This window comes from Streptomyces sp. A5-4 (assembly GCF_051131715.1).
Classification (GTDB): domain Bacteria; phylum Actinomycetota; class Actinomycetes; order Streptomycetales; family Streptomycetaceae; genus Streptomyces.
This window is the reverse complement of record NZ_CP178591.1, coordinates 225573-283243: the sequence shown is the minus strand read 5'-3', so window position 1 is coordinate 283243 and position 57671 is coordinate 225573. Positions and strand designations below refer to the sequence as shown.

General features: G+C 69.4%; 41 protein-coding genes and 6 pseudogenes (2 of these 47 cut by a window edge). 33 read left to right on the top strand and 14 right to left on the bottom strand.

Translation table 11 applies throughout. The features are described 5' to 3' along the window. Positions 1-232, top strand: partial view of an SAM-dependent methyltransferase gene (locus ACLLJJ_RS01350; protein WP_434587405.1) — the 3' portion only. The gene continues 506 nt to the left of window position 1, outside the view; the window shows 232 of its 738 coding nt (coding positions 507-738); its start codon lies off the left edge, out of view; the stop codon is at positions 230-232. Between the two features lie 58 nt (positions 233-290). On the opposite strand, the gene ACLLJJ_RS01345 is transcribed toward ACLLJJ_RS01350, so the two are convergent. Next, entirely contained in the window at positions 291-698 is a 408-nt protein-coding gene (locus tag ACLLJJ_RS01345) for a hypothetical protein (RefSeq protein WP_434587404.1), read from the bottom strand. Positions 699-1392: 694 nt separating this feature from the next. Here ACLLJJ_RS01345 and ACLLJJ_RS01340 point away from each other — a divergent pair. Beyond that, positions 1393-4539: an ATP-binding protein gene (locus ACLLJJ_RS01340; RefSeq protein WP_434587403.1), complete on the top strand. Its 3147-nt coding sequence runs from the start codon at positions 1393-1395 to the stop codon at positions 4537-4539. Here ACLLJJ_RS01340 and ACLLJJ_RS01335 read toward each other — a convergent pair. Then, positions 4517-5308 (bottom strand): ABC transporter permease, encoded by a 792-nt coding sequence (locus ACLLJJ_RS01335; protein WP_434587402.1) that lies wholly within the window; start codon positions 5306-5308, stop codon positions 4517-4519. The two genes, ACLLJJ_RS01340 and ACLLJJ_RS01335, sit on opposite strands and share 23 nt — an antisense overlap. Further along, a complete protein-coding gene (locus ACLLJJ_RS01330) occupies positions 5305-6306 on the bottom strand; it encodes an ATP-binding cassette domain-containing protein (protein ID WP_434587401.1) in 1002 nt (333 codons plus the stop codon). Before ACLLJJ_RS01330 ends, ACLLJJ_RS01335 begins: the two co-directional genes overlap by 4 nt. 399 nt (positions 6307-6705) lie before the next feature. On the opposite strand from ACLLJJ_RS01330, the gene ACLLJJ_RS01325 reads away from it, so the two are divergent. From ACLLJJ_RS01325 to ACLLJJ_RS01285, 9 genes are all read left to right on the top strand, one after another. Continuing rightward, positions 6706-7179, top strand: coding sequence for a carboxymuconolactone decarboxylase family protein (locus ACLLJJ_RS01325; RefSeq protein ID WP_434587400.1), 474 nt, complete (start codon positions 6706-6708; stop codon positions 7177-7179). Between the two features lie 393 nt (positions 7180-7572). Further along, on the top strand, positions 7573-8943 hold the full coding sequence (locus ACLLJJ_RS01320; RefSeq protein ID WP_434587399.1) for a lysine N(6)-hydroxylase/L-ornithine N(5)-oxygenase family protein: 1371 nt from the start codon (positions 7573-7575) through the stop codon (positions 8941-8943). Between the two features lie 17 nt (positions 8944-8960). Continuing rightward, complete coding sequence (locus ACLLJJ_RS01315) at positions 8961-10019, top strand: FecCD family ABC transporter permease (protein ID WP_434587398.1); 1059 nt, start codon at positions 8961-8963, stop codon at positions 10017-10019. Beyond that, positions 10016-11107, top strand: coding sequence for a FecCD family ABC transporter permease (locus ACLLJJ_RS01310; RefSeq protein ID WP_434587397.1), 1092 nt, complete (start codon positions 10016-10018; stop codon positions 11105-11107). Before ACLLJJ_RS01315 ends, ACLLJJ_RS01310 begins: the two co-directional genes overlap by 4 nt. A 38-nt stretch (positions 11108-11145) precedes the next feature. Beyond that, positions 11146-11988 carry an ABC transporter ATP-binding protein gene (locus tag ACLLJJ_RS01305; RefSeq protein ID WP_434587396.1) on the top strand — a complete coding sequence of 281 codons (843 nt, stop codon included), beginning with the start codon at positions 11146-11148 and terminating at the stop codon, positions 11986-11988. A 140-nt stretch (positions 11989-12128) separates the two neighbouring features. Then, positions 12129-13178, top strand: a complete 1050-nt coding sequence (locus ACLLJJ_RS01300; RefSeq protein WP_434587395.1) for an iron-siderophore ABC transporter substrate-binding protein — start codon at positions 12129-12131, stop codon at positions 13176-13178. Between the two features lie 46 nt (positions 13179-13224). Next, positions 13225-15012 carry an ABC transporter ATP-binding protein gene (locus ACLLJJ_RS01295; RefSeq protein ID WP_434587394.1) on the top strand — a complete coding sequence of 596 codons (1788 nt, stop codon included), beginning with the start codon at positions 13225-13227 and terminating at the stop codon, positions 15010-15012. 57 nt (positions 15013-15069) lie between these two features. After that, positions 15070-25950 (top strand): amino acid adenylation domain-containing protein, encoded by a 10881-nt coding sequence (locus ACLLJJ_RS01290; protein WP_434587393.1) that lies wholly within the window; start codon positions 15070-15072, stop codon positions 25948-25950. Next, positions 25937-27637, top strand: a complete 1701-nt coding sequence (locus tag ACLLJJ_RS01285; protein ID WP_434587392.1) for an ABC transporter ATP-binding protein — start codon at positions 25937-25939, stop codon at positions 27635-27637. The genes ACLLJJ_RS01290 and ACLLJJ_RS01285 overlap by 14 nt, the downstream gene beginning before the upstream one ends. Positions 27638-27683: 46 nt before the next feature. On the opposite strand, the gene ACLLJJ_RS01280 is transcribed toward ACLLJJ_RS01285, so the two are convergent. After that, positions 27684-28808, bottom strand: coding sequence for an alpha/beta hydrolase-fold protein (locus ACLLJJ_RS01280; RefSeq protein WP_434587391.1), 1125 nt, complete (start codon positions 28806-28808; stop codon positions 27684-27686). A gap of 376 nt (positions 28809-29184) precedes the next feature. On the opposite strand from ACLLJJ_RS01280, the gene ACLLJJ_RS01275 reads away from it, so the two are divergent. Beyond that, a complete protein-coding gene (locus ACLLJJ_RS01275; protein ID WP_434587390.1) occupies positions 29185-29394 on the top strand; it encodes an MbtH family protein in 210 nt (69 codons plus the stop codon). 123 nt (positions 29395-29517) lie between these two features. Here the strand turns inward: ACLLJJ_RS01275 and ACLLJJ_RS01270 are convergent. Continuing rightward, positions 29518-29667, bottom strand: a pseudogene (locus ACLLJJ_RS01270) (SDR family oxidoreductase); the annotation flags it as partial. A 585-nt stretch (positions 29668-30252) separates the two neighbouring features. Here ACLLJJ_RS01270 and ACLLJJ_RS01265 point away from each other — a divergent pair. The 5 genes and pseudogenes from ACLLJJ_RS01265 (at position 30253) to ACLLJJ_RS01245 (ending at position 32771) form a co-directional block, all read left to right on the top strand. Beyond that, on the top strand, positions 30253-30462 hold the full coding sequence (locus ACLLJJ_RS01265) for a hypothetical protein (protein ID WP_434587389.1): 210 nt from the start codon (positions 30253-30255) through the stop codon (positions 30460-30462). Positions 30463-30813: 351 nt separating this feature from the next. After that, on the top strand, positions 30814-31359 hold the full coding sequence (locus ACLLJJ_RS01260) for a hypothetical protein (protein WP_434587388.1): 546 nt from the start codon (positions 30814-30816) through the stop codon (positions 31357-31359). 154 nt (positions 31360-31513) lie between these two features. Continuing rightward, positions 31514-31704 (top strand): annotated as a pseudogene (locus ACLLJJ_RS01255) (IS5/IS1182 family transposase); the annotation flags it as partial. A gap of 165 nt (positions 31705-31869) precedes the next feature. Then, positions 31870-32268, top strand: a complete 399-nt coding sequence (locus ACLLJJ_RS01250) for a VOC family protein (RefSeq protein WP_434600265.1) — start codon at positions 31870-31872, stop codon at positions 32266-32268. Next, positions 32265-32771 (top strand): DinB family protein, encoded by a 507-nt coding sequence (locus ACLLJJ_RS01245; RefSeq protein WP_434587387.1) that lies wholly within the window; start codon positions 32265-32267, stop codon positions 32769-32771. Before ACLLJJ_RS01250 ends, ACLLJJ_RS01245 begins: the two co-directional genes overlap by 4 nt. A 337-nt stretch (positions 32772-33108) precedes the next feature. Here the strand turns inward: ACLLJJ_RS01245 and ACLLJJ_RS01240 are convergent. Beyond that, positions 33109-34254: pseudogene (locus ACLLJJ_RS01240) on the bottom strand (winged helix DNA-binding domain-containing protein). A 209-nt stretch (positions 34255-34463) separates the two neighbouring features. Here ACLLJJ_RS01240 and ACLLJJ_RS01235 point away from each other — a divergent pair. Next, positions 34464-34682 (top strand): hypothetical protein, encoded by a 219-nt coding sequence (locus ACLLJJ_RS01235; RefSeq protein ID WP_434587386.1) that lies wholly within the window; start codon positions 34464-34466, stop codon positions 34680-34682. A gap of 25 nt (positions 34683-34707) precedes the next feature. Here ACLLJJ_RS01235 and ACLLJJ_RS01230 read toward each other — a convergent pair whose 3' ends face one another. Both ACLLJJ_RS01230 and ACLLJJ_RS01225 read right to left on the bottom strand, forming a co-directional pair. Further along, positions 34708-35712, bottom strand: coding sequence for a HEAT repeat domain-containing protein (locus ACLLJJ_RS01230; protein WP_434587385.1), 1005 nt, complete (start codon positions 35710-35712; stop codon positions 34708-34710). 7 nt (positions 35713-35719) lie between these two features. Continuing rightward, positions 35720-36388, bottom strand: coding sequence for a HEAT repeat domain-containing protein (locus ACLLJJ_RS01225; RefSeq protein WP_434600264.1), 669 nt, complete (start codon positions 36386-36388; stop codon positions 35720-35722). 396 nt (positions 36389-36784) lie between these two features. Here ACLLJJ_RS01225 and ACLLJJ_RS01220 point away from each other — a divergent pair, with 396 nt between their 5' ends. Further along, positions 36785-37579: a PLP-dependent aminotransferase family protein gene (locus ACLLJJ_RS01220; protein WP_434587384.1), complete on the top strand. Its 795-nt coding sequence runs from the start codon at positions 36785-36787 to the stop codon at positions 37577-37579. A gap of 158 nt (positions 37580-37737) precedes the next feature. Continuing rightward, on the top strand, positions 37738-38178 hold the full coding sequence (locus ACLLJJ_RS01215; RefSeq protein WP_434587383.1) for a VOC family protein: 441 nt from the start codon (positions 37738-37740) through the stop codon (positions 38176-38178). 15 nt (positions 38179-38193) lie between these two features. Here the strand turns inward: ACLLJJ_RS01215 and ACLLJJ_RS01210 are convergent. After that, positions 38194-38418: pseudogene (locus tag ACLLJJ_RS01210) on the bottom strand (IS5/IS1182 family transposase); the annotation flags it as partial. Positions 38419-38736: 318 nt separating this feature from the next. On the opposite strand from ACLLJJ_RS01210, the gene ACLLJJ_RS01205 reads away from it, so the two are divergent. Continuing rightward, a complete protein-coding gene (locus ACLLJJ_RS01205) occupies positions 38737-39606 on the top strand; it encodes a SigB/SigF/SigG family RNA polymerase sigma factor (protein ID WP_434600263.1) in 870 nt (289 codons plus the stop codon). A 109-nt stretch (positions 39607-39715) separates the two neighbouring features. Here the strand turns inward: ACLLJJ_RS01205 and ACLLJJ_RS01200 are convergent, their stop codons facing one another. Then, positions 39716-40648, bottom strand: a complete 933-nt coding sequence (locus ACLLJJ_RS01200) for an immunity 49 family protein (protein ID WP_434587382.1) — start codon at positions 40646-40648, stop codon at positions 39716-39718. A 412-nt stretch (positions 40649-41060) separates the two neighbouring features. Between ACLLJJ_RS01200 and ACLLJJ_RS01195 the strand changes: the two genes are divergently transcribed. The 9 genes and pseudogenes from ACLLJJ_RS01195 to ACLLJJ_RS01155 all read left to right on the top strand — a co-directional run bounded on the left by ACLLJJ_RS01195 (position 41061) and on the right by ACLLJJ_RS01155 (position 49606). Next, positions 41061-42476: an NAD-dependent succinate-semialdehyde dehydrogenase gene (locus tag ACLLJJ_RS01195; RefSeq protein WP_434587381.1), complete on the top strand. Its 1416-nt coding sequence runs from the start codon at positions 41061-41063 to the stop codon at positions 42474-42476. 133 nt (positions 42477-42609) lie between these two features. Next, positions 42610-43437 carry an aldo/keto reductase gene (locus ACLLJJ_RS01190; RefSeq protein ID WP_434587380.1) on the top strand — a complete coding sequence of 276 codons (828 nt, stop codon included), beginning with the start codon at positions 42610-42612 and terminating at the stop codon, positions 43435-43437. Positions 43438-43744: 307 nt separating this feature from the next. Next, entirely contained in the window at positions 43745-44494 is a 750-nt protein-coding gene (locus tag ACLLJJ_RS01185) for a class I SAM-dependent methyltransferase (protein WP_434587379.1), read from the top strand. Between the two features lie 298 nt (positions 44495-44792). Then, positions 44793-45929: a hypothetical protein gene (locus tag ACLLJJ_RS01180; protein ID WP_434587378.1), complete on the top strand. Its 1137-nt coding sequence runs from the start codon at positions 44793-44795 to the stop codon at positions 45927-45929. Positions 45930-46320: 391 nt separating this feature from the next. Continuing rightward, positions 46321-46980, top strand: coding sequence for a TetR/AcrR family transcriptional regulator (locus ACLLJJ_RS01175; protein WP_434587377.1), 660 nt, complete (start codon positions 46321-46323; stop codon positions 46978-46980). Positions 46981-47038: 58 nt separating this feature from the next. Then, positions 47039-48145 carry a hypothetical protein gene (locus tag ACLLJJ_RS01170; protein ID WP_434587376.1) on the top strand — a complete coding sequence of 369 codons (1107 nt, stop codon included), beginning with the start codon at positions 47039-47041 and terminating at the stop codon, positions 48143-48145. A gap of 120 nt (positions 48146-48265) precedes the next feature. Further along, positions 48266-48508, top strand: a pseudogene (locus tag ACLLJJ_RS01165) (prolyl oligopeptidase family serine peptidase); the annotation flags it as partial. Continuing rightward, positions 48506-48808: a DUF3159 domain-containing protein gene (locus tag ACLLJJ_RS01160; RefSeq protein ID WP_434600262.1), complete on the top strand. Its 303-nt coding sequence runs from the start codon at positions 48506-48508 to the stop codon at positions 48806-48808. The pseudogene ACLLJJ_RS01165 and the gene ACLLJJ_RS01160, both read left to right, overlap by 3 nt. Positions 48809-48955: 147 nt before the next feature. Then, a complete protein-coding gene (locus ACLLJJ_RS01155; RefSeq protein ID WP_434587375.1) occupies positions 48956-49606 on the top strand; it encodes a GOLPH3/VPS74 family protein in 651 nt (216 codons plus the stop codon). 246 nt (positions 49607-49852) lie between these two features. Here ACLLJJ_RS01155 and ACLLJJ_RS01150 read toward each other — a convergent pair whose 3' ends face one another. Both ACLLJJ_RS01150 and ACLLJJ_RS01145 read right to left on the bottom strand, forming a co-directional pair. Then, positions 49853-50161, bottom strand: coding sequence for a hypothetical protein (locus ACLLJJ_RS01150; protein ID WP_434587374.1), 309 nt, complete (start codon positions 50159-50161; stop codon positions 49853-49855). A 279-nt stretch (positions 50162-50440) separates the two neighbouring features. After that, positions 50441-50722 (bottom strand): annotated as a pseudogene (locus ACLLJJ_RS01145) (hypothetical protein); the annotation flags it as partial. A gap of 69 nt (positions 50723-50791) precedes the next feature. Between ACLLJJ_RS01145 and ACLLJJ_RS01140 the strand changes: the two are divergent. Both ACLLJJ_RS01140 and ACLLJJ_RS01135 read left to right on the top strand, forming a co-directional pair. Further along, the gene (locus ACLLJJ_RS01140) at positions 50792-51415 is read left to right on the top strand and encodes a TetR/AcrR family transcriptional regulator (protein WP_434587373.1); all 624 of its coding nucleotides are present in this window, start codon (positions 50792-50794) and stop codon (positions 51413-51415) included. Beyond that, on the top strand, positions 51412-52269 hold the full coding sequence (locus ACLLJJ_RS01135; RefSeq protein ID WP_434587372.1) for an alpha/beta fold hydrolase: 858 nt from the start codon (positions 51412-51414) through the stop codon (positions 52267-52269). Before ACLLJJ_RS01140 ends, ACLLJJ_RS01135 begins: the two co-directional genes overlap by 4 nt. Positions 52270-52507: 238 nt before the next feature. Here ACLLJJ_RS01135 and ACLLJJ_RS01130 read toward each other — a convergent pair whose 3' ends face one another. Together ACLLJJ_RS01130 and ACLLJJ_RS01125 are read right to left on the bottom strand one after the other, a co-directional pair. After that, positions 52508-54262, bottom strand: a complete 1755-nt coding sequence (locus ACLLJJ_RS01130) for a ThuA domain-containing protein (protein ID WP_434587371.1) — start codon at positions 54260-54262, stop codon at positions 52508-52510. After that, positions 54259-57087, bottom strand: coding sequence for a PQQ-dependent sugar dehydrogenase (locus tag ACLLJJ_RS01125; RefSeq protein ID WP_434587370.1), 2829 nt, complete (start codon positions 57085-57087; stop codon positions 54259-54261). The genes ACLLJJ_RS01130 and ACLLJJ_RS01125 overlap by 4 nt, the downstream gene beginning before the upstream one ends. Before the next feature lie 583 nt (positions 57088-57670). On the opposite strand from ACLLJJ_RS01125, the gene ACLLJJ_RS01120 reads away from it, so the two are divergent. Then, position 57671, top strand: a 1-nt sliver of a protein-coding gene (locus tag ACLLJJ_RS01120; RefSeq protein WP_434587369.1) for a ricin-type beta-trefoil lectin domain protein. 2396 nt of this gene lie beyond the right edge of the window; only 1 of the gene's 2397 nt is visible here; the start codon is cut by the window's right edge — 1 of its three bases falls inside, at position 57671; its stop codon lies off the right edge, out of view.

The window sequence follows — 57671 nt, the reverse complement described above, 5'->3', positions numbered from 1 at the left end:
GGTCGGCCACGGCTGGACCCCTGTCTTCGGGCACATCAGCACACGCCAGGAACTCGACCACTTCGAGTGGTGCTGGACCGGATCCCTGGCGGCGTGGGCGCTGAACCACCCCGAGGACCCCGACAGCGCCGAGATTCTCACGGTTGCCTCCGACCACCGCTCACAGTGGCTGCACACCTATCGCGACAGCTTCGGATTCTTCACCCTCGTGCTTCGCCGAACCTCCGAGTGACCGACGCGGGCGGCGGGCCAGGGGCCCTCGCCGTAGACGGACGACCTGCTCACATGGCCTAAGCCACGCAGCCTGGCATTCGGGCCCGGGCGGACTCCGCGACCTTCTGGCCGTTGACGTACATCTCGGTGTAGATGCCGCGGATGTGACCGAAGCCGTTGTAGCACTGGCCCGCCGCATCCACCGACCCCCGGGAGAAGAACTGGCTGCGCTGCGCGACGCGCTCGTCGCCGCGCAAGGAGAGGTCGGCCCAGACGATGACCTCCACGGTGGCATTGCCGAAGCCGCCGCCACGCCGTTCGGCGGTGGCCTTGGCCCGCGCGTGGCCGTCACTGGTGGGCATGTGCGCGGTGTTGGTGCAGGGGAGAGCGGGCGCCGCTGCTTGGCCTGCGGCCGGTACGGCCGTGAGGCCGACCAGCAGGGCGGCTGTCGTGCTCAGCACCGCGAGGGGGGTCCGGCGTCGCATGTATTCTCCTCACCCCGGGCCGTCCCGCCCGCCCACCATGAGGGAGCGAAGGACTCTGCCCGGAGGCGTTCTCACTGGCAGGGATGTGGTCGCACACAGCGCCGTGGCGTTGCTCAGGGGCATTTGCTCCTGAGCAACCATGATGGGAACGGTCCTCGAAGTCGGAAGTACCGTCCTGTCGACTGCCGCAGTGGCTGCGCGACATCACCCTTCCCGGACCCGCTATCGGGCCGGTCACCTGCCGGTCACTCCGTGGAGCACGCGCGGGTCCCTCGCCGACGTCACTGGGCGACGAGCGCACGGACGAACGATGCGTGGGCGGGCACAGGTTCCTCCGCTACTGGGGCCCTTCGCGCCAGGTCGGATGGGGTGCGAAGGGTGACCGTTCGTTCGTATGTGTCCGTGGGGGTGAGGGCGCGCCCCGACCTATAGTTACGACGCTGTCCGCCAACTCGGAGGTCGGGCAGTGGCGGTTCGTGGTTCGGTTCGGTCCGGTGAGAGGGCCGGGGTGATTCCGCTCAGGTGGACGAGGCCGGCGATGCGCACGGCCGCGTCGTCGAGGAGGTCCGGGCGCCTGGCCCTGGTCACCGCGCTGCTGCGGCCCACCCCGGAAACACGACCGTGCCCCTGCTCGGGCCGGCCGGCGTACCGGCTGCCGTGTCGGGGTGCGCCTGATGCTGGCTAGTCTGCGTACGTGACCTCCGAGCTGACCTTGCTGCCCCGCATTGCCTACCGGGGGCAGGAGATAACCGCGCCGCGTCTGCGCGGGCTGCTGGCGCTGCTCGCCGTCGACCTGCGGGCCGGGTGCAGCACCGGGCGGCTCGCGGAGGGGCTGTGGCCGGACACACAGCCGGAGCGGCCGGCGAAGGCGGTGCAGGTGCTGGTCTCCCGGGTGCGGTCCCAGCTGGGCACCGGGCTGATCGTGAGTACGCCGACGGGATACCGACTGGCGCTGGGCGCGACGCGGGTCGACAGCTCCGCGTTGCTGCTGCGCGAGGAGGCCGGTGCGGAGCGGGCTCGCACGGGTGATCACAAGGGTGCTCTGGAGGAAGCCGAAGCCGGCCTGGCCCTGTGGGACGGCGTCGTGACCGCCGGTGCCGGAGAGGACCCGCACGACCCGGTGCTGGTGCTGCTCGCCGCGCGGGCCGGTGCCCACCGGGCGCTGGTGCGCACCCGCGCGCTCGCCCTGTCCCGGGTCGGGCGGCGGGAAGAGGCGGCGCGCCCGTTGGCCGAGCTGGCCGGGGAACTGCCCCGGGACGAGGAGGTGCTGGCGGAGCTGCTGCGCTGCGAGGCTGCCACCGTGGGCCCGGCCGCCGCACTGAGCCGGTACGACACCTACCGGCGAGGGCTGCGTGAAGAGCTCGGCGCCGACCCCGGTGGCAGGCTCAAGGCCGTACACGAGGAACTGCTGCGTGCCGAGGCGCCCGCGGTCCGGCACGGCGTACCGCACGAGCCGAATCTGCTGCTCGGGCGGGAGGCCGACATCGCCACCGTGGCCGAACTGCTGCGCACCGCACGGGTCGTCACCACCATCGGCCCCGGCGGCCTCGGCAAGACCCGGCTCGCGTACGCCGTCGGCCGGGCCGCCGAACAGCGGGTGGTGCACTTCGTGCCGCTGGCCGGTGTCACCGCCGATGACGATGTGGCAGGGGAGGTGGCCTCGGCGGTCGGTGTCGGGGACACCCGGCGCTTCGCCGTGGGCGGGGATCTCGTCGGAGGGATCGTCGGAGCGCTGGGCCCAGGACCTGTACTCCTTGTGCTCGACAACTGTGAGCAGGTCGTCCGCGGCGCCGCCGACCTCGTACGGGATCTGGTGTCGCGGTCGAAGGAGCTGCGGGTGCTTGCCACCAGCAGGGCTCCGCTCGGCCTGACTTCGGAGTCCCTGTATGCGCTGCCGGAGCTGACCCTCGCCACCTCCGTCGAGCTCTTCGGGCAGCGGGCCAGGGCGGCGCGCCCCGATGTGGAGCTGCCCGCCGGCCAGGTGGCCGAGCTCTGCCGTCGTCTGGACGGTCTTCCGCTGGCCGTGGAGCTGGCCGCCGCCCGGGTGCGGGTGCTGTCCGTGGCCGAGATCGACCGCCGCCTGCGGGACCGCTTCGCGCTGCTGCGCGGTGGGGCGCGGGACACACCGGAGCGGCATCGCACCCTGTATGCCGTCGTCGAATGGAGCTGGAACCTCCTTGAGCCCGAAGGTCGGGCGGCGCTGCGCGCGCTCTCGGTGTTCCCCGGAGGCTTCACCGAGGACGCGGCGGAGCGTGTGCTCGCGGGCGGTGGCAGGGGGGACGCGCTCCACCTGCTGGAACAGTTGGCCGATCAGTCCTTGATCAAGGCAGGTGAGACCGCGTCCGGGCTGCGCTTTCACATGCTGGAGACCGTACGGGAGTTCAGCGCCGGCCGGCGCGCGCGGGCGGGCGAGGAGGAAGCCGTCACCATCGGGTTCCTCGCCTGGGCACGGGACTTCGGCCGTACGTACCACGATGTGCTCTTCAGCAGCGACCCCTCGCCCTACTGGGTGCGGATCCGGGCCGAGCAGGACAACCTCGTTCTGGCCCTGAGACACGCTCTGACGCGCACCGAGGGACCCACTACCGCGGCCGTCACGGCGGTGCTCGCCTCGCTGTGGGCCACCGACTTCAATCACGCCCGGCTCGCCACCCTCGCCACCGGGACCGGCGGCCCGCTCTCGCACTTCCAACCCGGTTCCGAGGACGTCGAGGTGGCGCGGACCGCGGCGGCCGTGTGCGCGGCGTCCCTCTTCATGAGTCACGGGCCGCATGCCATGCGCCAGCTCGTCACGTTGCGCAGGCTGCCGACGGCTCCGCCGGACACCCTGCTCCGGGCACTGGCCGTCGTCCTGTGCGCCACGCCCGACGTGCTCCCTCCGGACTACGTGCGCCTGTGGGAGCTGTGCGCCGCCGACGAACCACTGGTGGCGGGCCTCTCCGAGCTCGTCGCCAGCTACGTGTGGGAGTACGAGAACGAGGTGGAACGGGCGCTGGAATCCGCCCGCCGGACTCTCGCCGCTCTGGGGCCGCTGAAGAATCCGGCGACGCGGATGCTGAGCCACGGCCGGATCAGCGACCTGTGTCTACAGACCGAGCGGGGCGCGGAGGCGTACACCCACCTGCGGGCCGCGCTGGGCGCGCTCGACAAGTTCGACGGCCTGCTGGACACGGTCGGCATCCGCTGGGGACTGGTGCTTGCCTGTTTGCAGCGCGGGGATCTCGACGAGGCGGAGTACTGGTGGGAGCTGGCAGCCCTCGACCAACAGGTGGAGGCGAACCAGATCTTCTACACCCCGGACCTGGCGGCACGGGCGGAGATCGCGCTGGCCCGTGGACTGACCGAGGCGGGGCTCGAACTGTGGCGGCAGGCCGTGGCGCGGATGCGGGAGGGGAACCCGCCACAGGCCACCGAGCCGTTGGCAAATCCCTGGTCCCTGGAAGTGCAGTCGGCTGCACTGGCCGCGCATGCCCAGCACGGCCGCCTTGAGCTGCTCGACGGGCTGGCCGGACAACTCCGGGAACAACTCAGGCAGTTGCTGGCAGGTCAGTCCGAGGCGGGGGTCCCATCGAAGCTTCCGGTGTGCGGCACGGTGCTGCGGGCGCTCGGCCTGACCGGCCTCGCGCGGGGCGACACCTCGGCTGTGCGCCTCCTGGCGCTGGCGGAACGGATGCGCGTACTGAGGGAGTTCCCGACCCTGTCCGCCGACCGGGCCCAGCGGGCCGCCGATCATGCCGACAGGGCGGCGTACGCCGTCGCGATGTCGGAGTACGCCGCCCTGGAGCACGGTGAGTTGCTTGCCGTGGCGCTGCGCGCGATCAGCGCACCGGGTCTCGATTGAACTGGGCCTTCGACCAGAGGTAGCCGAGCACGGTCAGGCCCACGCACCAGGCGAAGGCCAGCCACCCGTTGTTGCCGATCTCGCTGCCCAACAGCAGACCGCGCAGGGTTTCGATGGCGGGGGAGAAGGGCTGGTACTCGGCGAACCAGCGGAACCAGCTCGGCATGGCATCCACCGGCACGAACGCGCTGGACAGCAACGGCAGCATCATCAGCGGCAGTGCGTTGTTGCTCGCACCGTCGGGCGTCGGGCTGGCCAGGCCGAGACCGACCGCGGTCCACGTCAGCGACAGACTGACCATCGTCAGCAGGCCCGCCGCCGCGATCCACTCCACCACGGTGGCCTCGGGGCGGAACCCGATGGCAAGGGCGACGCCCAGCACCAGCACCAGCGACATCAGCGTCTGCAGCACACTGCCGACGACATGTCCGATCAGCACGGAATCACGGGAGATCGCCATGGTGCGGAAGCGGGCGACGATGCCCGTGGTCATGTCGATGCAGACGGACACGGCGGTGCCGACGGAGGTCCCGCCGATGGTCATCAGCAGGATGCCGGGGATCAGATAGGCGACGTACTCGGCGCGGCCGGCGTCGCCGCCCGTGATGCCCGCGCTCATCACATCGCCGAAGACGTACACGAAAAGCAGCATCAGGACGATCGGCGTCAGCAGGACGTTGAGGGTGAGGGAGGGGTAGCGCCGCGCGTGCAGGAGGTTGCGGCGCAACATCGTGGACGAGTCGCGCACGGTGAGGGACAGGGTGCTCATCGGACGGTCTCCTTGGCGGCGGGCGTGGCGGAGGCGGTGGGCGTGGCGGATGCGGTGGCCGCAGCGGGTTGGTCCGTCAGAGCGAAGAACACGTCGTCGAGGTCGGGGGTGTGCACGGTCAGCTCGTCCGCCTCGATGCCGGCCGCGTCGAGCCGGTCGATGATGGCGCGCAGCTCGCGCTGGCTGCCGCCGCTGGGGATGGTCAGGGAGAGCGATTCCTCGCTCCGGAAGGTGTCGGGCAAGGCGTCGGTCGCGTGCGCGTACGCCTGAGGCTCGGCGAACCGGAGGCGGACATGCCCGCCAGGGACCAGCCGCTTGAGCTCTCCGGCCGTGCCCTGGGCGACGATCTCGCCACCGTTGAGAACCGCGATGCGGTCGGCGAGCTGATCGGCCTCATCCAGGTGCTGGGTGGTGAGGAAGACGGTGACGCCCTCGGCGACGAGTTCTCGAATGATGTGCCACATGGTGTGCCGGCTGCGCGGGTCGAGGCCGGTGGTCGGCTCGTCGAGGAAGATGATCCGCGGGCTGCCGACCAGAGTCATGGCGAGGTCGAGACGGCGGCGCATGCCGCCGGAGTAGGTGACAGCGGGCTTCTTGGCGGCCCCGGCCAGCTCGAAGCGCTCCAGCAACTCGGCGGCGAATCGGCGGCCTTCGCGGCGAGGGAGATGGTGCAGGTCCGCCATGAGGAGCATGTTCTCCTCGCCGGTGATCATGTTGTCCACCGCGGAGAACTGCCCGGTGACGCCGATCGCCGCGCGCACCGCCTGAGGCTCGGAGGCAAGGTCGTGCCCGTTCACCCGCAGCTCGCCGGCATCGGCGGCGACCAGGGTGGAGAGGATCTGGACCGTGGTGGTCTTGCCGGCGCCGTTCGGCCCGAGGAGGGAGAAGACCGTGCCGACGGGGACGCGGAGGTCGATGCCGTCGAGAACGGTCTTCTCGCCGTAGGACTTGCGCAGCCCGGTGGCCGAGATCGCGAGTGGGTCGGTCGTTTTCGTCATGCCGCAGAGCTTGCGGCTGAGCCGGTTCAGTACGGTTTCAGCTCGGTTTCAGCCGTCTTGACGCCCCGGAACCGCCAGCGGAAGACGGGCGGCGGTCCTTGAGAAGACCGGGTGCGTACTGCACACGGCCCCGCCCCGACGTGTTCATCGCCGAAATCGACACGGTTTCGATGGGTTCGACGGGGACGGGAAAACCCGGCTGTCTCGCTCGTGCGGATCTTCCGCATCCGCGACGGGAAGATCGCCCGACCGCGTGACTGCTTCGCGCCGGAACTGATGAGTCGAGGACGTCCTCGCCGCGGTGACGGGAGAGACGCGGGTCACAGCCGGTCATGTCACATCCTGCCGAGCTGCGCCGTCGTAGCTGTGTAAGCACCGACAACGGCAGAGGAGATCGCCATGAGTGCCCGCTTGGACCCCTTGAGCAGTCCGACCATTGGCAAGGTTTTCCGGCACATCATCGCGGCGGGCAAGGTGCTCGATGACTCGACGCTGCCGGCCGCGACGCAGGAGCTGGTGAAGCTCCGCGCAAGTCAGATCAACGGGTGTGGTTTCTGCACCGACATGCACAGCAAGGATGCCGCCGCGGCCGGTGAGTCCTCGGTGCGGCTGAATCTGGTGGCGGTGTGGCGGGAGGCCACGGTATTCACCGAGGCCGAGCGGGCGGCGCTGGAGCTGACGGAGCAGGGCACCCGGATCGCGGACGCGGCCGGTGGGGTCAGCGACGAGGTGTGGGCGAACGCTGCCAAGCACTACGACGAGGAGCAGTTGGCCGCCCTGGTGTGCGCGATCGCGATCATCAACGCCTTCAACCGGGCGAACGTCCTCATCCAGCAGCCGGCCGGCGACTACCAGCCCGGTCAGTTCGCATAACCAGCGGTACCTGGCCGCACGTGCCACACGCCCCGGGCGCCCGTCTTCTGGGCCCGGGGCGTTCCTGGCTCCGGCCCCGGCACAGCGAGTTGGCTCTGACCGGCTGTGGCCAGGTGGCGAGCGAGCAGGTGTCTCGGGGGACCGGCGACGACGGCGAGGCGTTGGTGACCGAGGTAGGGAACGACCGCGAAGGGGAGAGAGCCGGCATCGGCGTAGGAGGCGGTTTTACGTCGCTTCACGAGGCGTTGGCGCGCGTTTGTCCGGTTTGCCCAGTCGACAGTGCCGCGCGATTAGCTTAGGCTCACCTAAGTTTGCTGGCCGGTCCGTCGGCATGCCTGCCTCTCGTACCTTCCCCACGCCTGACAGGCGGCTTCACCGCACGATGGGAGTGACATGTCTCAGGTTCTTCCTGGCGACGCACCGGTGGTCCACGACCTCATTGGCATCGGCTTCGGCCCCTCCAATGTGGCCATGGCGATCGCGCTCAACGAGCACAACGCGCGCGTCGGCAGGCAGGAGCCGGTCACCGCTCACTTCTTCGAGCAGCAGCCGAGCTTCGGTTGGCACCGCGGCATGCTGATCGACGACGCCACCATGCAGGTGTCCTTCCTCAAGGACCTGGTGACGCTCCGGAACCCGGCCAGTGAGTTCAGCTTTCTCTGCTATCTGCAGAGCAAGAACCGCATGATCGACTTTGTCAACGGCAAGAACCTCTTCCCGCTGCGGGTGGAATTCCACGAGTACTTCGAGTGGGCCGCGGCCAAAGTCGACGACATGGTCTCCTACGGCCACGAGGTCGTCTCCGTCACGCCCTTCGTCCACGACGGTGTCGTGGAGTACCTGGACGTGACCGTCCGGTCGGGGGAGGGCCTTGAGGTCCACCGGGCCCGCAACCTCGTCATCGGTACCGGGCTGCGCCCTCTCATGCCGGAGGGCGTGGAGCGCGGCGACCGCATCTGGCACAACTCCGATCTGCTGCGCAAGGTCGACGGACTGGAGGGCGGTTCGCCCTCGCGGTTCGTCGTCGTGGGTGCCGGACAGAGCGCCGCCGAGAACGTGGCCTACCTGCACCGCCGCTTCCCCCGGGCCGAGGTTTGTGCGGTCTTCTCGCGCTACGGCTACAGCCCCGCCGACGACAGCAGCTTCGCCAACCGGATCTTCGACCCCGGGGCGGTCGACGACTTCTTCACCGCGCCCGAGAGCGTCAAGAGCCGGTTGATGGCCTATCACGGCAACACCAACTACTCCGTGGTCGACATCGACTTGATCGACGACCTGTACCGGCAGATGTACCGGGAGAAGGTCCTCGGGACCGAACGGCTGCGTTTCCTCAACGTGTCCCGGGTCACCGGCGCCGAGGAGACGCCCGACGGCGTACGTGCGACGGTGAAGTCCCTCGTCACGGGCGAGGAGACACACCTGGACGCCGACGTCGTGGTCTTCGCCACCGGCTACAGCCCCGCCGACCCACTCGGCCTCCTCGGCGAGGTCGCCGACCGCTGCCTGAGCGACGACCAGGGCCGCGTCCGCGTCGAGCGCGACTACCGCATCGCGACGGACCCCGAACTGCGCTGTGGGATCTACCTGCAGGGGGGGACGGAGCACACGCACGGCATTACGACGTCGCTGCTGTCCAACACCGCGATACGGGTCGGCGAGATCCTGGAATCGTTGCTCGCCCGGGGCCTGAGGTCGGCCTCCGACGAGGGCCGACCGCTCGCCGATGGCGCCGGCCGCACCGCCCGTCAGTCCGCCCACGGCTAGGGATAACGTTCGTCGACATGTTCACGACTGCAGTTGAGCGACCCGCGCCCCCGGGGACAAGGGATCCCCGTCGGCGGCGGGTCGTGGGTTTGGGCGCGCTTGTGGTGATCCTCGTGATCGCGGCGGCGGTGTCGCTGGCCGTCGGCACCCGCGCGCTGAGTCCCGCCGAGGTCTGGCACGGGCTGTTCGCGGTGCCCGACTCCGACGAGCCACTGACCGAGATCAGGCTCATCGTGCAGACCGTGCGGGTGCCCCGGACCGTGCTCGCGATCGTGGCGGGCATCGCTCTGGGAGTCGGCGGTGCGCTGATCCAGGGGTACACACGCAATCCCATCGCCGACACGGGCCTGCTGGGGGTGAACGCCGGAGCCTCGTTCGCCGTGGTGTCGGTGATCGCCGTGTTCGGGTTCACCGACCCGTTCCAGTACGTCTGGTTCGCCTTCCTGGGGGCGGCGATCGCAGGCGTCGTCGTCTTCGGCCTGGCGAGCATCGGCCGGGGGGCGGGCAACCCATTGACGCTCGCCCTGGCCGGGCAAGGGATCACGGTGTTCCTCGCGGCGATGACCACGGCGGTCGCGCTGTCCGACCAGAAGTCGCTGAACGCGCTGCGGTTCTGGAACGCGGGCTCCGTGGCCGGTGTCCGATTCGACGTCATCTGGCCGGTGACCGCATTCATCGCGACCGGATTGGTACTGGCACTGATCACCCTCCCCGCCCTCAACCTGCTCAACCTGGGCGACGACGTGGCACGGGGGCTGGGAGTGAACATCGCCATGAGCCGGACCACGGGCATCGTCGCCATCACCCTGCTGGCCGGCGCTGCCACGGCGGCGTGCGGCCCCATCGCGTTCCTCGGGCTCATGGTGGCCCACGGGGCCCGATACCTGACCGGGCCGGACTACCGATGGCTGGTGCCGTACGCCGGTCTGCTCGGAGCCGTCGTCCTCCTGGTCTGCGACATCGTGGGGCGCTTGGTGGTGCGGCCGGGTGAGTTGGACGCGGGGGTCGTGGTGGCCCTCCTGGGCGCCCCGTTCTTCGCTGTTCTGGTGTGGCGAGGAAAGTTCAAGAGCGCATGAACAAGACACGCATGAGCGACACGCGCACGCACACGACAGACGCGATCCCATCGGTGGCGCCGGGCGTGCGGCTCGGCCAGATGTCGTTCGTATGGCGGCCCTGGCTCGTCCTGGTCACGCTGCTGCTGATGGCGGCGACCTTCCTGGTGTTCTGCCTCTCCCTCAGCGCCGGTGACTTCCCCATCGGGCTGTCCAGGGTGGTCGCCACGATCCTCGGCCGGGGCGAACAGGTCGACGAGTTCGTGGTCATGGATCTGCGGATGCCGCGCGCCCTGGCCGGTCTCATCGTGGGGATCGCGCTGGGGATGTCCGGCGCGATCACGCAGTCCGTCGCGCGCAATCCGCTCGCCAGTCCCGACATCCTGGGGATCACCGGCGGAGCCAGCGCCGTCGCGGTGTTCCTGGTGACGGTGTCGGGCGGGACGGCTGCCGCGGTCGTCAGCTCGGTGGGCCTGTCCGCGGCGTCGCTCGCGGGCGGTCTCGGTACGGGTCTGCTGGTGTACTTCCTGGCGTGGCGACGCGGGATCGACGGCGTACGGCTCATCCTCATCGGCATCTCGGTGAGCGCGGTGATGGAGGCGATCACGACCTGGCTGCTGGTCTCGGCCGACATCAGGGACGTGGCCAGGGCCCAGGCGTGGTTGGTCGGCTCGCTGGAGAACCGGTCGTGGGACGAGGTCCGGGTGGCCTTCTGGTGCACGCTCGTTCTCATGGTCGTGGTGGCCGGCGTCGCGTTCCAGTTCAAGCCGATGCACCTCGGCGACGAGGTTGCCGCCGGCCTGGGCGTCCGCTACTCCAGCGTGCGGGCGATCCTGCTGCTGTGCGCGGTCCTGCTGGCCGCCGTGGCCGTGAGCGCGGCAGGTCCGGTTCCGTTCGTCGCGCTGGTGGCGCCCCAGGTGGCGATGCGTCTGGCGAAGTGCCCGACGCCGCCGATGGTGGCCTCCGGCCTGGTGGGAGCACTGCTGCTGATCGGCGCGGACCTGGTCGCCCGTACGGCGCTGCCGATCACTCTCCCGGTCGGCGTGGTCACCGCCGCGATCGGCGGCCCGTTCCTCGTCTACCTGCTGGTGCGGGCGAACCTCAGGTAGATGGTAAAAAGTAAGGCGAACCTAATTAAGGGGGGCTTGTGGCCGCGCAGTTCATCACCGAGATCGAGTCCGGGGTCAAGGACGTCCCACGGTTGGCAGCCAGGGGCGTCACGGTCGGATACGGCGGCCTGACAGTTATCGACGATCTCGACGTGGCGATTCCGCCCGGAGTGATCACCACGATCATCGGTCCCAACGGCTGCGGGAAGTCCACCCTGTTGCGCACCCTGACGCGGCTGCTCAAGCCGACCAGCGGGACGGTGGTTCTGGACGGCGAGGACATCGTCAAGCTCAAGACCAGGGACGTGGCGAAGAAGCTCGGCCTGCTGCCGCAGGCGCCAGTCGCACCGGAGGGTCTGACGGTGGCCGACCTGGTCGCCAGAGGGCGCCACCCGCACCAGAGTTGGCTGCGGCAGTGGTCTTCGGACGACGCCGGCGTCGTGAAGCGCGCGCTGGCCATGACCGGGGTCTCCGACCTGGCCGACCGCCCGGTCGACTCGCTGTCCGGCGGCCAGCGCCAGCGCGTCTGGATCTCGATGACCCTGGCCCAGGGCACCGACCTGCTGCTCCTCGACGAGCCGACCACCTATCTGGACCTGGCGCACGCGATCGACGTACTCGACCTGGTGGACGACCTGCACGAGTCGGGGCGCACCGTGGTCATGGTGCTGCACGACCTCAATCTGGCCACGCGATACAGCGACAACCTCATCGTGATGCGGGAGGGATCGATCCTGGCGCAGGGGCACCCGCGTGACGTGATCACCGCCGAGCTGCTGCACGAGGCGTTCGGGCTGCGGGCCAAGGTGATCGACGACCCGGTGGGTGACCGGCCCCTCATCGTGCCGATCGGCCGTACGCACGTCGTACTCGCCCCGTAGGGCGCAGGGGCGAGTACCCCACTTGTTTCCGGTGAGGGAAAGTTGAAAGTTAGGCTAGGCTAACCTCACTTGTGCAGGATAAGGTTTGGCTGCCCTTACATCGGGGCGCAGTGGATAGTGCGACAGCAAAGGGATCTCGGATGCTTCTCCATCGAACGACGCTTGTGAAGCCGTGGCAGCGGGCGGCGACGGTGCTGTCCGCCGCGACCCTCGGTCTTGGCCTCCTCACGGGATGCGGTTCCGACGCGGCGGACAAGAAGAGCGACGACGCCCCGGCAGCCGCCGCCGGCGCGTTCCCGGTCACCGTGGAGCACGCGTTCGGATCCACGAAGGTCACCGAGGCTCCCAAGCGGGTCGTCTCCGTGGGCTATACGGATGACCAGGCGATGTTGGCGCTCGGCACCAAGCCGGTCGGCATGGTCGACCAGTACCCGAACCCGGCGGGCAAGTCCCCCGACATCAACACCCAGTGGCCCTGGGTGAAGGACAAGTGGGGCGACACCCGGCCCGAGGTCGTCATGAACAACGGTGACTCGGGCCCGAATTACGAGAAGATCGCCTCCCTGCGTCCGGACCTGATCGTCGCGGTCTACTCCGAGATCGACAAGGCCGCCTACGAGAAGCTCTCCAAGATCGCTCCGACAGTGGGCCGCACCAAGGGCGAGAAGGAGCCCTTCAGCGCGCCGTGGCAGGACAACGCGGTGCACATCGCCAAGGCGCTCGGCAAGGAGGACGAGGGCGCCAAGTTGGTGAAGGGCATCCAGACCAAGCTCGACACCACCAAGAAGGCGCACCCCGAGTTCGCGAAGCAGACCGCTGTCGCGGTGTCCTGGTACAAGGACGCGGTGGTGCCGTTCACCTCCACGGACGTACGTGGACGGCTGGTGACGGGCATTGGGTTCAAGTACCAGACCAAGATCGACGAGATCGCTGACGGCAGTTTCTCCGCCCCGCTGTCGCCCGAGCGCATGGACCTGATCGACGTCGACCGCATCTTTGTCATCAACGACAAGGCGGACACGGAAGCGCTGAAGAAGTTCGAGCTGTTCACCAACCTGCCCGCCGTCAAGAAGGGCAAGGTCTCGTACCTGCTGGACAGTGAGGGTCCGGCGGTCGGTGCGGCCATGTCCCAGGGCACGCTGCTGTCCCTGCCGTACGCCATCGATGAGCTCGCCAAGTCGGTCGGCTAAAGATGGCGTTCGCCCTGTTCCGCCCTCGGCAAGATTTGGTCTCTTTGTGAGTATCACCGACACCCGCGTCGCCCCGACAACCCTGCGCACGGCGGCCGGAGGTGAGGCCACCGGGTGGGTCGCGGCGCACTGTCGCCAGGCCCCCTGGCTGACGGCCGCCACCGTGCTCACGACGGTGGCCGGGGCGGCGCTCCAGGTACTCCCGGTGCTCCTCCTCGGCCGGGTGGTCGACGGGGTGATCGAGGGCGAATCGCGCTCGGTGCTGGTCACGGTCGGGGTGTTGATGGTGGCCGCCGCGCTGCTCGGCGCGGCGGCCACCGCGGCGTCGACGTACCTGATCGGGCGGCTGGGAGCGGATCTGCTCGCACAACTGCGGGAAGCCGCCGTCCGCGCTGTGCTGGGGATGCCGAGCGCACGCGTCGAGCAGGTCGGCCGGGGCGACGTACTGTCCCGGGTCGGTGACGACGTGGCCGTGCTGTCCAAAGGCATCAGGACGGCCGTCCCCACGGTGTTCTCGGCGGGGGTGCTGGTCGCCATAGCGACGGTCGGCATGTTCGGACTGGACTGGCGGCTCGGCCTGGCCGGCGCCTGCGCGCTGCCCGCGTACGCGCTGGCCCTGCGCTGGTATCTGCCCCGGTCCGCGCCGCTCTACCGGAAGCAGCGGGTGGCGCAGGCCGACCGTGCGCAGGCGTTGATCAGTGGTCTGAACGGGATCGACACGGTCAGGGCGTACCGCCTGGAGAGCTCTGTCCGCGAGACGGTCACCCAGGAATCGTGGCGGGTGCGCAATCTCGGCGTCGAGGTGTTCCGCTTCTTCGGCCGGTTCGTCGGCAGGGAGAACCGCGCCGAGTTTATCGGGCTCGTCCTCATCCTTGTGGTGGGGTACGCCCTGTTGGAGGCCGACGCCGCCACCCTGGGTGAGGTGTCGGCGGCCCCACTGATGTTCCACCGGCTGTTCACCCCGCTGGGCGCCATCATGTTCACCTTCGACGAGGCACAGAAGTCGGGCGCGAGCCTTACCCGCCTGGTCGGGGTGTTGGGGGAGCCCGCGGAGGACCGCTTGGTGGGCGACGTGTCCGTCGCACCGGCGGAAGCCGCGCCGTACCCGGTGACGGTGGAGGGGCTGACCTTCAGTTACCCCGACACCGACGAACCGGTCCTGCGGGATGTGAGTCTGTCCATCCCGGCCGGCGGTTCGCTCGCCCTGGTGGGGGCGACGGGCGCGGGCAAGTCCACCCTGGCCGCGCTGATCGCCGGCATCGGGGCCCCGCAGGCCGGGTCGGTGCGCATCGGGTCGCACGACCTCGCCGGCATGGACGAGGCCGGGGCGCGGGCGTTGGTGAGCATTCTGACCCAGGAGACGCATGTGTTCTCGGGTCCGCTCGCCGACGACCTGCGGCTCGCCGCGCCCGATGCGAGCGACGAGCAGCTACTGGACGCGTTGCGCACGGTCGGCGCCGGCGGGTGGGTCGAGCTGCTGCCCGAGGGGCTGAACACCATGGTCGGCGAGGGCGGTGAGCGCCTGGACGTCACGAAGGTCGCCCAGATCGCCCTGGCCCGGCTGGTGTTGGGCCGATCGCCCGTAGTGGTGCTCGACGAGTCGACGGCGGAGGCGGGCAGCGAGGGCGCGGCCGAGCTGGAGCGGGCCGTGCTGGCCGCGTGCTCGGGCCGCACCACACTGCTCGTGGCGCACCGGCTGACCCAGGCGATGGCGGCCGACCGGGTCGCCGTACTGGACGCGGGACGCGTGGTGGAAGAGGGAACGCACGGGGAGTTGGTGGCTCTGGGCGGCCAGTACGCGCGTCTGTGGCGTGCCTGGCGAGAAGGTAGTTAGGTCAACCTAAGTTAGGTTAGGCTGACCTATATACCTTGAAAGGACACTGAGTCTTCGATGATGGAACCGAGCGCTCCTCGCGTACTGCTTTCTCCCGCCCGCCTGGCCGACGTACGCCGGCGAACCGGTGACTACGGTGACCGGACCATCATCGAAGCGTGCGCCATCGGGCTGTCGTACTGGACGACCGGCCACAGCCCCGACGGCATCGACCTCACCCCCGGCACACTGTTCGCCGACGTCCTCGGGTGGGTCGACAACGGCGGTGCGGGCACCGGCGATTGGCAGGTCGGTGCCGACGGCCTGAGTATCACCGTCCCCGACGGAGTCGAGCCGGCCGACGCGCAGCTCGCGCTGGACGACCTGGCCGACTTCCCGGACCGGCCCATCGGCACCATCAGCCCGTCCAGCGTTCCGGCGAGGATCGAAGCCCTGGCCGAGTGGAACAACACCGGGGCCGACCGGGTCCGCCCGACCATCATGGACATGTTCCGCGAGCAGGCGCGCGCCAGGCCGGACGCCGTCGCCGTCGTCGACGAGCACCGGTCCCTGACCTACCGTGAAGCAGCCGAACGCTCAAGCCAGTTGGCCCACCACCTGATCGAGCGCGGTCTCACCTCCGAGCAGGTCGTCGGTATCTCGCTGGGCCGCTCCGCCGACATGGTCATCGGGCTCCTCGCCGTGCTCCAGGCCAAGTGCGCGTTCGTACCGCTTGATCCCCAGTGGCCCGCCGCCCGCCGAGCCGTCGTCATCGATGACGCCCGGGTCGTGCTGCAGCTCAACGCGTCGGGCCAGCACGGCGCGGGCGAACCGGACGCAGTGGCCGTCGACCTCGGCGACTGGAAGTTCGGTGCCTACCCCGTCGAGGAGCCCGAGGCGATCGTCCCCGGCACGGCCCTGGCCTACGTGATCTTCACGTCCGGTTCGACCGGGCGGCCCAAGGGCGCCATGATCCGACACGAGGCGATCAGCGAGCGCCTGCTGTGGCAGGTCAACGAGATTCTGCACTTCGGCCACGACGACGCGTCGCTGTTCAAGGCGCCGTTGTCCTTCGACATCTCCATCAACGAAATATTCCTGCCGCTGGTGTCCGGCGCCAGACTGGTGATCCTGCGGCCCGGCGGCGAACGGGACCCGCACCACCTGCTGAGCGTGATCGCCGAACAGCGCGTCACCTTCACCTACCTGGTCTCGTCCATGCTGGATGTCCTGCTGGAGATGGCGGGCGACTCCGGCCGCCTCAGCAGCCTGCGGCACGTGTGGTGCGGCGGCGAGGTGCTGACACCGGAGCTCTACGAGCGGTTCCGCACCCAGCTCGACATCCCCCTGTACCACGGCTACGGACCGGCCGAGACGACCATCGGCGTCTCGCACGTCATCTACCGGGGCGCGGCCGAACGCCTGTCGACGTCGATCGGCAAGGCCAACCCCAACACCCAGCTGTACGTGCTGGACGACGAACTGCGCCCGGTCCCGGTCGGGGTCGGCGGCGAACTGTACGCCGGAGGACTCCTCCTGGGGCGCGGGTACGTCAACGCCCCAGGCCTCACGGCCTCCCGGTTCGTGGCGAACCCCTTCGCCGCGGACGGATCCCGGCTGTACCGGACCGGTGACCTCGCGCGGTTCGCCCCGGACGGGTCGCTGGACTTCCTCGGCCGCGCCGACAACCAGATCAAGATCCGCGGCATGCGCCTGGAGATCGAGGATGTCGAGGCCGGCCTCGCGGAGCACCCCGGGGTACGGCACACCTGCGTCGTCGCGAAGAAGAACACGGCGGGCGGCACCTACCTGGTCGGATACGTGATCCCGGCCGCAGGCAACGAGGACCTGCGGGCGGAGCAGGTCAAGGAGTGGGCCACCTCGAACATGGTGGAGTACATGGTGCCCACCCACCTCGTCGTGATGAAGGCGTTCCCGCTCACCGCGAACGGCAAGGTCGACCGGGTCGCCCTGCCGGAGCCCGTGATCGGCACCGGCTCCGTCGTGGCCCCCGCCACCGACAACGAGCGCGTGGTGTGCGAAGCCGTCGCGACAGTGCTGCGGCTGGAAAAGGTAGGGGTCGACCAGGACTTCTTCCAGCTCGGCGGAGACAGCATCCTGGCGATCTCACTGCTGAGCGCGCTGCGCAACGCGGGCCTCTACGTCACCGCACGGCAGATCTTCACCCACAGCGTTGTCGGAGCCCTGGCCGCGGTGGCCGGTAGCGAAGACGTCTCCACCGTGGACCACGGTGACGTCGCGACCGGTTCCGTCGTCGGATCGCCCATCGTGCAGTGGCTCGGCCGGACCACGGACGCGATCGACGGCTTCGTACAGTCGGTCGTACTCAACACACCGGCGGACCTGACCGCCGGCGCCCTCGACGAGATCCTCGCCGCCGTGCTCGGACGGCACGACATGCTGCGCGCCAAACTGGTGCGCGACGACCGCTGGAGCTTCGACATCCCGCAGGCCGGCCAGGCCGACACGGTGTGGCAGGAGAGCGACCGCCCGCTCGACGAGTGCGTCGCCCTCGCCACCGACGCCCTCGACCCGGACAACGGCGCGATGCTGCGCGCCGTCTGGCACCGCGAGGCACAACAGCTGGTCGTGGTCGCCCACCACGTCGTGATCGACGGCGTGTCCTGGCGCATCCTGATGGACGACCTGGCCATGGCATGGCGCCAGTTCGCCTCGGGCGCACCCGTCGAGCTGCCCCCCGTGGGTACGTCGTTCAGGCGCTGGACGCAGCTGCTGGGACGTGCGCCTTTCGACACGGACCGTACCCACTTCCAGCGCCCCCTGCCGGCAGCGGACGCACCGCTGGGCAGGCGTGCGCTGACCGAGGCCGACACCGTCGCCCAGGAGCGGACGCGGACCGTCTCCATCGGGCCCAAGGACACGGCCGCGCTGCTCGGCGAGATACCCGCGAAGTTCCACGCGGGCGTCAACGACGTGCTGCTGACCGCGCTCGCCGTCACCCTCGCCCGCTGGCGACGCGACCGCGGGCAGGATCAGACGTTCGCCCACATCGAACTCGAAGGACACGGCCGCGAGGGACGCTTCGTAGCGGGCGATGCCGGTTTCGAACCCGACCTGTCGCGGACCGTGGGCTGGTTCACCACCCTGTTCCCGGTGACCGTGGACCCCGGCGCGGCAACCGACTTCACCGCACCGGCATACCTGGCCGCCACCCTCAAGGCGGTCAAGGAGGACCTCGCCCGGGTGCCGAGCAACGGCGTCTCCTACGGCGCCCTGCGGTACCTGACCGACACCGGGCTGACCGCGCCCGCACCACAGGTGCTGTTCAACTACCTGGGCCGCTTCGACGCAGGTCTCTCCGGAGACTGGCAGCTCGCCGGCACCACAGGCCAGTTGGGCGAGAAGCGCGACCCGAGGATGCGCATGCCGCGCGCCCTGGAGTTCAACGCGATCGCGGAACCGGACGCGAGCGGCGAGTACGAACTGGTCACCACCATCTCCTGGCCCGAAGGGGTGTTCACCGACGGGGACATCGCAACCCTCGGCCAGTACTTCCAGGCGGCCCTCGCCGCCCTGGCCGCGCTCGAAGAAGGCGGCCACTCGCCCAGCGACTTCGCCCTGGTGCCGCTCACCCAGGCCGACGTCGACGACCTGGACGGCCCGGCGCTGGGCGACATCCTCCCGCTGACCCCGCTGCAGGAGGGCCTGTACTTCCACTCGGTCTTCGACGACGACGCGACGGGCAGCTACGTCGAGCAGCAGCTGTTGACGCTGGAAGGCGACGTGGACGCCGACCGGCTCGCGGCGGCGGCCACCCGGCTGCTCACGCTGTACCCGAACCTGGCCGCCCGCTTCACGGCCCTCGCCGACGGCCGCGTCGTCTCCGTCCTGGAGAGCGGTGTGCAGGCGCCCTTCACCACGCTGGACCGCGCCGCCATCACCGACGACGAGATCCGTGACCACGCCGAGCGGGACCGCCGCGCCGGTTTCGACCTGGCCACCGGCCCGCTCATGCGCTACACGCTCATCCGCGCCGGATCCGGCCGCAACATCCTCGTGCAGACCGTGCACCACATCATCGCCGACGGCTGGTCGGTGCCTCCGATGCTCCGCGCGCTGCTGGCCGAGTACTCCGCGCCGGGGACCGTGTACCCGCTCGGCGGCTACCGCGACTACGTCAGCTGGCTCGCCGAACGCGACCACGACGAGAGCGACCGCATGTGGCGCGACGAACTCGCCGGCCTGCCCGGCGCCTCGCTGGTCGCCGAAGGGCACACCCCCTCCGAACGGTTCGCCGACATCGCCACCGAGCCCGCCGACGACATCGACGCGGCCGTCCGGTCGGCCGGCGTGCCCTTCAGCGTGGCCGTGCACAGCGCGTGGGCGGTGACGCTGGGCGGCATCCTGCACGGCAAGGACGTCGTGTTCGGGTCCACGGTGTCCGGGCGCGACGCGGAGGTGCCCGGCATCGGGGACATGGTGGGCCTGTTCATCAACACGATCCCCGTGCGCGCCCACTGGGCCCCCACCACCACGGCGCACGACCTGCTCGCCTCCGTGCGGGAACACCAGAGCGCGGCGCTGCCGCACCAGCACGTCTCGCTGGCGCGCATCGGGCGACTTGTCGGCGCGGGCTCCCTGTTCGACACCCTGGTGGTGTTCGACATCGCGACCGATGTGGACGCCCTGCGCGGGCCCGACGACGCGCTGGTCATCACCGACATCGTCAACGAGGGCGCCCCGCACTACCCGTTGACGCTGGTGGTGGAGCGCGCACGCGACGGTCGACCGCGGTTCAACCTGATCTACGACGGGGAACTGCTGCGCCAGGAGAGCGCCGAGGCGGTCCTGCGCGCCTTCACCCAGACCCTCACCGGCCTCCTCGAACGGCCTGACGCGCTGGTCGACGAACTGGCCCCCGAGGCCGGCCGACGCCCGGCGCCGGTCTCCCCGGTGACGCTGGGCGAACTGTTCGACGCCGCCGCGAACCGTGACCCGGCAGCCACCGCCGTCACTCACTGCGCTCTCGACGGCGGTACCCGGTCACTGGACTACGGCGAACTGGCGGACGCCAAGAACGAGTTGGCCTCGGCCCTGCGCGCGGCCGGTGTCGGGCCGGGCAAGAGGGTCGCCGTCGCTGTCCCGCGCTCCATCGAGCAGGTCGTGGCCCTGGTCGCGGTCGTCACCGCGGGCGGCGCGTACGTGCCGCTGGACCTGGCGTACCCGGACGATCGGTTGGAGTACATTCTCGCCGACTCCGCACCGCAGGTCGTACTCGTGGACCGTGAACAACAGGACCGCTTCACCCGACTGCTGGCCCGAGCAGGCCTGGAGGCACGCGTGCTCGTACAGGGGGACGAACTGCCGCAGGCCACCACCGAGCCCGAGGTGAGCTGGCACGACCCCGCGTACGTGATCTACACATCCGGCTCGACCGGCCGTCCCAAGGGCGTCGTCGTCCCGCACTCCAGCGTGGTGGCGCTCCTCGCGAACACCCGGCCCGACATGGACTTCGGCCCGCAGGACGTGTGGGTCCAGTTCCACTCCTTCTCCTTCGACTTCGCGGTCTGGGAACTGTGGGGCGCGCTGGCACACGGCGGTGAGCTGCTGGTGCCGGAGTACGGGCTGACCCGCTCCCCGGTCGACTTCCACCGGCTGGTCCGCGAGCGCTCGGTGACCGTGCTCAACCAGACCCCGTCGGCGTTCTACCAGTTCATCGAGGCCGACCGGCACGCCGACGAACCGGTCACCTCGCTGCGCCGGATCATCTTCGGCGGCGAGGCGCTGGATCTCGGGAAGCTGCGCGGCTGGGTCCAGCGGCACGGCGCCGGATCGCCCGAACTGGTCAACATGTACGGCATCACCGAGACCACCGTCCACGTCACCCACCGGGTCCTGACCGACGAGGACTTCGGCCTCGGCGACGACGTCAGCCCGATCGGCGGTCCGATCCCCGGCCTGACCACCTATCTGCTCGACGACCGGCTCCGGCCGGTGCCACCGGGCCGGGTGGGCGCCATCTACGTAGCAGGCGACCAGGTGTCCCTCGGCTATCTGGGCAGGCCGGGGCTCACCGCAAGCCGGTTCGTGGCCAACCCGTTCGCGGGCGACGGCTCCCGCATGTACCACACGGGCGACCTCGCCCGCCGGACGCTCGACGGCGAGCTGGAGTTCGCCGGCCGCGCCGACGACCAGGTGCAGCTCAAGGGATTCCGCATCGAGCTCGGCGAAGTGGAGTCCGCGGTCAGGGAACTCCACGGGGTCGTCGATGTGGCCGTCACCGTGGCGGACAGCGGCGACCACCTCGTCGCGCACGTCGTGGGCGAGATGCCCGGTGACTTCGGCGCCCTGCTGTCCACCAAGCTGCCCGTGCACATGGTGCCGGGCCGGGTCCTGCCGGTCGACGCCCTGCCGCTGACGGTCAACGGCAAGCTGGACCGCAAGGCCCTGACCGAGCGCGCCGCACAGGCCGACACCCCGGTCGCGGCGAGCGGCTCCGCGCTCACCGCACTCGTCGACATCTTCGCCCAGACACTGCCCACCGCCGCCGTGGACGCCGACACCGACTTCTTCAGCGCCGGAGGCGACAGCATCGTCGCCATCAGCGTGATCAACCGGGCCAGGGCGCTCGGCCTGCCGATCGCCCCGCGGGACGTGTTCCTGTGGAAGACCCCCCGCGCGCTCGCCGACCACCTGGCCACGCGCACCCCGCAGGCCGAGGCCCCCGCGCCGTCCCGCCGCGAGGACGGCCCGCTGCCGACGACACCGATCATGCTGCGCCAGCGGGCACTGGGCGGGTCACTCGACCGGTTCGCCCAGGCCAGGACCCTGACGGCAGCAGAGGGCGCCGACCTCGCCGACGCCCACCGCGCCGCGAACGCCGTCGTGGCCGCACACCCGGCCCTGAGGCTGCGGCTGCGCGTCGAACACGGCGTGTGGGCCGTGCGTACCGAACCCGCCCGTGAGGTCACCGTCGTCCGGACGGACGCCGCGGACGCGACGGCGGTGGCGAACGCGGACGCCGGACGGCTCGACCCCGAATCCGGAGACGTCATCGCGTTCTCCTGGCTGGCGGCGAGCCGGACCCTGGTGGTCACCGTGCACCACCTGGCCATCGACGCGGTGTCCTGGCTGGTACTCCTCGACGACCTGTCCACCGCCATGAGCGGGGCGCCCCTGGCACCGCCGACCACGTCCTATGCCGAGTACGCCGAAGCACTGACGGTGCGGTCCGCCCAGGTGATCGACGACCTCGGACACTGGGTCACCACACTCCAGGCGCCCGCGCTGCTGCCCGCGGTCCAGGATCTGCGCGAGAGCACGGTCGTGCTCGATCCCGGGACGAGCGAGCGCGTGACGCGCAGTGCGCCCGCCGCACTCGGCGTGGGTCTCACCGAGTTGCTGTGCGGTGCGCTGCGCACCGCGTTGACGCACATCCAGCCCACGCCCACCGATCTCACGATCGAACTGGAGCGGCACGGCCGGGTCCCGGCCCTGGAGCACCACGACTACACCCGCACCATCGGCTGGTTCACCTCCATCGCACCGCTTCGGCTCACGGCGCACACCGAGCCCGTCGCGGCGGCCCGCGAGGTCGCCGAACGCCAGCCGGAGGAGTGCGGACACGTCGCCTACGGCCAGCTCAGGTACCTCAACTCGCAAACGGCGCCGCTGCTGACCGCCCGCCCACAGGTGCTGTTCAACTACCTCGGCCGGGGCAGCGAGTCCCAGGCACTGCACCTCACCGGCGGCGACCAGGGCAGCCCGTACGCCGTCGAGGTCAACGCGTGGATCGACGACGCCACCGGCAGCCTGCACGCGGCCTTCACCCTCGCCGAGGGCATACCCGACGAGATCACCGAGCACTGGCGCAGCGCACTTGAGCGCATCGGGGACGCCTCCGCGACGGCCGAGCGCACGGCGCCGGTCACCGCACTCCAGCGGGGCCTGTTCTTCCAGGCCCAGATGGCGGGCACGGCCGGACACTACGTGGCGCAGAGCTACTTCACCTTCGACCGGCGCCTGGACACCGACGCGCTCGCCGAGGCGATGGCACACGTGATCGCGCGGCACCCTGTCGTGGGCGCCGGCTTCACCACCGACGACGACGGAAACCCGGTCCAGGTCCTCAAGATGGGCCGCAGGGTCGATGTCCGCACAGTCGAGCCGGCGACGGACGCCGACGTCGAGGCGATGCGCACCCGGGACCGTGAGTCGGGCTTCGACCCGGGTCAGCCGCCACTGATCAGGGTGACCGTGGTGCGTCTGCCCGGCGGCCGGGACGGCCTGCTGCTCAGCTACCACCTGCTGCTCTGGGACGGCTGGTCCCGCGAGATCCTGCTGCGCGACCTGTTCGACGCCTATCAGGCCGTCGTCGCGGGCGAGCCGCTGGACTCGGCCCCGGCGGTGCCGAGCTTCGAGGACTACGCCCGGACGCTCGACGCCAAGGACCCGGAGGTGTCCAACCGCTTCTGGGCGGAGCACCTGGCGGGGCTGTCGGGTCCGACGCTGCTCGCCGGGCCGGCTCCCTCCCTCTCCGACGACCTGCCGCGCGCTCTCGTGCACACGATGTCCGCCGAACTGTCGGAGCTCCTCCGGGACGCGGCCAGAGTGCACGGCGTCACGCTGAACTCGGTGCTGACCGGCGCGTTCGGCCTCCTTCTCGGCGCCCACACGGGCCGCAGTGACGCCGTCTTCGGCGTGACCGTCTCGAGCCGCGAGGGCGAGGGCCACTCCGGCATCGTCGGTGTGCTGCTCAACACCGTGCCGATGTGGACGCGGGCACGGCCCGACGACACGGCCGGCGCGTACCTGTCGGCCGTACAGGCGGCCCGGGTCGAGGCGATGGAGCACGAGCACCTGGGGCTCGGCGAGATCCAGCGGGCCAGCGGGCACGACACCCTGTTCGACAACCTGTTCGTCCTCCAGAACTTCCTCGACCTGGACGCGTTCGCCGAGATGAACGCCAGGCACGGCATCACCTCGGTGCAGGCCGACGACTCCACGCACTACCCGTACACCTGGGTCGTCACGCCCGGCGACCGGCTCACCGTCAAGCTGGAGCACCGCGACGGCGACCCCGAGGACGCCCGTCGCCTCCTCGACGGCTACCTCCGCGTGCTCGAGGACCTGGCCCGGTCGACGGGCAAGATGGGCGCGCTGCGCGGGCTGGTGGCGGACCCCGAGCCCGCGGCGCGCACCGACGTCGGCACGGACACCGTGGTCGACCGCTTCGACCAGGCGGCGGACCGTGATCCGCAGCGGGTCGCGCTCGTCGCCCAGGGCTCGACCATGACCTTCGCCGAGCTCCGGGACCGCAGTCGTGCGGTGGCGGGAGTGCTCGCCCTCCGGGGCATCGGCCCCGAGACGACCGTGGGCCTGGCGATCCCGCGCTCTCCCGACTGGATCGTGGCACTGTTCGCGGTGCTGCGCGTCGGCGCCGCGTACGTTCCGCTGGAACTGGACCACCCCGACGAGCGGATCGCGGCGATCGTCGCGGACGCCCGGCCCGAGGTGACCCTCACCGTGAGCGCCGTGTCGCACCGGTTGAGCGGCGACCTGATCGAGCTGGACCGACCCCTGACCGAGAGCGATCCGGTCGTGACGTTCGCGCCGGACGACCCGGACCGTCTGCGGCACCCCGCGTACACGATCTACACCTCCGGCTCGACCGGGAAGCCCAAGGGCGTGGTGACCGAGTACGCCGGGCTCACCAACATGCTGATCAACCACCAGCGGCGGATCTTCGAGCCGGTCCTTGCCGAGCACGGCCACCGGGTCTTCAAAATCGCGCACACGGTGTCGTTCGCGTTCGACATGTCCTGGGAGGAGCTGCTGTGGCTCGCCGACGGCCACGAGGTCCACATCTGCGACGAGGAACTGCGCCGCGACGCCCCCCGGCTGGTCGAGTACTGCCGTGAGCACGGGATCGACGTCATCAACGTGACCCCGACCTACGCCCAGCAGCTGGTGGCCGAGGGCCTGCTCGACAGCCCCGCACAACGCCCGGCGTTGGTGCTGCTGGGTGGCGAGGCCGTCACCCCGACGCTCTGGCGGCGGCTCGCCGGGACCGAGGGAACGGTCGGCTACAACCTGTACGGGCCCACCGAATACACCATCAACACCCTCGGCGTCGGCACCTTCGAATGCCAGGACCCGGTGGTGGGCGTGGCGATCGACAACACCGAGGTGTACGTGCTCGACCCGTGGCTGCGGCCCCTGCCCGACGGGGTTCCCGGTGAGCTGTACGTCTCGGGCATCGGCATCGCGCGCGGCTATCTCGGCCAGAGCGCCCAGACCGCGCACCGCTTCGTCGCCTGCCCGTTCGGCGAACCCGGCGAGCGTATGTACCGCACCGGCGACATGGTGGTTCGCCGGCCCGACGGGAACCTGACCTACCTGGGCCGCACCGACCAGCAGGTCAAGATTCGCGGACACCGGGTCGAACTGGGTGAGGTCGAGGCCGTGTTCGCGGCGCACCCGGCGGTGCGATTCGCCGCCGCGGTCGCCCAGCCCGACCCGCAGGTCGACGGCGCGTACCGACTGGCCGCCTATCTCGTGCTGGAGGGCTCCGACCTGGCGCAGGTCGCCCGCGAAGTGGGCGCCGGGCTACCGGACTTCCTGCGCCCCACCCATTACGCCCAGGTCGACAGCATCCCGCTGACCGTGAACGGGAAGGCTGACACCAAGGCGTTGCCGGAGGCCAAGCCGCTCGGCGCGCTGACCACGGCGGGAGAACGCGGCCCGGAGACCGAGACCGAGACGCTGGTCTGCGAATTCTTCGCCGAAGCACTGGATCTGGACAACGACGAGGTGAGCGCGGTGAGCGACTTCGTGTCCCTCGGAGGGCACTCCATGCTGGCGGTGCGGCTGAACGGGCTGCTCCGCCGCGAGTACGGTCCTGTGATCACCATCCGTGATCTGTTCACCCTGCGAACCCCGGAAGCGATTGCCCGTCACCTTGATGAAAACTCCTGACACGCAGCGGCCCCGCCCGGGGTCGGCCATCCTGCGGACCGCACTGCGCCGCAACGCCGGGGCCATGGTCTGGGGCACCGTCCTCATGAGCCTGTACCAGGCAGGGGAGACCGCCTTCCCCATCGCGCTCGGCCTGATCGTCGAGCACACGATGCAAGGCCGGAGTCTGGGCGCGCTCGGCCTGTCGATCGGCGCGCTGGCCGTGATCATCACGACGGTCTCGCTGTCGTGGCGGTTCGGCATGCGCGTCCTGCAGAAGGCCAACACGACCGAGGCGCACCGCTGGCGGGTGCGGGTGGCCGCCTGCGGGCTCCAGCCGGTGGCCAGGGACGTCGACCTGAAGTCCGGCGAAGTGCTGACCATCGCCACCGAGGACGCCGACCAGACCGCCGACATCGTCGAGGTGGTGCCGATGCTGGTCAGCTCCCTGGTCGCGGTGGTGGTCGCGACGGTCGCGCTGGGGCTGGCCGATGTCCGGCTCGGCCTGCTGGTGGTCGTGGGGACCGTCGCGATCCTGTCGATCCTGGCCGTGATGTCCAGGCGGATCGGCGCCAGCACCCAGGAACAGCAGGCCCGGGTGGCACGTGCGGGAGCGAAGGTCGCCGACCTGATCATCGGCCTGCGCCCGCTGCACGGCTTCGGCGGCAACCACGCGGCGTTCGGGTCCTACCGGAAAGTCAGCAGGGACGCGAAGCGCCAGGCGATCACCGTCGCCAAGGTGAACGGCACGTACGCGGGCACCGCACTGGCCCTCAACGCGGTCCTCGCCGCCGCGGTGTCCCTGACGGCGGGCTGGCTGGCGTTCGGCGGCCAGATCACCATCGGTGAGCTGGTCATGGCCGTTGGCCTCGCGCAGTTCATCATGGAACCGCTCAAGATGTTCTCGGAAATGCCCAAGTACATCATGATCGCGCGCGCGTCGGCCGAGCGTATGGCGCTGGTGCTCACCGCGCCGCCGGTGACGGCCCCGGGCCCGCAGCGCCCGGCCGCGGGCGGCGACCTGGAGGTCGACTCCGTCCAGTACGGGTCCCTGCGCAAACTCAAGTTCAAGGTGAACGCCGGCGAGTTCCTGGCGATCGCCGTCTACCAGCCGCGCGCGGCGGCCGACCTCGCGTCGGTCCTCGCAGTGAACGTCGCGCCGGAGGCGTACGAGGGAGTGGTGCGGGTCAGCGGGCAGCCGATCGGGGGCCTGTCGATCGAGGCGGTCCGTGAGCACATGCTGGTGAATCCGTACGACGGGGAGATCTTCGCGGGCACCCTCCGCACGAACATCGACCCGTCGGGCACCAGCCGGACGATTCCGGAGGCGGTCGAGGCGTCCATGCTGACCGATGTCGTCGCCCTCCACCGCGACGGGCTCGACTACACGGTCCGCGACCGCGGGGCGAACCTCTCCGGGGGGCAGCGACAGCGACTCTCCCTGGCCCGCGCGCTGGCCGCCGACAGCGACGTGCTGGTCCTGCGCGACCCGACGACAGCCGTCGACGCGGTCACCGAGCAGCTCATCGCGCGCAACGTCGCGAAGTTGCGCCGCAACCGAACCACGGTTGTGATCACCAGCAGTCCTGCCCTCCTGGACGCCGCCGACCGTGTTCTCGTCCTGGACGACGGCGTCATCACCGCCGAGGACACCCACCGCAATCTCCTCGCCGGCGACGCGGACTACTGCCTGGCAGTGGCCCGGTAACGCGCCGGCGGTTCTGGGGGCGCGCCCGAGCACGCCCCCAGAACCGTCAGGAGAGAGCCCAGGCGACGTCCCTGAGCAGGGCGTGCCGCCAGCCTGCCCGGTCGTGCTCCGAAGCCGACCGCGAAACCCGCACAGTCGCACCGGCCTGTTCGGTCAGGGCCTCGGCCGGCTCGCAGTGGGGCAGCATCCGTGTCTCGTGTTCCCCCACGTCGAACGCGCACCGCAGATGGGACAGGTCGGGGTTCTCCCGCAGACGCGCGACGATGGCGCCGCCGACCTGGCCGCCCAATGGGTCCGCCTGGTCCATGGCACCGGGTGTCCACCAGAAGGACCCCGACTGGCAGGCGACTCGTGAGACCAGATCCGGGAATTCCAGCGCGGCGTACATCGCGCTCAGCCCGCCCAGGCTCTGCCCGGCGACCACCAGCCGGTCCAGGTCGGCGGGTACGCCGGATTCCGCCACCAGCGGCAGCAACTCGTCCCGGACCGCCTCCCACAGCTCGGGCCTGCACCCGAACTCGGCCTGCCTGTCCTTGGCCGGAAGGAAGACGAGGGTGACCGGGGGCATCTCGCCGCCGACGAAGGCCGAGTCGAACGCGGTCATCGCCGGGTGCAGATGGAGCCAGTCGTCGCCGTCGAGCAGCAGGACCACCGGCCCGCCGCCGCCCACCGGGTGGACGCGCACGGTGCGCCGTCCGCCGAGCCGTTCGCTGGTCCAGCGGATCCGGGTGCGGGGGAGGGGCAGGATGTCGTCGGCGCCGACGACGGGCCAGTGCGGCTGGGCCGGGGCGTCCGGGGTCGCGGCGATGGACCGGTCACCGCCGGCTCCGACCGGGTTGAGCGGGTCGGCGTAGGCCGCTTCGCCCTCGACGAGTCGGTAGGTCACCCGCAGCCGCGCCGGCATGCGCACTTCGGCGTACCAGCAGTCGGTATCGGCCCATCGGCGCAAGGGAATCGGCTGCGACCAGCTCTCGAAGTCGATGTCGGCCGCAGCACCGCGCCACAGAAACAGGGTGAGCCAGCCGCCGTCGTCGCCAGGTACCGACACGGGCGTCCGCACAGCCGCCCAGAACTCGTCGGTGCCGGGTTCGCCGGGCAGCCCGAACGCGGCGAAGGTGTCCCCTGCGGCGTTCTCCAGGTCGGTGGTGGGAGCGGATCCGGGATCGGTCATGGCCGGCTGGTGACGGGGCCGGTCGTGGTCCCGAGGAACGTGCTCGGGGGCACGGTCGCGCGGTCCTCGATGCGGGCCCGTTCGATCACTGGGCGCATGGACTTCTCCTTGTGAGAGGGAAGGGGAGAGGTTAGGCTCATCCTGCATTAGGTGAGCCTAACCTAATGCTTTTGCTCCCTCTGTCTCCGATCAACCTCCCGGACGGGCCCATGTCCCTTGCCGAGCCCGACGATCGCGTCGGCATCGGCGGGACCGTCCGGGCGGCCCCGACCCGGTGGTGATCCTGTCCCCCACCGCGCCACCCGCAACGACGACCTGACACGCACTCACGACGCGGCCGTTCACCGGCCCGTCCGCCCCGAGGAGGCGCTGACACATGAGCACCAACCCTTTCGACGACCCCGAAGGCCGCTTCCTGGTCTTGGTGAACGACGAGGGGCAGCACTCGCTCTGGCCCTCCTTCGCCGAGGTGCCCGGGGGATGGACGATCGCCCTCGACGAGAACACCCGAGAGGCGTGCCTGGACTTCATCGAGACCCGCTGGACGGACCTGCGCCCCCTGTCCCTCACGGCAGCCACCGACTGACCCCGCTCAGCGCCAGACGTGGGCGTGGTGACCCGACCGTCGGCGCCGGCCGGCAGGTGGTGATGGCGGCCTCGCCCAGGCCGGCCTGTACGCCACCGCCCGGCCGCTGGAAGGGCGGGCGCCATCCCGCGCCTCGGCGTGGACCCACGCTGACCTGGGCCACGATCTCCACGCCCGAGATCACCTGATGTCCGGCCGCCGCGAGCCGCAGCGCCACCTTCCGAAGCCGCTGCCCACGGCGGTGCTGAAAATCGGTCCCGCCTTGTCCGTCACGCCTGGTTCACATCCTGAGCCGCGTTGGTGAGCGCCTGATCGAGGATGGCGACTCCGCGGGCGATGCCCACTGGAGGTTGATGAGGCTGGCCCCCTCCTCACCGGCACCGGGTCTCCTTCTCCAGCACCGCGAGCTGCTGGGACACCGTCGACGGGCCAGGCCTCAAGGGACTCCCGGTCGAGGAGGGGCCCAACGCGTCGCCTGGAGCGCAGCGAAGCTCGGGCCATGAACAGGACCGACCGCGCCGGCCGCGTGATCGCGGCGCCGAGCCCGCTGGAGAAGGTGTTGCTTCTGACGACGGGGGCGGCACGTGGAGCCAGAACCGCTGAGGCTCGCGCTGCAGCCCGCCGTAGCTCGTCGTACTGATTCTGGGCACGCGCACTGGCCTCTCCCTTCGCCATGGCCGGCCACTCCGGGGTCTCCTCCGCGCAGGCCGCCAGATTCACTGTCGTCCGCGAGGTGAGCGGGGGTCGGAGTCGTCCAGAGTTCAGCACCGGGCCATCGTACGGTTTTGCCGCACAGGCTGGTCGAATCTGTGCGATGGACGCGCACACCGGGCGCCGCGAAATGGGCGGCGCGTACAGGTGTCCGTGCTGGACGGCGATGACGGTGCCGAAGTCGTGGGCGGTGTTGGCCTGTTCGAGGGCAAGAGTCCGGCGGCACAGAAGGACGGGGCGCCGACCCCAACCCAGACCAACAGCGCCAAGGACCACGCCAGTGTCTTCACGGTCATGAACGGCGAGCAGCACATCCACCATCACTACGAAGACGACGGCAACAGCCCTCCCCGGTGACCGGCGGCGATCATGTTGAGCAGCCGTCTGGTTCCGCGCACTTTCAGCATGTGCGGGACGACTGCGCGGACTTCGTGGATGCTCCCGATCCACCCGGCCATCCGACGTTGGCCGTTCTGGGTGACGCACGGCACGCCTGCGGTACCTGAGGGATGGTCGGGTGATGACGCCTCGGGATTTTGAGGTGTCACCACCGCCCCCGAGCGATCCACAGCCGAACCGAAGGCGGGACGGCTCGGTTCGGCGGGGGCAAGTCCTGGCAATGGCCTTGCTGGGGGAGCCCGTTGGAAGGCTTTCTGCCGCGGCCAAACCTGCTCGACCGGGACGCGTCGTGAAGCGGACAATGGGTGGGTGACGTCGACCGAAGCCGCAGCGAACGCCCTGCAGGACCATGCCGCCCTCTGGAGCATGGGAGACGTACGTGCAAGTGACGTCGTCAGTGCCGCCTGCGACGCGCTCGTCGCCGGGCTCGACAGCCCCGGACTTCGCATTTTGGCAGCCCTCACACGCGCCGAGGCGGACTACGACGTACATGAATTGCTGCCCGAGGCACTCGAAGGGCTCGGCCTCACCTTCTATCCGGTCGACAGCGAGACCGGAGCTGAACCCGCGGTGCGAGCGCTCGCACGCCGCATGCTCGCCGCCGAGCTGACACCTCGACAGTTCACCTTCCGGATTCGCCATCGGCACGGACACGAACTCGCCCTGACGGCGGAGTTGGCCGACCTGGACGACGAGTACGACACCCTTGAGTACGGCGACAAGACAACGGCCCAGATCGATGCCGAGGTCAGGGTCGAAGCCCGCCGCCTCGCAGCCGGCTCGCCCGCGCCCACCGAACCTACGGGCACACCGAACAGCCATGGCGGCGAGTTGGGCCGCCGAGGTCTTGGATAGGCACTCCTTCCTCCGTCTCGTACATGCCTGCAGGAGAAATGACGGGCTTGGTGGTTGTCGACGGGTCCGGTCGGCGACGGCGCCACAAAAAAACGGAGTCTCAGGTTCCTCAGGAGAGTGGTGGTGCTCTTTTTCCTCAAAGGTTTCCGTACCGCTGAGCCCGCGCTGCTTCGGGAGGTTGGTGACCGCGCTGCGCCGGGAAGGTGCGACCGTGGCGCGGCGAGGCCGCCCGGGGGCCTGCCGCTGGGAGACCGGGTGCTGCTTGTCGTGGCTTACTGGCGCGCGGACTTGACGACGCGCCAGAAGACCCAACTGCTCGGCATCTCCAAGTCGGCCGCGGATCGTGGCCCGCCCCCGTGGTTTCGCGATCTCCCGCAAGCGCACTCGTACGGTGTGAACACCGGGCCTCCCGGCAGGGTGTTCACACACCCTACGAGAAAACCCAGAAAACCCAGAAAACTCAGACCGCCCCTGTACATGGGCAGGACCGTTCGTAGATCCTTTGTAGTTGTGAATCACACCGACGATCCACCATGGCCCACTGGCATCAGCGCCATCACCCTGTTCGTCGAGGACTTGGAGGAAACGAAGCGGTTCTACCGAGAGGTCTTCGGCCTCGCGGTGGCGTACGAGGACGCCAACTCCGCCGTGTTCCACTTCGGCGACGCCCTCATCAACCTGCTGAGCACTACCGCGGCGCATGAGCTGATCAGTCCGGCACAGGTCGCCGCTCCGGACGCCGGGTCCCGTCTGCAGCTCACGCTCCCGGTGGACGATGTGGACTCCATGTGTGAGCAGCTGGCCGCCCGCGGTGTGTCACTCCTGAACGGGCCCATCGACCGGCCCTGGGGAATCCGGACCGCCAGTTTCCGAGATCCTGGCGGACACATCTGGGAGATCGCCAAATGACCGCGGTACCCGATCCGGAGATCCGGACACTCCTGTCGTGCCTGGACGGACAGCGCCGTCATGTCCTCGGCATACTCGACGGGCTCAACGGGGATGAGCTGCGACGATCAGTACTGCCCTCGGGATGGAACTGCCTGGGCCTCGTCCAGCACCTCGCGCTCGACGTCGAGCGATTCTGGTTCCGCGCCGTGCTTGTCGGCGACGAGGGCGTCATCAAGGCACTGGACGAGGTCGACAACGCCTGGCACGTGGAGCCCGAGGCCCGGCCGGCCGATGTACTCGACCGGTACCGGTCGGAGGCGCGCCTCGCGGACAGCATCATCACCGCGTCGGCCGCGGACACCCCCTTGGCCTGGTGGCCCCACCACCTGTTCGGCGAACCGCACCTGCGCACCCTTCGGGACGTCCTGCTGCACGTCATTACCGAGACCGCCTGCCACGCGGGTCATCTTGATGCCGCACGGGAACTCATCGACGGCCGACGGTGGATGACCCTGACATAGAGCTGCCTCGCAGCAGCCCTCCGGGGGACAGCTCCGGCCCGCTCGCCCGACGTGCCTCAGCAGCGCTGGGGCGGTAGAGCGCGTAACTCTGGGCACGCCACCAACTGCCCTGGACCACATGGCTTCTTGTTGCCGCCGGCGGGCCTCGATCTTCCTGGGGCGAGGCCCACTGCGATGCGGCTGATCAGCCGGAGTCATGGGCGCTCGGGTCTCTCCTGCTGTGCCCGCTGCCCATGCCGTCCTGGGCGCCACGTGTTTCGGGGACGCCGTCGGCACACTCGCGTACTCACCGACCCTGGTAGCCCGCTCCGTAGCGGAGCCCCGCCGCCCAGCAGTGTCACAGGATTCGTACCTCGGCTCCGGGGATCTTGGACCACCAGTGGTGATAACGGCTGTAGACCGCCGCGTCGTGGTTACTGATGAGGGCCGTCAGCGACTGGGCCTCCTCAGCCAGCCCGTCCCAGGTGGCGGGAGACAGTGGGTGGAACGCCGTGGCCTCGATGCCGCCGTCCGCCGGGCGCCACACCCCGGCGACATGCCGTCCACCAACAGGGTGGGCAGCACGTCTCCGTTGCGCCGGATCACGAGGGGGCGGTAGGCCGGGGGTATCACCCGGCTGCGGTCGGCGTAGGCCAGCAGAATGCTGTCCCACATGGCCATGAGTCGGGGAGGAGCGGGAGTGTCGGCGGGTGGCCGAAAGGCGCCCGGGAGGTCGAACAGCGCGCCCCCGTCCGGCCGTTGGAGCTCCTCGACAGTGCCCTCCAGAGTGCCAGCGCGCAGCGCAGCGCGGACCGGCCCCCGCTGCGCCATGGCGAACTGCGCCACGTCCTCGACCGAGGCGGGCCCGAACCCCGCCAGATAGCGCAGGATCAAGGTCCCCAGGGCCTGGACGTCCACCGCCCGGCCCGCGGGCAACGGCAACGCCCCGGTTCCGGCAGCGACGAAGGACGGCCGGTAGCCGAATGACCAGGGTGCGTCCGTGGGGGCATGGTGCAGGGGCGTGTATGCCTTGAGCCCCCACCAGGCCGCGTCCTTTTTCTCGGCGCCGAGCCGCTCCTCGGCCCACGCCTGCAGCTCTGCCGAGGTCCGCGGCCGGCGGGCGTACGCCAGGAGCTCCGGCACCAGCTCGTTGGCGTCCGCGGGGGTCAGCCCCGCCGCGGCGAAGCGGGCGCCGAGCCGAGAGGCGTACAGCGTGGGCTGCACCGCTGCGCGGAAGGCGGGGTAGTCCTCGGCGTGCACGGCGTGCAGGGTGATGCGCATGAGGGTCGCCTTGACCACCGAACCGCCGGTGAAGGCGGCGTGGAGCTCGGCCGGACGGAAAACCGGCGAGCCGGTTCCACAGAGCGAGGTACGGCGAGGCAGGGTGCTGCGCCTGAAGCGCCACCACGCGCCGCACCCCGTCAGAGACGGTCAGTGGCTCGCGTTTCAGCAGTAGCTGACGGCTGAGGGTTGCTCGGTTGAGTTCACGCGCGGTGATCGTCACAACCTGGGATTCTGCCCTGTCCGCGCTCGTCTGTGCCTGGGGCGTCATTGCCGACGTACGGGCTGCCGCGGTCGGGCAGCTCGGCGTCGTCTCCATCACCATCGACCGCCACCATCGGCACCTGCGAAGAGGCGGCCGACGCCGACGCTCGGATGCCACGAGTCACCGCTGCGGGCCCAGTTGTCGCAGACCGTTGTCCAGCCGCGGTCTTGAACCGTCCTGGCCGCGCCACCAAGGAGGGCGCGTCCAGGACCCTCCGGCGGGCCCCGCCGCGAATCGACCTCGTCCGTGCCACATACGCCGACGAACTGGGCGCTGCTGCCCTGCTCATCCGTCCCGACGGCTACGCCCGCCGGGCTGCGGACAGCTCCGCCGTCTGCGGCGAGACCCTGCTCGCCGCAATCACGGGCGGCCTTGCGAGGGTGTAGTGAGCCGCACCCAGGGGAAGGTCCGCTATCGCGCGTCGCGGATACCGAGAATGTACGTCGCGGTGAGCGCAACGACACGGTCTTCGTCATGTGACAGATCTGTGAGGGCACGTGACGCAGTGGTTCCCGGGATGTCCGCGAGGGCCTGTGTCAGCCGTCGACGTGCGGACGGGTCAGCGTTGCCGTGGGAGAGGCGGCCAACGAGCCTGGTAGCGATCTGATCCGCCAACGCGGGACGACTCGCCAGCGCGCTCAGCGCATCGGCCGCATCGACGTCATTCGTCTCCTCGCCGACCATATCGACGAGCGTCGGGACCGCGTCGGCCACTCCACGTGCCCCGAGCGCCAGAGCCGCGTATCTGCGGACCGTGATGTCGGGGTGCGCGAGGGCGTCCTGCAGCAGTGCGGTCGCCTCCCCCTTAGGGATCTCGGCGATGGACTGGACAGCACGTTTACGCACCTCGGCTGCTGGTGACCCCAGGCCCTCCGCCAGCAGTGCCCATCCGCCGTCGCCCGACTGCGCCAAAGCCCATCGAAGAGCTCCGGCGACGTTCGGGTCCGTCTCGTTCAGGACTGCCTCGACCAGCGCTTCCACCGGCACGGGAACCGCTTCGACTGAGGACAGGGCCGCGCGCTGGCGCTTCCCGGCGCTCTTTGACCCCAACGCCTGGAGAAGCGCGACGATCTGAAGAACGTCCTCCCAGCCGGCGGGTTCCGCGGCACCGATCCGACTGAGTCGAGTGAGCATCTCCGTCTCATCCGCAATGCGTTCCCGCGTCTGTCGGATGAGGTCGTCAACGAGCTCTGCGGGCGTGAAGCCGGGATCATCGAGCGCGCGCCCGACCTCACGCAGCGACAGCCCCAAAGACCGCAGGCTCTCGATATGAAAGATCCGCCGGATGTCCTCGCTGGAATACTCGCGATAGCCGCCGTCGGTACGACCCGTTGGCCGCACCAGGCCGAGCGAGTCGTAATGCCTGAGCATGCGGGCGCTGACCCCGGACCGCCGTGCCACCTCGCCGATCAACACGGCCCTTTCACTCCTCCTGGTCGGTCCTGCCGAGAGCCACGACGCGCTTCGCCTCCTCGATCGCGAACTCAAATCCGGCATCCGGGTCGCGCAACAGCCGTTCCGTGGCGAGCGCGTGCGCGCGCACGCGAGGGTCGAGATCCGTCGTCGCGGCGCGCAGACTTGGCGAAATCACCTCACCGAGCGCGATCAGTACGCGGCTGAGGCTCAGCTGCGTCTCACGTCCGCCGCGCCCGAGCTGAGTCGACAACACCGCGGCCAGCTCGGGCTCTTCACCTTCGGGTACGAGCACGACCGCTGCCCGCCAAGCGCTCCGCGCCACCTCATCGTCGGCATCGGACAGCAGCGCCCGAGTGATCGCCGGCCATGCTTGCCGATCCCCGATTTTGGACAGTGTGTGCAGCGCCTGACTTCGTGCCTGCGCACGCTCCGAGCGGACCTCATTGAGGAGCTCCGGGACCGTCACTGATGCCGAGTGGCGGGTGAGTGCCCAGCTAAGCATTTCGCGCACGTAGAATTCGGGTTCGATCGCGCATCGTTCGACGAGCTTGTCGATGAACCGTCCATCGGGGGTCGTGCCGACCGCCGGCGCTGCTCGCAGCCGCACTGACGAGCGGCTGTCCTCCAGCCCTCGCAGAGCTTGAACCGTATGGGTTTCCTGTTTCGGCATGGTAATCGGGACCACCTCCTCGACACAGTGAAGACCTTGTCACGGTGTCAAGGTCAAGCGGAGACACGCCACGACCTGGCCGCCGGCGGAGGCGTTCGAGCCTGCGACCGGTGCGTTGCCAGGCGGCGCCCCCATGCGGCTGGGGTGTGACGTCAGCGAGATGGTTGGCTCGCCTTCAATGCCGAGCCGGGCCGGGTAAGGAGGGCGGGTCATGCCGCAGCCGGGCCTCGGCGGCGCGTCCGTTCGCGCTGCTCGACCGTCAGCTCCAGAGCCACTTCCGCGAACGCTTCATCCAACTGTCCGACCGTGCTGACGCCGACGATCGGCGTAGCGGCCGAACTTCCTCCGACCAGCCACGCCAGCACGACGCGTTTGCGGCCCGTTCGGCTGCGGGACGCTGCGATGAGCGCCGGCCTGCGTGTGCACCCGGTGCCCGTGGACCACGACGGTCTCCGCGTCGACGCTCTCTCGCGTACGACAGCCCGGGCCGTCGCGGTCGGTGCTGCGCACCAGTTCCCCACCGGTGCGGTGCTGTCGCCGGCGCGCCGGGCGCAACTGGCGCGCTGGGCCCACGAGGTGCACTGCTTCGTCATCGAGGACGACTACGACGCCGAGTTCCGCTACGACCGCAACCCGGTCGCCGTCATGCAGGGGATGGATCCGAGCCGGACCTTCCTCCTGGGCTCGGTCAGCAAGACGCTGTCGCCGGCCCTCGGTCTGGGCTTCGCACCCGCTGAGATGGCCCCGGCCCACCGGGCAGCGAACATCGTCGCCGCCGCGCCACCGGTGCTGGATCAACTCGCTCTCGCCACCTTCATCGACCGCGGGTGGTATGACGCCCACCTGCGTGCGGCGCGGCGCCGGTTCCGCTCCCGCCGAGACCTGCTCATTTGCACACTCGGCGCCCAGCTGGCGCAGGCCCGGGTCGCCGGCACCGCCGCCGGGCTGCACATCCTGCTCCACCTGCCGGACGGCACCGACACCCGCGCGGCGGTCCGGGCCGCGGCCACCGCCGGGCTGCGCCTGGCGGACCTCGACGAGTACCGCGCGAAGCGGTCGGCGGAGCGCGCGATCGTCCTGGGCTACGGCAACATCAGCGACACGGAGATCCCGCCGGCCGTCGCGGTCCTCCGCGAGGTGTTGCGCCAGGTGCAGTCTGTCCGGTCGGCGTCGGGTCCGGATGAGGATGCTCGCTAGGTGGAGTGCGGCCCGGTAGGCGATCGTGAGCCGTAGGTCATCGGCAAGGTGGAGCACCCACAACATCGACACTTCCGGGTGTCGAGAATGCGGCACCGGCTCCGTCCCAGGGGTACCAGTAGCCAGAACGGACTGCACGACGAAAGAAGGAGCACCCCGTGACGATTCAGCGGATGGACAACGTAGGCATCGTCGTCGACGACCTGGAGGCTGCCATCGCCTTCTTCACCGAGCTCGGCATGGAGCTGGAAGGCGAAGCGCAGATCGAGGGAATCTGGGCAGACCGGACGGTCGGCCTCGACGGGGTCCGCAGCGCCATCGCGATGATGCGCACCCCGGACGGTCACGGCAAGCTGGAGCTGACGAAGTTCCACACCCCCGCGGCGATCACTGCCGGACCGCTCGACCCGCCCCCCAACACTCTGGGCCTGCACCGTGTCATGTTCGCCGTCGACGACATCGACGACACGATCACCCGGCTGCGCCGCCATGGCGCCGAACTCCTCGGCGAGGTGGCGCAGTACGAGAACATCTACCGACTCTGCAACCTCCGCGGCCCCTCGGGAATCATTGTCGCTCTGGCCGAACGGACCGGCTAGGTTCTGTCTCTTTGGTCGGCGTCGGGTCCACATGAGGATGCTCGCGAGGTGGCGGAGTGCGGCCTGGAAGGCGATCGCGAGTTTGTCGGCTCGTGCGGCCAGGCCGCGCCACTGTTTGAGGTGGTTGCTGCAACGCTCGACGGTGTTCCGCTGCTTGTATACCTGACTGTCGACGCCGGGCGGGCGGCTACCGAGTCAGCCTCGTCGCAGGCGGTGGCTGACTTGATCGGACGGCATTGGCCGGCATCAGCGGCTCGATCCTGCTCCACATCACATCAGTGATCACTGATCGGACAGACATGTCCGATACCGACCAGCCCGTCAGAGAGACGCGTGCGGGCCGTCCCGCGGTCGCGCGGCCCGCACGCGGAAGCCTGCCCCGAGCAGGTCACCCGAGCTTCCGGTTCTGCCGAATGGGTAGTCGAAAGGCCATCCGCGGCGCAATGCACGGAAATGTCTAGATAGGGGGGATGTAGGTGATTTCTTGGGGAAAGGGCTGGGCGGTAGCCGCTTCTAGCTCAAGGTGTAGACGTGACGAGATCCACGCAGTCCGCAGGCATGACGTTCCGCTTCGGCCGTAGCTCCGTCCCCGGAGACGCTCGGCTTGTGGGTGGGCTGCCGTGGATCGAGGAAGCCGGAAAGGTGGCCCCGAAGGACGCGCGGGAGCTGTCGAAGCTCTTCTTCGACCAACTGCAGGTCTTCGAAGAAGGCACCCACGAGTACCAGTACGCGCGCGACACGCTGATCGAGATGAACCAGTCCCTGGTCCGGTTCGCTGCGCGCCGGTTTCGTAAGGGGGGCAGCAGGGAGATGGAGGAGATTAACCAGGTCGGCACGATCGGTCTGATCAAGGCCATCGACCGGTTCGACCTGTCCCGCGAAGTCGAGTTCAGTTCCTTCGCCATCCCGTGCATCGTCGGGGAGATCAAGCGGTTCTTCCGCGCCACCTGGGCCGTCCACGTCCCGCGCCAAATTCAGGAACTCTGCGTCCAACTACCCAAGGCCAGGGAAGAGCTGGCGGTTGCCCTGGGCCGCAACTGCACGGTCGCGGAGCTCGCACAGCACCTGGAGCTGAGCGAGCAGGAGGTCGCCGAGGGGCTGTTGGCCTCCAACGGCTACACGGCCGGCTCCCTCGACATCTCCACTGCCCCCGGCGATGACGGACAGGGCAACAAGAGCAGCCGTACCCATGCGGACACCGTGGGCGGGTGTGACCCGGCGATGGAGCTGGTCGAAAATGTCCAGGCCCTCGCCCCGCTCCTCGGCGCACTCACCGAACGCCAGCGCAGCATCGTTGAAATGCGCTTCGGCCAGGAAATGACCCAGGCGCAGATCGGCGAGCGGCTCGGTGTGTCTCAGATGCAGGCCTCCCGGCTCCTGACGTGCATCCTGGCCACTCTGAGGGCCGGCATGCTCACCGACAAGTGACCCGCCCGCCCTGACGGCCCGATGGCGGGTGCCCCCACCCGTGGCTGTCGACTTCGCGAGCGGAGACCGTGCTGTCCCGCCCGGCGGGGCGCGTGCGTGATCGGACCTGTCATTTGCTGACCGGCGGCGTGCCTTCCGGGGCTTGCAGCAGGTCCTGCGGCAGATAGGCGGACTGGACGCGCAGGTCCCAGCCGTGCACCTGCACCGCCAGTGCGGCCAGGGCGATGGTCTTCTGGGGCAGCAGGCTGCGCGGCGCCGCATCAAGGGGTGCGCTCTCCCGGTGCTGGACAAGACGACGCGTCAGGGCCTGTTCGAAGGCCGCCTGGTCGTCCTCCAGGAGCACACGCAGCAGTTGCTGATCCGGCGTCAAGGCACCGAGAGCATTCAGGCTTAGGGCCGCATCGAGACGCTCGTCGACCTCCGGCATGCACAACGTCACCGACGGCCAGTCCCGGGGCAGGTGCCCATTTTCCTTGGTCAGGTAGCAGGAGAGGGAGTACATCTCCGCCAGTTCCGCCGGATCCGACTCTGATGCCAGCTTCGAGTACGGCGCCCCTTCGCCGATCGTGGATGCGTGGTCACGCAGCAGCAGCCCGATCACACGATCCCGTTCCCACACCATGCCACTGATCACGCACAACGCGAAGGCGTCCAGCCAGTCCCTCGCGGTGGATGCATGCTCCACAACGGCCCCGAAGTCCTTGTCCTCGCTGCTGATCCTTTCGTCGACGAGCGGAAAGACGATCTCTTGGTCGCCCTCGGGATAGCAGCCAAGGTCCAAGAATCCCAGGGCGCACTCCGTCGCAGTGCGCAGGACGATGCGCGACGAGGTGGTGCTGAGTCGGGGGTCCGCCACCGTGCAGGCGGCGACGTGATCGAGGAGATCGTCACGCATCGCCTGCAACTCCGCATCGGAGTAGCAGTCGTACTGCAGCGTGTGCCAGCGGCGCCTGGTCCGCCGCTGGACGTCGGTCAGCGCCTGCTCGATACACCGCTCACTCACGTCATGCCGGATTACAACTTTGATCGTCATGCGCTTCATCCTGGCAGCCACCACTGACATCCCAGCCGGCCAGCTCTGACCCCGCCCGAGAGGGCCGTGGCTGCCGAGCAGCTTGGCACGCCGGGTGACTCGGCCAAGGGGGTCAGCGGCGCCATCGGGCCGCTCCCAGCCGTTGTTTGTGGCTGCAGTCGCTGAGCACGTGGGAGGCCATGCCAAGCGCTACCGCGGTGCAAGCCGTCAGGTCCCGAAGGCGCTCACCCACACGGAAACCAGCGAGGGGGCGGCTCGTCGTGAACGGCGCCCGCACTCTCTCGGACCGCGCCTCGCATGGGAACACGTGACCCTTTTTGGGATATATGAGCTGTTTGCGCATGGTGATGTCGGGTACCCCGAGAGGAGGGCGGAACGTGATGGTCCGCCCCGTGTCCTTCCTCGTCGTTCAGGAGATTGCATGTCGGACCAGCGCAAGAGCTCGTTTGCGACCGTGAACCCGTACAGCGGACAGGCCCTCGCGAAGTTCCCGGTCATCGAGGGCGAGGAAGTCGATTCCAGGCTTGAAACAGCGGGCCGTGCGTTCGACGCATGGCGGAAGCGACCGATCGCGGAGCGCGCCGCCGTCGTCGGGCGTGCGGCCGACCTGATGAAAGAACGGAAAGAGCAGCTGGCCCAGATCATCACCCTGGAAATGGGGAAGCTCATCTCCGAAGCGCGCGGAGAAGTGGAGCTCGCCGCGTCGATTCTGGAGTACTACGCACAGCACGGGCCGGACTTCGCCGCCGCCGAGCCGCTCGACGTCGAGGAGGGTGAGGCGTACCTCGTCAGCGAGCCCCTCGGTGTCCTGTTGGGCGTCATGCCATGGAACTTCCCGCTCTACCAGGTGGTCCGCTTCGCGGGTCCCAATCTGGTGCTGGGCAACACCGTGCTGGTCAAACACGCCGGCATCTGCCCGCAGTCCGCACTCGCCCTGGAGGAGCTGTTCCGCGACGCCGAGGCCCCCGAGGGTGTCTACACGAACCTGTTCGTGAGCCACGAGGAGATCTCCCGCATCATCGACAGCCCGGTCGTCCGCGGAGCCTCCCTGACCGGCAGCGAGCGAGCAGGCGCCCAGGTGGCCGAGCGCGCCGGGCGGAACATGAAGCCCAGCCTGCTGGAGCTCGGTGGCAGCGACGTCTTCATCGTCCTCGATCGTGAGGGGCTGGAGCGCACCATCGGGGCCGCCGTGGCGGGCCGGATGGCGAACACCGGCCAGAGCTGCGTGGCCTCGAAGCGGTTCATCGTGCTGGAGGACGTCTACGACGACTTCGTGGACGGAATGCGCCGCGAGTTCCAGGCGCTGCGACCGGGCGACCCCGCGGACGAGGCGACCACCCTGGGGCCACTCTCCTCGGAGCAGGCGGCCTCCGACCTGGCCGACCAGATCCGCGAGACGGTGGACCAGGGCGCGGAACTGGTCACCGGCGGCCACCGGATCGACCGTCCGGGCGCCTTCGTCGAACCGACGATCATCACCGGCGTCAAGCCCGGGATGCGCGCCTACGCCGAGGAGCTCTTCGGGCCGGCCGCGGTGATCTACCGGGTGGCCGACGAGGACGAGGCCGTCGCTCTCGCCAACGACAGCCAGTACGGACTCGGCGGATCGGTGTTCTGCGCGGACGTGGAGCGGGGCCGCCGGGTGGCGGAGCGCGTGGAGACCGGCATGGTCTGGGTGAACCACCCGACCTCGACCCAGCCCGACCTGCCGTTCGGCGGCATCAAGCGCTCCGGCTACGGGCGGGAGCTCTCGAAGCTCGGGATGCAGGAGTTCGTGAACCGCAAGCTGGTCCGGATCCTGCCGCCCGACGCGAAGCTGCGCGGCATCGCAGGCTGACCGATCCGGCCACGTCCCCCACGCCCATACGGGACGAAATCTTCCCATACGTATGTTTTGCGGCAGAGATGAGCGGGGAGCAGCCCGTACGCACAACCCTCTGTCCTCGAAACCGGCAACACCAGGAGCCACCGTGACCGCAGTACCCGCCATCACTCTCAACAACGGCGTGCAGATCCCGCAGCTCGGCTTCGGCACGTTCCAGATCCCGCCGGAGGAGACCCGGGAGACGACGCTGGCCGCGCTGAAGGCCGGCTACCGGCACATCGACACGGCGCAGATGTACGGCAACGAGAAGGAGGTCGGCCAGGCGGTCCGGGACTCCGGTCTCGATCGCGCCGACGTCTTTGTGACCAGCAAGCTCGACAACGGCGCCCATGCGTACGACGACGCCCTCCGGGCGTTCGACCGGACCCTGGGGGACCTCGGCCTCGACCACCTGGACCTCTTCCTCATCCACTGGCCGCTGCCCGGCAAGGGTGACTTCGTGGAGACCTGGAAGGCGCTGGAGGAGGTCTACCGCTCCGGACGTGCCAAGGCCATCGGGGTCTCCAACTTCCAGCCCCACCACCTGCGCCGGCTGATGGACAGCAGCGTGGTGGTGCCCGCGGTCAATCAGGTCGAGGTGCACCCCTACCTCACCCAGGACGACGTCCGGTCCTTCGGCGCCGAGCACGACATCGCCACCGAGGCGTGGTCGCCCATCGCGCAGGGCAAGGTGCTCGACGACCCGGCCATCAACCGCATCGCGGAACGCGTGGGCAAGTCGCCTGCCCAGGTGACCCTGCGCTGGCACATCCAGCGCGGGGACATCGTCTTCCCCAAGTCGGTGACGCACAAGCGGATCGAGGAGAACTTCGACCTCTTCGACTTCGAGCTCAGCGAAGCCGACATCGGTGAAATCTCCGCGCTGAACCGTGACGAGCGGACCGGGTTCGACCCGGACACCTTCAACGGCTGAAAGCCGTCGTCGACAGCTCGGAGCGTCACCCACCCCGGGCGGCGTCCGGGTGCCCCACGGAGGGCGCCCCGGGCGCCGCCGGTGCGCGTGCGGCGTCGAGGCCTTGAGCTGGGCGCGCGTGGGGAAGGCGAACCCGTAAGCCCGCTCGTACACAAAAGCCGGACCGATGTCCGCATCTTCGTGGCTTCTGCCTAGTACGACGGCCTGCCTGGGTACGGGAGACTGCCCGCCAGAAGCTGCGGAGCGTCCGGGGGACATGGGCGGCCCGCGGCCTAGGGCATGACGAGGTGTGGGGGATGAAAGCACTGTGAGCAGGCAGAAGTACGACGAGATCGGTGGGGCATTCGAAGGCTTCAAGGCCCTGCCGCTGGCGCACTATGCGGAGGTACCCAGCTTCCTGGCCATGGTCGGGGACGTGCGCGGCAAGTCGGTCCTCGACCTGGCCTCCGGCACCGGCTTCTACAGCAGGGAGTTCAGGCGGCGCGGCGCCACCGAGGTGCTCGGAGTCGACATCTCCGGTGAAATGGTCGCCGCAGCCGAGGAGTTGGAGGAGCGCGATCCGCTGGGTGTGCGCTACGAGGTGGGTGACGCGTCCGAACTGAAGCCTCTCGGGCGGCGCTTCGACATCGCCTTGGCCGTCCAGCTGCTCAACTACGCGCAGGACGTCGCCGCCATGGAGCGGATGTGCCGCAACGTGTCCCGGAGCCTGGCGCCCGGCGCCGAGTTCTTCGTGCTCGCCCAGACACCCGACTACCGCTTCGACGGGCCGTCCCTTGGCAAGTACGGCTTTCTCTCCGAGCTGACCGGCGAGGAGGCGGAGACCGGACCGCGCGTGCGGATCACCGCGCTGCTCGACCAGCCGGTCGGGCCGATCGAGTTCGTCACCACCTGCCCACGCCGCGAGGTCTACGAAAAGTGTCTGCGGGCGGCCGGGTTCCGCGACGTGGCCTGGGTACCGCTGACGGTGTCCGACGACGGCATACGCAAGTTCGGTGCGGACTTCTGGGCGGACTTCCTCGCCAATCCGCCACTGCAGATGCTGCGCTGCCGCGCCTGACTTCCGACCGCACGTGCCGGTGGCCCGACCGCTGGACTCGTCCGAACGGGACCCGGGCCGTTGGTCCTGGCCGCTGAGCGCTCCCGGGGAAATCTCCGGGATGGTTCCCCGCGCTCCGAAGCGGGGCGCGGGGCCGGTGCGGCTTCGCCGCGCGGGCGCGACACGTCACGGCGCCCCCGCAGGGTGGTGCACCGGGATGCCCGTCGAGCGTGGTGGAGCCGGGCGCAAGGGGCACTGCTTCCCCCGACAGGACCACGGGCCATACTGGTCAGGCCCCGATCACCCACGGAACGAATCCATGGCCAAGAACAGCACCTCCTCACCCACCACCCCCGACACCGCGTGGCTGGGGCGCGGGCGCCACCTCGGGCCCGACCCCGAGCGGGACGTCCGACGCAACCTGATCGCCCTCAAGGCGGCCGGGGTGCTCGACGATTTCCTGGACCTCGACCCCGTCGAGTCGGCCCGTTCCACCGCCTTGTACCCGCGGGAGGGGTCCGCTGCCCCCGGCCCGTCGGCCCGCCGCCTCTTCGAGGCCCGTTGGCGCGTGGCCGACGACGTCACCGTGCGCGCGCAGCTGACCACGTACGACCCCGAGGCCCGCCGCAAGGAAGGCGAAGGCGTCATCTGGGTCCTCGCCGCCGAGGCGGAGCGCGCGTGGGACGTGCACTGGCCCTCGCCCGCCACCATGTTCTGGCCCGACAGCGAGCAGGTCGCCTGGGACCACGACACGGTCCCCGGCGTGCGCCAGCGGACGACGAATCACCTCCCGAAGGAGGACGGCGAGCTGCGCCACCGGCTGCGGGACTGCACCCGGCAGAGCTGGTTCATCCACGTCGTGGTGCATGAGGCGATGACGCCGGACGTGATGGGGCAGCAGCCGATCTCGGCGTTCTTGCCGCCGAGCCTGCGGCACCGGGTGATCGAGCACCGGGGCACGCCGGAGCAGGCACAGGTCGCCGACTTCGCGATGAAGCGGGAGCTGGGCGTGCGGATACCGCGCGGCGGCGCCGTCGTCCTGCCCACGACGCCGCAAAATCCGGGGTACGACGCGGAGCGTTTCACCGTGCGCAGTGTCTTCCTGGACGGCTCCGAACCGACCGAACTCCTCGACAGGATCAAGGAGTTCGCGGCGCTGGCGAGGCCGTTGACGCCCGACGCCGAACGGGCCCTGACGCGGCTGCGCCAGGGCTGGCACCTGCTCACCCCGGATGAGGAGCTGGTCCACGCCAAAGCCATGGTCACCAAGTACGCCGAGGCGCTCGATGTCATGACGAACTCCCGTGACCTGTACCGGGAGGCTACCGAGGCGGCGCACGCCGCGCTGGCCGAGACGACCGGTGGCGCCGGTGCGCCCGGGTCGGTCAAGCCGGACGGCTCGCCGCTGAGCGCCCTCACGAAGGCGTTCGGCCGCTTCCGGGACCCGAACAAGTAGCAGGACGAAGCCGCCCGACCGGATCGGGGCGCCATGCGTGGGACGCCGCCGCGGCTTTCGCGCCATCGCACGAGGTGCGCATGGAAACGCGCACGCCATGGCGTCCGGGAGCGCTGAACGGCCTCTTCGGAGGCAGAGTGTGCGGCTCGGGGCCAGAGCACGAGTGCGTCGGCCCTGCTGCAGTCAGGTCACGATGCGCTTCGAGCCGTGTATGAGGTCGTCCATCGCCGCATCCGGCCTCACAGCCGCGAAATCCCCACTCTGGGCGAGCAATTCAGGCGGCTCTGGGCCGTCCCTGCGCTGAGGCGCCGCGATCCTCCGTTCTTGCTACATGTCACTTAGTGACATGCTGTCGTTTGAGGACGCACGGAGGGAAGGGTGGCGAGGCGCCATGACGACGACGAAGCACAGCGCGGGGGGCATGAGCGAGCAGCGGCGCGCGCGGCTGCGGTTGGAGATCTCCCGGGAGGCGGCGCGCCTGTTCTGGGACCAGGGTGTAGCCGCCACCAGTGGTGACCAGATCGCCGAGGCCGTCGGTCTCTCGACGCGGACCATCTGGCGGCACTTCCGCAGCAAGGAGAGCTGCGCAGAGCCGATCGTCATGCAGGGCGTCGTCACCTTGATGATGGTGCTGAGCAGCTGGCCCCGGCTGAGTTCCCTCGAAGATCACCTGGCCACGGAGCTGGTCAAGCTCCGACATGGGCCGCCACCGGTCGATCTGGCCGACGAAATGCTCGCGATGAAGATGATCCGGCTCGCCGACACCGAGCCCGCGCTCCGTACGGCGTGGCTGATGGCGTGCGATCAGGCCGAGCGCCAGATGTGCGGCATCGTCGGTGGTCGCCTCGACCGTCCGGCGGACGACCTTGAGGTACGGCTGCACGGCGCGACCGCCGCTTCGGCCGTACGGGTGCTGGAGGAACACATCGGCGCCGCCTTCCTCGCCGGCGCCGACCTCACCGAGTTCACCGACGTGAAGGCCCTCGCCCGGCGGTATGCCCACGCGATCCGTACGGCCACCAGCGGAGTCGTCGGCGACCCCGTCACCTGAGGGCATCGCCGCGAGGAGCGCTCCGGCAGAACTGCGACGAACGTAAAGGGGCACCCCCATGTCCACCGTTCCGTACAAGGTTCCGCACCTCGCCGTTGAGGAGCTCTTCGCCTCGCCCGTCCGCATCGGCGCATCGATCTCACCCGACGGCACCCGGATCGCCTATCTGGCACCGTGGCGCGAGCGGCTCAACGTATGGGTAGAGGGCATCGGTTCGACGGAGCAGGCGCGTTGCGTCACGGCCGACGACAACCGCAGTGTGCACGTATACCACTGGACGGACGATCCGCGGTGGCTGCTGTATGAGCAGGACGGCGACGGCGACGAGAACTGGCACGTCTGCCGGGTCGACCTGGAGAACCCGGAGGCCGAGGCGGTCGACCTCACTCCCTTCGCCGGGGCCACCGCCGTGGGTTTCGAAATGATGGTCTCCCGCCCGGGCAAGGCGCTCCTGCATCTGAACCACAGGAACCCGGTCGAGTTCGACCTCTACGAAGCCGACATCGCCACCGGTGAGCTGAAGATGCTGGCGCAGAACCGAGGCCAGGTCGCCGGATTGATGTACACACCCAACGGGGACATGTACGCCCAAGTCTGGAGGTCCGACGGCGCCATAGAACTGGTGCAGTGGGACAGCGCGACGGGAGAACGCCGCCCGGTCGCCAAGTTCGACGGCAGTGACTACCCGTTGGGCATCAACCCGTTCCAGCTCACCACGGACGGCACCGGTGTGTGGATCGGTTCCAACCGGGACAGCGACCACACCCGTCTGGCCCGCCTCGACCTGGCCACCGGCGAGGAGACCGAGGTCGACAGCCACCCGGACCTCGACCTCGACACCCGTTCCTCAGTTTTCCCCACATTGCCGTCGGCCCTCATCCTCGACCGGCGCACCGGAGGGCTGCTCGGGGTGCGCTACCTCGGCGAGCGGCAGGTGATCCATGCTCTCGACCCGCACTTCGCCGCGGTACTGGCGAATCTGGAGCAACTGTCGGACGGGGACCTGGGCGCCGCGTCGTCCGACGAGAGCGGGCAGCACTGGGTCGTCACCTTCACCCACGACCGTGACCCCGGGGCCACCTACTCCTACGACCACTCCACGGGCAAGAGCCGCCTGCTCTTCCGGCCCTACCCGCACCTGGATCCCGAAGCTCTCGCCCGATGACGTCGGTGACCATCACCTCGCGCGACGGGCTGGCGCTTCCCTCCTACCTGACGCTGCCCGTGGGCGCGGAGCCGGCCGGGCTGCCGACGGTCCTGCTGGTCCACGGGCCCCTGGCACCGCGACAGCTGGCATTTCGACCCCACCGCCCAACTGCTCGCCAACCGCGGCTACGCGGTGCTTCAGGTCAACTTTCGAGGCTCGACCGGATACGGCAAGACCTTCCTCAAGGCCGGTATCGGGGAGCTGGCCGGGAAGATGCACGACGACCTCATCGACGCCGTCGACTGGGCCGTCGACGAGGGGTACGCGGACCCGGACCGTGTCGCGATCTTCGGCGGCTCCTACGGCGGCTACGCCACCCTGGTCGGCGTCACCTTCACCCCCCTCATACGCCGCCCATTGGCCGGAATCGTCTGGGGCGCGATCAACGGCACCGGAACCACCTGGCTCAAGGACAAGCCTTCGCGGCGCTACTACGACCTCGCCACCCTCGCCCTCACGGGAGTTTTCGTGGCGAGGTTCCTCGTACAGCAGTGGCTGTACGAGGAGAACTCCACCGGCTGGCTGGCCGTCGCGAAAATCGCGATGGGCTACCCGCTGCTCGCACTGGCCTTCCTGGTGGTCCTGTGGGCAGCCCGGCCCGGCGCTCGGGCAAGCGACTGAAGGCACAGGCAGGGCCCCCGCCCACCGCACGTGCCTGACCGCGCCAACCGTGGGGCCGTCGTACCGCCCTGGCAGTACGACGCCACACCGTACGCCGTCGTACTGGCATACAGGCGCCGTCACCACCGCTATCCCGGAGGTCGAGAGATGCAACCGACACTGCCACAGCGGCTGTACCTGCTCTGCTGCACCGTGGGCAAAGGCAAGTTCGCACTCACCAATCTGCAAGGCCGCGGACAGCTGCTGCGCGCCGCGGCGCTGACCGAGCTGGTCCTCGCGGGACTGCTCAGCTCCGAAGGCGGGAAGGTCGCACGCCGCGCAGCCGAGCCGCCGGGCGACCCCTTCCTCGCCGAAGTGTGGCGCGATCTGCCCGACACGCCCAAAATCTGGCTCAAGTTCCTGCACAACAAGGCCCACACGGCCGAAAAGCCCGTCTGCGAACAGTTGGCCGCGACGGGTGACATCACTGTCCAACGCGAGAAGCGACTGGGAATGCTCGCTTCCGACCGCGTCACCGTCAGCGACCCGCAGCAGGTGCTCGCCCTGCAGGCGAGGGTACGCAACGCCGTACTCCGCGCCCCCGATCCGGCGGCGATCCCGATGGACGAGGTGACCATGGCGGTGTTCGCGGCCGAAGTCGAGGTGACCAGCGTATTCACCGGCAGAGAGCGACGCGCGCACAAGCAGGCGCTCGACGCGCTCGCCGCGCATTACGACGGTGTCGTGCCCGGCCTGCGGAAGGCGTTGCGCGACTCGTACCTTTCGAGCAGGGCGGTCGGGGGCGGCTGGGGCACCTGAGTGCCGCCCACATACCGGAGCGCGCACGCGCCGGGCCGCTCAAGGTGTCGTCGGCAACGAGCTCCGAACGGCAGCAATTCCAGGCTGTGTTGAGGCTGCTGGCGGAACCCTTCGTGTTTTCTGCCCGGCGCCGTTGTCGCCAACGCCTCCCCGCGCGTCATCGCTGACCGCGGGGAGGCCGGCGCGGCCCGTCGAGGCGAAGGCCTCACGGCGGTCGCGCACGTCAGAACGCCCAAGTGCTGGTGACTACGCCGACGATTCCAGGTCGCCGAGGGCGTCCAGTGCCTCGCGTCGTGCGCCGGGATCGTCGATGACGGCACGGACGTAGGTGCCCAGCTCCTTGCCGAGCGCGTAGGCGATGACGGGCGGCATCTCCTTGATGTATTCCGCGAAGGCGAGCTGTAGCGCCATGACGAAACCGGGCCCCGTCATCCGCGTCCCGGCCCTGGCTACGACCTTCGGGTAGAGCTTGTCGACCCTGTGCGGGTCATCATCCACGGCGGTCAGTCGGCGGGTGAGGTCGTCTTGGTCCGGAAGGACGGTGGTGGCAGGCATGACGCGATTGTCCTCGTGATCAGGTCGCCGCCGCACGGTGAAACACCGAAAGCGCCGGGATGGCGATTTCTGGTGGATGTGCCGGCAGCCCATGCGGGGGTTCTGGGGGTGGGCGGTTCGGCCGGTCCGCTGAACGCCGGACACCACGTCCTGGAGCCTCGCGCGGCAGGACCTCCTTCTCGCACCGCTTGGGCGTCAGGTGGTTCCCCGCCCGAACGGTCACCCTGCTCACGGGTAGGGTGCCCGCGAACGGCAGTTCGGGTGATCTTGGGGTCCGGTTCAGCCGTGCCGCCAAACTCGGAGAGGGCCGACCGATTCGAAGCCGTGGCGGACGGCGGCCGCCAGGTCCTCTCCGCGCTCGACTCCGTGTTCCCTACGGCTCGCCACCGCACCTGCCACCACCCAGCCGTTGGGGGAATGCCCGACGAGCACAAAAGTGGCCGGGTCTTCGAGCAGTTCGGGCCGGAAGAGACGGGCGCTACCGTCCCCGCGGTCCCACGCGAGCGCCCAGGCGCGCAGCGAGTCGGGACTGCCCGCCACCTCCCAGGCAAGATTCGAGGCGCTTGACCATATTCAGAGACGCCTCTAAATTTAGAGTACTCTCCAAGTTCAGCGAAGGGGTGTGCGCGAATGCAGACGGCCGAAGGCGGGCTACGCGAGCAGCACAAGGCCCAGCGGCGGCTCCGGATTCTCGACGCGACGCGCGAACTCCTGCGCGACAGCCCGGAGTCTGTGATCACTACTGAGCGGATCGCCGAGCGGGCGGAGGTCGCCCCGGCCACCGTGTACAACCTGATCGGACCGCGCGACAAAATCTGGGAGGCGCTCGCCGCCGCATTCATGGACGAACTCCGACGCCGCCTGGCAGCGGTGGGAGCCAACGACCCGCGCGAGGTCGTCAAATCGACTGTTCAGCTGTTCGTGGACGACCCGATCGTCTCGCGTCGCACGGTGCGTGAGTGGGAGCAGAGTGGCCTCGTACTCGACCACAGTCCGCTCACCCAGCTCCGCCGGGCGATGGCGGATGCCCAGACACAAGGCCTCCTACGCGCAGACATCCACACTGACGCGTTGGCCGCCGCTGTCGCCACCTCATGCGTGGGCGCACTGCACCAGTGGGTCGCCGCGCTGATCGACGGCGATCAGTTCCTCGCGCGTGCTCTGTTCGCGCTGGACGTCGCACTCGCCGCAGCGGCCGCGGATCCGCACCGCGACCAGTTGCTTGCGCCACTGCGAACCCGAGGCGCGACATGACCGCGCGCGCAGAGCCACGGCCCCGGACCTTCGCGGGTCGCGACGGGACCCTGCTCACGGCGGACGTGTGGGGCGAGGCGACCTCGCCACCTCTTGTACTGCTGCACGGCGGCGGCCAGACACGACACGCCTGGGATCGGACGGGGCCTCGACTTGCCGCGCTGGGGTGGCAGGTCGTCGCTCCGGACCTGCGCGGGCACGGCACCAGCGAATGGTCGGCCGACGGTAACTACGACCTCGACCAGTTCGCCGAGGACGTCCGGGCGCTCGTCGGCGAACTCGGCAACCGGCCGGTACTCGTCGGTGCCTCGCTCGGAGGCCTGAGTTCGCTGCTCGCCGCCGGAGAGGCGCCCGAGGCGGCGATTCGCGCTCTGGTGCTCATCGACGTCGCCCATCGACCTGATCCGCGCGGGTTCCACCGGATCGTCGAGTTCATGCGCCGAGAGCCGGACGGATTCGCCAGCGTGGGGGAAGCAGCCGCGGCGGTCTCCGCCCACCTGCCCCATCGCCCACGTCCGCGCAACCCCGAGGGGATACGGAACAACCTGCGACGCCAGGGCGATCGCTGGGTCTGGCACTGGGACCCCCGGATGCTGGACAGCTTCGAGGGCCGGATGGACCCACCCGGCATGGCGGAGCGTCTCCTCGACGCCGCGTGCCACGCCGACGTGCCGATCCTGCTCGTCCGTGGTGGGATCAGCGACGTGGTGCGCGAGGACATTGCCGAGCAATTCTGTGCCAGGGTTCCCCGGGCGCGGCGCGTCGAGGTGGCCGACGCGGGGCACATGGTGGCCGGTGATCGGAACGAGCACTTTCTCGACGCGATCGTCCCATTCCTGGAAGGCATCGAGTGAGTATGGGGCTTGGCTGGGATCAGGGTGCGTGCGTGGCGCCCTCGGCCTTGTGGGACGCTTCAGCGCCTTCCCGGTGAAGCGCGGTCACCGGCTTGCGGAGGGAACGTGGGCTCAGCCCGGTGTACGTAACGGCGGCGGGGCGCTTCGGCGTTGTGCCCCGCCGCCGTCATCGGCCCGGTACCGCGGCCGATTCCGTCGGAACCGCCTCCCGCGGTGCCGACGGAGTCACAAGGGTCGCTCAGCCGGGGAGAACCCACTTCTGGTTGGCGGCGGTGTTGCAGGTCCACAGGTTGAGTTTGGTGCCGTCGGTGGAGGAGGCGCCGGCCGCGTCGAGGCATTTGCCCGACTGGGGGTTTTTCAGGGTGCCGTTGGTCTGCGGTACCCATTTTTGGGCGCCGGTGTTGTTGCAGCTGTAGAGCTGTATTTTGGTGCCGTCGGCCGTGCCGCCGCCGCTGATGTCCATGCACTTGCCCAGGGCCCGCAGGGTGTCGTCGGTGCCGATCGTCCATTTCTGGGCCGCGGACTGGTTGCAGGTCCACAGCTGGATCTGCGTGCCGTCAGCACTCGCGCTGTTCGCGACGTCGACGCACTTGCCGCCGAGACCCTTGACGGCGCCCTCCCGGGGGCCGGTCGAGCCTCCGAGTTCCTTGATGCGGATGTTGCGGAACGAGACGTCGTCACCGTCGCCGTGGTTCTGCAGGCCGATGTGGCCCTGTTGCAGGCTGCGGGCGGGATCGGTGTTGGTGAAGTCGTTGATCCTGCGGCCGTTGAGGAAGAGCTGCAGGCGTTCACCCTCGACCAGGACCTCGTAGGTGTTCCACTCTCCCGGTGGATTCAGGGCCGCGTCGCGGGCGGCGAGGTCGGCGGACTTGTAGCCGTAGACGGCACCGGTGGTGCGGTCCGGACTGTCCGTGGCATCGATCTGGATCTCGTAGCCGTTGTTGACGGCCGACCACGGGTCGTCGGAGGCGGGAAAGCCCACGAAGAGTCCGGAGTTGTCATCACCGGCCTGCCGCCAGTCGAGTTTGAGCGAGTAGGACTTGTACTCCTTCGCCTGGTACCAGAACAGGCCGAGGCCGCCGCGGGAGGTGAGGGTGGCATCGGAGTCGGCGAAGGACCCGGGTCCGGCCTGCTTCCAGCCGCTGGTACCCGAAGTGCCGTACAGGGGCGTGTAGCCGGTCTCCGGACGACAGTCGGCCTCCGTCAGCCGCGCGGACCAGCGGATGCCGCCGAGCAGATGACGGCGGAAGGCGGCATCGGTGTAGGAGTCCTCGGTGTGGCCGCCGCCGGTGTAGAAGGCACGCCCGCCCTGGTAGTCCTTGCACCAGACGATCGGGTGGTCGCCGCCCATGGTGCCACCGCTGTAGGTGGACTCGTCGAGTGAGGCCAGGACGTGTGCGGTGGTGCGCGGATTGGTGCGGTAGTCGTACCACTCGTCGGTCCGCTGCCAGGTCGGGGCGAGGTGTGCGGTGGAGTCGTGGGCGCGGTCCTCGACCTTGACCGTGGCCGGCTGGATCTGTGGGTGGGACTTGAACAGGGCGCCGGCCAGGCCGCCGTACCAGGCCCAGTCGTACTCGGTGTCGGCCGCCGCGTGGATGCCGACGTATCCGCCGCCGCCGTTGATGTACCCCTCGAAGGCGGTCTGCTGCGAGGTGTTGAGTACGTCACCGGTGGTGGAGAGGAAGACGACGGTCTCGTAGCCGGCCAGGTTGGCGGGGGTGAAGGCGGCCGCGTCCTCGGTCGCGGTGACGGTGAAGTTGTTGGCGGTGCCCAGTTGGCGCAGGGCCGTGATGCCTTCGTCGATGGAGGAGTGGCGGAAGCCGGCGGTCTTGGAGAAGACCAGCACGTCGTACGCCGGGTCCGCGGCCGCCGACCTGCGCACGGGCGCGCCTGTGTTCGCTTCGGCGGCCGTGGAGACGGCCGTGGGCAGGGCGGCGGCACCGAGCAGGCCGCACGCGGCCCAGCAGAGGAGGTGCCCGAGACGTCGGCTCATGACAGAGTCCACTTCTGGTTGGCGGCGGTGTTGCAGGTCCACAGGTTGAGTTTGGTGCCGTCGGCGGAGGAGGCGCCGGCCGCGTCGAGGCATTTGCCCGACTGGGGGTTTTTCAGAGTGCCGTTGGTCTGTGGTACCCATTTTTGGGCGCCGGTGTTGTTGCAGCTGTAGAGCTGTATTTTGGTGCCGTCGGCCGTGCCGCCGCCGCTGATGTCCATGCACTTGCCCAGGGCCCGCAGGGTGTCGTCGGTGCCGATCGTCCATTTCTGGGCCGCGGACTGGTTGCAGGTCCACAGCTGGATCTGCGTGCCGTCAGCACTCGCGCTGTTCGCGACGTCGACGCACTTGCCGCCGAGACCCTTGATCTCCTGCTCCTGTACGACGGTTCCCGTGGTGGTGAAGGTGAAGTCGTCGATGTCGAAGAGGGAGCCGCCGGCGCCCTTGAAGACGAGGTGGAGCGTGGTGGTGCCGGCGGGGCGGTTGGTGAGGTTCGCCGACACGTTCTGGAAGGTTTCCCAGCCACCGGTGACCGGGACGGCCGTCGAACCGAGCAGCGTGCCGGTGGGGGAGCCGGCCCGCACTTCCAACGTGCCTCCCACTCCGGCGGAGGCGACGCGGGCGGTCAGCTTCGTGGCGTTGGCGAGAGCGTAGGGCTTGAACGAGATCCAGTCGCCGTTCTCGATGTGACCGACCGTCTTGCCCCCATGCGCGGTGGCGTGGTCGACGACCTGGACACCGGAGGAACCGCCGTAGTGTTCGGCCTGGCGCTGACTGGACTGGCTGATGTGCTGGTCGTGGGTGGTCAGGGCGGCCTGTCCGTTCGCACCCTTGTCGGTGTACTCGGCGTCCCAGACGCCGAAGATGTTCGCGTTGGGGTCGTGCTCGCCGTCGGCGATGGTCTGCAGGGTGCCCGAGCAGCCGGTGCCGGAGGTCTGCGGATGGCCGTGGCTGTCATGGCCGACGATGAACGTGATCTTGACCTTCGAGCAGTCGATCGCGCCGTCCTCGGGATCGGTGACGGTCACCTTGAAGGGGACGGCGGCGCCCGGATCGATGATCGAACCGTCGACGGGCAGGTCGAGGGTGACGGTGGGTGCGGTGTTGCCGACGGTCACCGTGACAGAGGCGGTCGCGGTTCTTCCCGTACCGTCGAAGACGGTGAGTTCCGCGGTGTAGCGGCCGTTGGCCGTGTAGGTGTGCGAGGGTCCGGCAGCCGTCGAGGTGGCGCCGTCACCGAACTTCCACGCGTACGTGAGCGGATCGCCGTCGGGATCGGTGGTGCCGGCCGAGGAGAACTGCACCGTGAGCGGGGCCTTGCCCGACGTGCGGTCGGCGGCTGCCTTGGCCAGTGGGGAGCGCCCGCCGCCGCTGACGTTCTCGATGCGGTACACCGCGCTGTTGGCGTCACCGTTGAAGTAGCCGGTGCCGTAGTCGAGGACATACAGCGCGCCGTCCGGGCCGAAGACCATGTCCATGATCTGGGTGCCCTGCCAGGGGAAGGCGTTGATCGACTGCACGGTCCCGTCGCCGCCCTGCTCGATCCGCTTGATCCATTTGCGACCGAACTCGCCTGCGAAGAAGTCACCGTCGAAGCTCTCGGGGAACTTGACCGTGGAAGTCGACGCCGCGTCGTAGCGGTAGACGGGCCCGCCCATGGGCGACTCCGAGCCGCTGCCGAACTCCGGGACCGAGCCGCCGTCATACGGGATCCAGGCGGGCTGGGCCGCGGGCAGGTCGGTGAGGCCGGTGTTGTTCGGCGAGGTGTTCTTGGGGGCGGCGCAGGAGAAGGCGGCGCCGGATGTCGAGGTGGCGAAGTTGTAGTCGACGTAGGCACTGTTCTTGCCGGTGCAGTAGGGCCAGCCGTAGTTGCCGGCCTTGGTGATCCGGTTGAACTCGACCTGCCCGGCCGGTCCCCGGCCCGCGTTGGCGGTGCCCGCGTCGGGGCCGTAGTCACCGAGGTAGACGGTGCCGGTGGGCTTGTCGACGGACATGCGGAAGGGGTTGCGGAAGCCCATGGCGTAGATCTCGGGCCTCGTCTTCGCTGTTCCCGGCGCGAACAGATTGCCGGACGGGACGGAGTAGCCGCCGTCGGCGTTGACCTTGATGCGCAGCACCTTGCCGCGCAGGTCGTTGGTGTTTCCCGCCGAACGCTGGGCGTCGTAGGCGGGGTTGCGGGTCGGCCGCTCGTCGAGGGGGCTGTATCCGTCGGAGGCGAAGGGATTGCTGTCGTCGCCCGTGGAGAGGTACAGGTTGCCCTGGGCGTCGAAGTCGATGTCGCCGCCGACATGACAGCAGAGACCGCGGCTGGCGGGGACGTCGAGGACCTTCTTCTCGGAGGCGCTGTCCAGCGTCCCATCGGCCTTGAGAACGAACCGTGAGAGCCGGTTGACGCCGTCGAACGGTGTGAAGTCGGCTGCCGAGCCGTTCGCCGGGGCATCGCCCGCGGGGGTCGACAGCTTCGGGGCGTAGTACAGGTAGACGAAGCGGTTGGTGGTGAAGCCCGGGTCCACGCCGACGCCCTGGAGACCCTCTTCGTCATGCGAGTAGACGTCGAGCTTGCCGGCGACCTTGGTGGTGCCGGCAGCGTCGGTGAGGCGCAGGGTGCCGTCCCTGGCGGTGTGCAGGACGGACCTGTCGGGCAGGACGGCGAGCGTCATCGGCTCGCCGGTCTCGGCCACCCCCTTGGCGAGAGTGACCTGCTGGAACTCGTCGGCCGCCGGTGCGGCTTCGGCCGGCTTCTGCTGGACGGTGAGGGCGCCCGCGGCGGCGAGCAAGGTGCAGGCGAGCGCTGCGAGGGGTCGGGTGAGTCTCCTGTGCACGCGCATCCTCCGTGTGGTGACGGGGTGGGGGTCTGAGGCACAGGCGCGCGCCGTCGCGCCGGGGGAGACGGGTGCCCCGAGGGAGGGAGGGGAGGGGCACTCGGTCCTTGTTGTCCGGTACAGGTCAGGAAGGTAATGGCTTTTTCGCCGACCAGAAAGTCTTTTGACGCACTGGGCCGCAACTTTCTCTAGTGACGAGACAAAGACGCCCCGAGTGGAAGCCCAGGCGGCGTCGGACAAATCCGGTCGGCATCGGGCGAGTTGATGGCGCGGACCGGGCCCGGCTGCCGCTCGAACTGCGGGGCTCACCGGTACCTCGGGGGCTTCTCGGCTGTCCAACCTCTCGATGGCAGAACCCCGTTGGGGCCGTAGCGGCCTTCAGGAGCGGCTCCGCCACTTTCCACACTTGAATGACAAAGCATGGACGGCTCAGGGGGAAGTCCCTACTGTGGCCGACGCGACCGAACGAGCCTTGTGCGTCACCGTTCACATCTCTCCGTAACCGGAACGACGGCGCGCTCCGGCAGGGGTGGATTCTCCACTTTGCCCGCTTGTGCTCCCCAACCACGGGGAGCCGACAGGAGGTTACG

Excerpts from the sequence above, each read along its gene's own strand:
- ACLLJJ_RS01345 (WP_434587404.1), bottom strand. The coding sequence starts at position 698 with ATGCGACGCCGGACCCCCCTCGCGGTGCTGAGCACGACAGCCGCCCTG.
- ACLLJJ_RS01335 (WP_434587402.1), bottom strand. The coding sequence starts at position 5,308 with ATGAGCACCCTGTCCCTCACCGTGCGCGACTCGTCCACGATGTTGCGC.
- ACLLJJ_RS01330 (WP_434587401.1), bottom strand. The coding sequence starts at position 6,306 with ATGACGAAAACGACCGACCCACTCGCGATCTCGGCCACCGGGCTGCGC.
- ACLLJJ_RS01325 (WP_434587400.1), top strand. The coding sequence starts at position 6,706 with ATGAGTGCCCGCTTGGACCCCTTGAGCAGTCCGACCATTGGCAAGGTT.
- ACLLJJ_RS01320 (WP_434587399.1), top strand. The coding sequence starts at position 7,573 with ATGTCTCAGGTTCTTCCTGGCGACGCACCGGTGGTCCACGACCTCATT.
- ACLLJJ_RS01315 (WP_434587398.1), top strand. The coding sequence starts at position 8,961 with ATGTTCACGACTGCAGTTGAGCGACCCGCGCCCCCGGGGACAAGGGAT.
- ACLLJJ_RS01310 (WP_434587397.1), top strand. The coding sequence starts at position 10,016 with ATGAACAAGACACGCATGAGCGACACGCGCACGCACACGACAGACGCG.
- ACLLJJ_RS01300 (WP_434587395.1), top strand. The coding sequence starts at position 12,129 with ATGCTTCTCCATCGAACGACGCTTGTGAAGCCGTGGCAGCGGGCGGCG.
- ACLLJJ_RS01290 (WP_434587393.1), top strand. The coding sequence starts at position 15,070 with ATGATGGAACCGAGCGCTCCTCGCGTACTGCTTTCTCCCGCCCGCCTG.
- ACLLJJ_RS01285 (WP_434587392.1), top strand. The coding sequence starts at position 25,937 with ATGAAAACTCCTGACACGCAGCGGCCCCGCCCGGGGTCGGCCATCCTG.
- ACLLJJ_RS01280 (WP_434587391.1), bottom strand. The coding sequence starts at position 28,808 with ATGACCGATCCCGGATCCGCTCCCACCACCGACCTGGAGAACGCCGCA.
- ACLLJJ_RS01275 (WP_434587390.1), top strand. The coding sequence starts at position 29,185 with ATGAGCACCAACCCTTTCGACGACCCCGAAGGCCGCTTCCTGGTCTTG.
- ACLLJJ_RS01245 (WP_434587387.1), top strand. The coding sequence starts at position 32,265 with ATGACCGCGGTACCCGATCCGGAGATCCGGACACTCCTGTCGTGCCTG.
- ACLLJJ_RS01220 (WP_434587384.1), top strand. The coding sequence starts at position 36,785 with ATGAGCGCCGGCCTGCGTGTGCACCCGGTGCCCGTGGACCACGACGGT.
- ACLLJJ_RS01205 (WP_434600263.1), top strand. The coding sequence starts at position 38,737 with ATGACGTTCCGCTTCGGCCGTAGCTCCGTCCCCGGAGACGCTCGGCTT.
- ACLLJJ_RS01200 (WP_434587382.1), bottom strand. The coding sequence starts at position 40,648 with ATGAAGCGCATGACGATCAAAGTTGTAATCCGGCATGACGTGAGTGAG.
- ACLLJJ_RS01195 (WP_434587381.1), top strand. The coding sequence starts at position 41,061 with ATGTCGGACCAGCGCAAGAGCTCGTTTGCGACCGTGAACCCGTACAGC.
- ACLLJJ_RS01180 (WP_434587378.1), top strand. The coding sequence starts at position 44,793 with ATGGCCAAGAACAGCACCTCCTCACCCACCACCCCCGACACCGCGTGG.
- ACLLJJ_RS01175 (WP_434587377.1), top strand. The coding sequence starts at position 46,321 with ATGACGACGACGAAGCACAGCGCGGGGGGCATGAGCGAGCAGCGGCGC.
- ACLLJJ_RS01170 (WP_434587376.1), top strand. The coding sequence starts at position 47,039 with ATGTCCACCGTTCCGTACAAGGTTCCGCACCTCGCCGTTGAGGAGCTC.
- ACLLJJ_RS01155 (WP_434587375.1), top strand. The coding sequence starts at position 48,956 with ATGCAACCGACACTGCCACAGCGGCTGTACCTGCTCTGCTGCACCGTG.
- ACLLJJ_RS01150 (WP_434587374.1), bottom strand. The coding sequence starts at position 50,161 with ATGCCTGCCACCACCGTCCTTCCGGACCAAGACGACCTCACCCGCCGA.
- ACLLJJ_RS01140 (WP_434587373.1), top strand. The coding sequence starts at position 50,792 with ATGCAGACGGCCGAAGGCGGGCTACGCGAGCAGCACAAGGCCCAGCGG.
- ACLLJJ_RS01135 (WP_434587372.1), top strand. The coding sequence starts at position 51,412 with ATGACCGCGCGCGCAGAGCCACGGCCCCGGACCTTCGCGGGTCGCGAC.
- ACLLJJ_RS01130 (WP_434587371.1), bottom strand. The coding sequence starts at position 54,262 with ATGAGCCGACGTCTCGGGCACCTCCTCTGCTGGGCCGCGTGCGGCCTG.
- ACLLJJ_RS01125 (WP_434587370.1), bottom strand. The coding sequence starts at position 57,087 with ATGCGCGTGCACAGGAGACTCACCCGACCCCTCGCAGCGCTCGCCTGC.